Origin of the sequence: Streptococcus sp. FDAARGOS_192 (assembly GCF_002073815.2) — a bacterium.
In the GTDB taxonomy this organism is placed as follows: Bacteria; Bacillota; Bacilli; order Lactobacillales; family Streptococcaceae; genus Streptococcus; species Streptococcus salivarius_H.
Genome location: NZ_CP020431.2, coordinates 862,904 through 920,574 on the forward strand (window position 1 = coordinate 862,904; position 57,671 = coordinate 920,574).

General features: G+C 39.7%; 49 protein-coding genes and 2 pseudogenes (2 of these 51 running past the window's edge). 8 read left to right on the plus strand and 43 right to left on the minus strand.

The annotated features are described in order from the left end of the window. Both A6J31_RS05150 and A6J31_RS05160 read left to right on the plus strand, forming a co-directional pair. Positions 1-899, plus strand: partial view of an FAD:protein FMN transferase gene (locus tag A6J31_RS05150; protein WP_080610596.1) — the 3' portion only. Its footprint begins 34 nt before the window's first position; only the last 899 of its 933 coding nucleotides appear in the window; the start codon falls outside the window, past its left edge; the stop codon is at positions 897-899. Between the two features lie 105 nt (positions 900-1,004). Next, positions 1,005-1,247, plus strand: coding sequence for a type B 50S ribosomal protein L31 (locus tag A6J31_RS05160; RefSeq protein ID WP_003093591.1), 243 nt, complete (start codon positions 1,005-1,007; stop codon positions 1,245-1,247). Between the two features lie 126 nt (positions 1,248-1,373). Here A6J31_RS05160 and A6J31_RS05165 read toward each other — a convergent pair whose 3' ends face one another. The 5 genes from A6J31_RS05165 to gyrA form a co-directional block, all read right to left on the minus strand. Continuing rightward, a complete protein-coding gene (locus tag A6J31_RS05165) occupies positions 1,374-2,636 on the minus strand; it encodes an NRAMP family divalent metal transporter (RefSeq protein ID WP_080610597.1) in 1,263 nt (420 codons plus the stop codon). A 140-nt stretch (positions 2,637-2,776) separates the two neighbouring features. Next, entirely contained in the window at positions 2,777-3,745 is a 969-nt protein-coding gene (locus tag A6J31_RS05170; RefSeq protein ID WP_013990439.1) for a DUF1002 domain-containing protein, read from the minus strand. Positions 3,746-3,859: 114 nt separating this feature from the next. Continuing rightward, positions 3,860-4,261, minus strand: a complete 402-nt coding sequence (locus tag A6J31_RS05175) for a VOC family protein (RefSeq protein ID WP_021144008.1) — start codon at positions 4,259-4,261, stop codon at positions 3,860-3,862. Positions 4,262-4,298: 37 nt separating this feature from the next. Then, on the minus strand, positions 4,299-5,060 hold the full coding sequence (locus A6J31_RS05180; RefSeq protein ID WP_004182361.1) for a class A sortase: 762 nt from the start codon (positions 5,058-5,060) through the stop codon (positions 4,299-4,301). Next, positions 5,060-7,528 carry a DNA gyrase subunit A gene (gene gyrA / locus A6J31_RS05185; RefSeq protein WP_064521195.1) on the minus strand — a complete coding sequence of 823 codons (2,469 nt, stop codon included), beginning with the start codon at positions 7,526-7,528 and terminating at the stop codon, positions 5,060-5,062. The genes A6J31_RS05180 and gyrA overlap by 1 nt, the downstream gene beginning before the upstream one ends. Before the next feature lie 220 nt (positions 7,529-7,748). On the opposite strand from gyrA, the gene A6J31_RS05190 reads away from it, so the two are divergent. After that, positions 7,749-8,735, plus strand: coding sequence for an L-lactate dehydrogenase (locus tag A6J31_RS05190; RefSeq protein ID WP_004182359.1), 987 nt, complete (start codon positions 7,749-7,751; stop codon positions 8,733-8,735). Positions 8,736-8,829: 94 nt separating this feature from the next. On the opposite strand, the gene nox is transcribed toward A6J31_RS05190, so the two are convergent. The 6 genes from nox to A6J31_RS05220 form a co-directional block, all read right to left on the minus strand. Further along, the gene (gene nox, locus A6J31_RS05195) at positions 8,830-10,203 is read right to left on the minus strand and encodes a H2O-forming NADH oxidase (RefSeq protein ID WP_080610598.1); all 1,374 of its coding nucleotides are present in this window, start codon (positions 10,201-10,203) and stop codon (positions 8,830-8,832) included. Positions 10,204-10,491: 288 nt separating this feature from the next. Further along, on the minus strand, positions 10,492-12,030 hold the full coding sequence (locus tag A6J31_RS05200; RefSeq protein ID WP_002891178.1) for an ABC-F family ATP-binding cassette domain-containing protein: 1,539 nt from the start codon (positions 12,028-12,030) through the stop codon (positions 10,492-10,494). A 138-nt stretch (positions 12,031-12,168) separates the two neighbouring features. Continuing rightward, a complete protein-coding gene (locus A6J31_RS05205; RefSeq protein ID WP_080610599.1) occupies positions 12,169-12,699 on the minus strand; it encodes an ECF transporter S component in 531 nt (176 codons plus the stop codon). Then, positions 12,689-13,546, minus strand: a complete 858-nt coding sequence (locus A6J31_RS05210; protein WP_080610600.1) for a pyridoxamine kinase — start codon at positions 13,544-13,546, stop codon at positions 12,689-12,691. The genes A6J31_RS05205 and A6J31_RS05210 overlap by 11 nt, the downstream gene beginning before the upstream one ends. Then, the gene (locus A6J31_RS05215; RefSeq protein WP_060973262.1) at positions 13,547-14,056 is read right to left on the minus strand and encodes an ECF transporter S component; all 510 of its coding nucleotides are present in this window, start codon (positions 14,054-14,056) and stop codon (positions 13,547-13,549) included. A gap of 138 nt (positions 14,057-14,194) precedes the next feature. After that, a complete protein-coding gene (locus A6J31_RS05220) occupies positions 14,195-14,725 on the minus strand; it encodes a DUF5067 domain-containing protein (RefSeq protein ID WP_013990433.1) in 531 nt (176 codons plus the stop codon). Positions 14,726-14,884: 159 nt separating this feature from the next. Between A6J31_RS05220 and A6J31_RS05225 the strand changes: the two genes are divergently transcribed. After that, positions 14,885-16,150: a PLP-dependent aminotransferase family protein gene (locus tag A6J31_RS05225; protein WP_080610601.1), complete on the plus strand. Its 1,266-nt coding sequence runs from the start codon at positions 14,885-14,887 to the stop codon at positions 16,148-16,150. A gap of 39 nt (positions 16,151-16,189) precedes the next feature. Here A6J31_RS05225 and A6J31_RS05230 read toward each other — a convergent pair whose 3' ends face one another. The 5 genes from A6J31_RS05230 to pheS form a co-directional block, all read right to left on the minus strand. Next, positions 16,190-16,528 (minus strand): ATP cone domain-containing protein, encoded by a 339-nt coding sequence (locus tag A6J31_RS05230; protein ID WP_002891184.1) that lies wholly within the window; start codon positions 16,526-16,528, stop codon positions 16,190-16,192. 91 nt (positions 16,529-16,619) lie between these two features. After that, positions 16,620-17,201 carry a hypothetical protein gene (locus tag A6J31_RS05235; RefSeq protein ID WP_080610602.1) on the minus strand — a complete coding sequence of 194 codons (582 nt, stop codon included), beginning with the start codon at positions 17,199-17,201 and terminating at the stop codon, positions 16,620-16,622. Between the two features lie 68 nt (positions 17,202-17,269). Next, positions 17,270-19,678 (minus strand): phenylalanine--tRNA ligase subunit beta, encoded by a 2,409-nt coding sequence (gene pheT, locus A6J31_RS05240; protein ID WP_080610603.1) that lies wholly within the window; start codon positions 19,676-19,678, stop codon positions 17,270-17,272. Between the two features lie 216 nt (positions 19,679-19,894). After that, positions 19,895-20,413 carry a GNAT family N-acetyltransferase gene (locus A6J31_RS05245; protein ID WP_080610604.1) on the minus strand — a complete coding sequence of 173 codons (519 nt, stop codon included), beginning with the start codon at positions 20,411-20,413 and terminating at the stop codon, positions 19,895-19,897. A 16-nt stretch (positions 20,414-20,429) separates the two neighbouring features. After that, a complete protein-coding gene (gene pheS / locus A6J31_RS05250) occupies positions 20,430-21,473 on the minus strand; it encodes a phenylalanine--tRNA ligase subunit alpha (RefSeq protein ID WP_014633009.1) in 1,044 nt (347 codons plus the stop codon). Between the two features lie 437 nt (positions 21,474-21,910). Between pheS and A6J31_RS05260 the strand changes: the two genes are divergently transcribed. Both A6J31_RS05260 and A6J31_RS05265 read left to right on the plus strand, forming a co-directional pair. Next, positions 21,911-22,108, plus strand: a complete 198-nt coding sequence (locus tag A6J31_RS05260) for a helix-turn-helix transcriptional regulator (RefSeq protein WP_004182348.1) — start codon at positions 21,911-21,913, stop codon at positions 22,106-22,108. A 26-nt stretch (positions 22,109-22,134) separates the two neighbouring features. Then, positions 22,135-22,680, plus strand: a pseudogene (locus A6J31_RS05265) (DUF3278 domain-containing protein). A gap of 390 nt (positions 22,681-23,070) precedes the next feature. Here the strand turns inward: A6J31_RS05265 and smc are convergent. From smc to A6J31_RS05315, 10 genes are all read right to left on the minus strand, one after another. Next, positions 23,071-26,604, minus strand: coding sequence for a chromosome segregation protein SMC (smc, locus tag A6J31_RS05270; protein ID WP_080610605.1), 3,534 nt, complete (start codon positions 26,602-26,604; stop codon positions 23,071-23,073). 2 nt (positions 26,605-26,606) lie between these two features. Continuing rightward, positions 26,607-27,296, minus strand: a complete 690-nt coding sequence (gene rnc / locus A6J31_RS05275) for a ribonuclease III (protein ID WP_002885331.1) — start codon at positions 27,294-27,296, stop codon at positions 26,607-26,609. Positions 27,297-27,452: 156 nt separating this feature from the next. Then, the gene (gene dapA / locus A6J31_RS05280) at positions 27,453-28,388 is read right to left on the minus strand and encodes a 4-hydroxy-tetrahydrodipicolinate synthase (RefSeq protein WP_014633005.1); all 936 of its coding nucleotides are present in this window, start codon (positions 28,386-28,388) and stop codon (positions 27,453-27,455) included. A 384-nt stretch (positions 28,389-28,772) separates the two neighbouring features. Continuing rightward, positions 28,773-29,849, minus strand: coding sequence for an aspartate-semialdehyde dehydrogenase (locus tag A6J31_RS05285; RefSeq protein WP_003096845.1), 1,077 nt, complete (start codon positions 29,847-29,849; stop codon positions 28,773-28,775). A 296-nt stretch (positions 29,850-30,145) separates the two neighbouring features. Beyond that, positions 30,146-30,799, minus strand: coding sequence for a DNA alkylation repair protein (locus A6J31_RS05290; RefSeq protein WP_002891197.1), 654 nt, complete (start codon positions 30,797-30,799; stop codon positions 30,146-30,148). A gap of 15 nt (positions 30,800-30,814) precedes the next feature. Further along, positions 30,815-32,389 (minus strand): cardiolipin synthase, encoded by a 1,575-nt coding sequence (cls, locus tag A6J31_RS05295; protein ID WP_080610606.1) that lies wholly within the window; start codon positions 32,387-32,389, stop codon positions 30,815-30,817. A 130-nt stretch (positions 32,390-32,519) separates the two neighbouring features. Continuing rightward, positions 32,520-33,032, minus strand: a complete 513-nt coding sequence (locus A6J31_RS05300; protein ID WP_080610607.1) for a GNAT family N-acetyltransferase — start codon at positions 33,030-33,032, stop codon at positions 32,520-32,522. An 80-nt stretch (positions 33,033-33,112) separates the two neighbouring features. Beyond that, on the minus strand, positions 33,113-34,663 hold the full coding sequence (gene cls / locus A6J31_RS05305; protein WP_192573934.1) for a cardiolipin synthase: 1,551 nt from the start codon (positions 34,661-34,663) through the stop codon (positions 33,113-33,115). Between the two features lie 88 nt (positions 34,664-34,751). Further along, complete coding sequence (uvrC, locus tag A6J31_RS05310; RefSeq protein ID WP_080610609.1) at positions 34,752-36,539, minus strand: excinuclease ABC subunit UvrC; 1,788 nt, start codon at positions 36,537-36,539, stop codon at positions 34,752-34,754. 71 nt (positions 36,540-36,610) lie between these two features. Continuing rightward, the gene (locus A6J31_RS05315; protein WP_002891206.1) at positions 36,611-37,306 is read right to left on the minus strand and encodes a YjjG family noncanonical pyrimidine nucleotidase; all 696 of its coding nucleotides are present in this window, start codon (positions 37,304-37,306) and stop codon (positions 36,611-36,613) included. 278 nt (positions 37,307-37,584) lie between these two features. Here A6J31_RS05315 and sdaAB point away from each other — a divergent pair, with 278 nt between their 5' ends. Continuing rightward, positions 37,585-38,256 carry an L-serine ammonia-lyase, iron-sulfur-dependent subunit beta gene (gene sdaAB, locus A6J31_RS05320; protein ID WP_002891207.1) on the plus strand — a complete coding sequence of 224 codons (672 nt, stop codon included), beginning with the start codon at positions 37,585-37,587 and terminating at the stop codon, positions 38,254-38,256. A gap of 12 nt (positions 38,257-38,268) precedes the next feature. Beyond that, on the plus strand, positions 38,269-39,138 hold the full coding sequence (gene sdaAA, locus A6J31_RS05325; RefSeq protein ID WP_002891209.1) for an L-serine ammonia-lyase, iron-sulfur-dependent, subunit alpha: 870 nt from the start codon (positions 38,269-38,271) through the stop codon (positions 39,136-39,138). A 69-nt stretch (positions 39,139-39,207) separates the two neighbouring features. Here the strand turns inward: sdaAA and A6J31_RS05330 are convergent, their stop codons facing one another. From A6J31_RS05330 to A6J31_RS05415, 17 genes and pseudogenes are all read right to left on the minus strand, one after another. Next, positions 39,208-43,062 (minus strand): GH32 C-terminal domain-containing protein, encoded by a 3,855-nt coding sequence (locus A6J31_RS05330; protein ID WP_080610610.1) that lies wholly within the window; start codon positions 43,060-43,062, stop codon positions 39,208-39,210. A 254-nt stretch (positions 43,063-43,316) separates the two neighbouring features. Then, positions 43,317-44,237: a multidrug resistance efflux transporter family protein gene (locus A6J31_RS05335; RefSeq protein WP_080610611.1), complete on the minus strand. Its 921-nt coding sequence runs from the start codon at positions 44,235-44,237 to the stop codon at positions 43,317-43,319. A gap of 124 nt (positions 44,238-44,361) precedes the next feature. After that, positions 44,362-44,883: an RDD family protein gene (locus A6J31_RS05340; RefSeq protein ID WP_192573929.1), complete on the minus strand. Its 522-nt coding sequence runs from the start codon at positions 44,881-44,883 to the stop codon at positions 44,362-44,364. Between the two features lie 192 nt (positions 44,884-45,075). Further along, positions 45,076-45,972: a hypothetical protein gene (locus A6J31_RS05345; protein WP_080610613.1), complete on the minus strand. Its 897-nt coding sequence runs from the start codon at positions 45,970-45,972 to the stop codon at positions 45,076-45,078. Then, positions 45,950-46,855, minus strand: a complete 906-nt coding sequence (locus A6J31_RS05350; protein ID WP_080611235.1) for a hypothetical protein — start codon at positions 46,853-46,855, stop codon at positions 45,950-45,952. Before A6J31_RS05350 ends, A6J31_RS05345 begins: the two co-directional genes overlap by 23 nt. Before the next feature lie 372 nt (positions 46,856-47,227). After that, positions 47,228-47,689: a GNAT family N-acetyltransferase gene (locus A6J31_RS05360; protein WP_080610614.1), complete on the minus strand. Its 462-nt coding sequence runs from the start codon at positions 47,687-47,689 to the stop codon at positions 47,228-47,230. Between the two features lie 38 nt (positions 47,690-47,727). Continuing rightward, positions 47,728-47,898 (minus strand): annotated as a pseudogene (locus A6J31_RS05365) (ABC-2 family transporter protein); the annotation flags it as partial. A 274-nt stretch (positions 47,899-48,172) separates the two neighbouring features. Next, on the minus strand, positions 48,173-48,688 hold the full coding sequence (locus tag A6J31_RS05370; RefSeq protein ID WP_080610616.1) for a DUF3592 domain-containing protein: 516 nt from the start codon (positions 48,686-48,688) through the stop codon (positions 48,173-48,175). After that, on the minus strand, positions 48,681-49,346 hold the full coding sequence (locus tag A6J31_RS05375; protein WP_142390724.1) for a hypothetical protein: 666 nt from the start codon (positions 49,344-49,346) through the stop codon (positions 48,681-48,683). Before A6J31_RS05375 ends, A6J31_RS05370 begins: the two co-directional genes overlap by 8 nt. A gap of 209 nt (positions 49,347-49,555) precedes the next feature. Continuing rightward, the gene (locus A6J31_RS05380) at positions 49,556-49,798 is read right to left on the minus strand and encodes a hypothetical protein (protein WP_073686688.1); all 243 of its coding nucleotides are present in this window, start codon (positions 49,796-49,798) and stop codon (positions 49,556-49,558) included. Between the two features lie 117 nt (positions 49,799-49,915). After that, positions 49,916-50,185: a hypothetical protein gene (locus A6J31_RS05385; RefSeq protein WP_080610618.1), complete on the minus strand. Its 270-nt coding sequence runs from the start codon at positions 50,183-50,185 to the stop codon at positions 49,916-49,918. 210 nt (positions 50,186-50,395) lie between these two features. Beyond that, entirely contained in the window at positions 50,396-51,403 is a 1,008-nt protein-coding gene (locus A6J31_RS05390; protein ID WP_080611237.1) for a helix-turn-helix transcriptional regulator, read from the minus strand. A gap of 154 nt (positions 51,404-51,557) precedes the next feature. Next, positions 51,558-53,645: a DUF262 domain-containing protein gene (locus tag A6J31_RS05395; protein WP_080610619.1), complete on the minus strand. Its 2,088-nt coding sequence runs from the start codon at positions 53,643-53,645 to the stop codon at positions 51,558-51,560. Positions 53,646-53,647: 2 nt separating this feature from the next. Next, on the minus strand, positions 53,648-55,186 hold the full coding sequence (locus A6J31_RS05400) for a DUF262 domain-containing protein (RefSeq protein ID WP_192573930.1): 1,539 nt from the start codon (positions 55,184-55,186) through the stop codon (positions 53,648-53,650). 172 nt (positions 55,187-55,358) lie between these two features. Continuing rightward, positions 55,359-55,961: a response regulator transcription factor gene (locus tag A6J31_RS05405; RefSeq protein WP_080610621.1), complete on the minus strand. Its 603-nt coding sequence runs from the start codon at positions 55,959-55,961 to the stop codon at positions 55,359-55,361. Beyond that, positions 55,958-57,052 (minus strand): sensor histidine kinase, encoded by a 1,095-nt coding sequence (locus A6J31_RS05410; RefSeq protein WP_080610622.1) that lies wholly within the window; start codon positions 57,050-57,052, stop codon positions 55,958-55,960. Before A6J31_RS05410 ends, A6J31_RS05405 begins: the two co-directional genes overlap by 4 nt. Next, a protein-coding gene (locus tag A6J31_RS05415) for an ABC transporter permease (RefSeq protein WP_080610623.1) crosses the window boundary here: on the minus strand, positions 57,045-57,671 show its 3' portion. It continues 111 nt past the right edge of the window; only the last 627 of its 738 coding nucleotides appear in the window; its start codon lies beyond the right edge, outside the window — the gene reads right to left on this strand; the stop codon is at positions 57,045-57,047. Before A6J31_RS05415 ends, A6J31_RS05410 begins: the two co-directional genes overlap by 8 nt.

The following is a 57,671-nucleotide window of genomic DNA, read 5'->3' on the forward strand; positions in this document are numbered from 1 at the left end:
GAACTGTGATTGACGTCTCTATCTATCATAAAGAACCAGAACCCCTGCTAGACCAAGTTGAAGCACTTCTACATACCTACAATAAGCGCTTCTCAGCCAATGACGACAGTTCCGAACTCATGAAAATTAACAAGGCAGCAGGCTTACATCCGGTGACAGTTCACCCAGAGCTTTTTGAACTTATTTCTCTTGGAAAATGGCATAGCTGCCAACCTGGAAGTCACCTTAATATTGCTATTGGGCCTCTCATTCAGACTTGGCGCATTGGTTTTTCTGATGCTAAGCTGCCTCTTCCTGAAGAAATTCGTCCGCTCCTAGATATCATCAATCCCAACGCCATTCTTCTATCCGAGGAAAATCAAAGTGTTTTTCTCAAAGAAAAAGGGATGAAAATTGATCTTGGTGCTCTGGCAAAGGGATATATTGCAGATCGTATTGCAGATTTTCTTAAAGCTAAAAAAGTAACCAGCGCCCTAATCAATCTCGGAGGTAATGTCCTAACCTTTGGACCAGCTCTCCATAATCCTGACCAAAAATGGCGAATTGGTATTCAAAATCCTAAGGAGACTAGAAATACAAATCTTATGGTGCTTGCTATAAAAGATCAGTCTGTTGTCACTTCGGGAATCTATGAACGCACTTTTGAGATAGATGGCAAAACCTACCACCATATTTTTGATAGCCAGACTGGTTATCCAGTCTTCAGTGACCTAGCCAGCCTTACCATCATTTCATCCCTCTCAGTGGATGGTGAAATTTGGACAACCCGCTTATTTGGCTCTAGTATCGAACATATTTTCCAGGAAGTTAGTTCACAAGCTGAGCTTGAAGCAATCATCGTTGATAAAGATAATCACTGCTTTCAGACAGGTGGCATTTACAAAATGCGAATTTCCTAAAAAATAGTAAAAAAGACTTGTCAAGAAGACCACCTTTTGATAAACTAAAATAGTTAAAAAAACTATGGTGCGGAAAGTACCATGGCAGAAAGGAAATATTTTAACATGAAAAAAGATATCCATCCAGATTACCGTCAAGTAGTATTCATGGACACAACTACTGGTTACCAATTCCTTAGCGGTTCAACTAAACACTCAAATGAAACAGTTGAATTCGAAGGTGAAACTTACCCACTTATCCGTGTAGAAATTTCATCAGATTCACACCCATTCTACACTGGCCGTCAAAAATTCACACAAGCAGACGGACGCGTGGATCGTTTCAACAAAAAATACGGTCTCAAATAAGCAACATCTTGTTGTTAAGCCATTCCGATTGGAATGGCTTTTTTGTATGCTCTTGAGTATAAACTCTCCTACTCCCATCTTTATAAAATAAAAAAACAGCTTCCATATGGAAACCGTTTAATCCTATTAGCCTGCTTTACCAATAGCCAAAGCCCAGATAAAGGAGAGAGCAAATCCGAACAAGAAGATCAAACCTGCAATAGCAAGTCCTTTCAACCAAGTTGGAAGGTCTTTCTTCTCTTTTGTAACAAGTACGTAATTCAAAAGCGCAAAGAAAGGTGTTGTAAGGAATGAACCAATCATGGCGAAACGAAGCATGGTTGCTACTTGACCTTGGAAGAAGAAAATAATGATGAGACCAAGAATAGCTGTCAAGGTCATCCAAACATTCAAAGGTGTTTGATTTTTTTCTTTTTGGTTAAACAAAAGACGAAGAGAAATTTCGTTAACACGTGAGTAACCATCAATAACGGTAATTACAGTACCAAAGATACACAAGAAAGCGATAAAGGTAATCAAATAGCGTGACCACTCACCAAGTACTGATGCGTACATACCAACAAACTGTGCAATATACTTAGCTGATGCTGCTTCTACAGGCTTACCAGTTGGATACTGAATAAGAGCCCCGAGTGCTACAAAGAATACCGCAAGAATAGCTGTTCCGATGTAACCAACGTTAAAGTCAAAGAGGGCATCATCAGTGTTGAAATCAACAGTTTTCTTTTTCTCAGCTGACCAAAGTGAGTTAATGGCTGAAATTTCAATTGGTGCTGGCATCCATCCAAGAAGTGAAACGATAAATGGAAGGGCTGCGAGCTGCCATGGTGTTTTTTCAACGAAGTCAGCACTGTACTCTGGGTGTTTGATTGCCGCAATAATAACTGCTGCTACTGTTGCAATAGTCAAAGCTGACATGATCCATTTAGCCATACCATCAAGAAGTTTGTAACCACCAAAGAGTAACATACCCCAGATAATGGCAACCAAAATAATTGACCATGTGGTAATACTCAAACCAAGCATTGGAAAGGCACTAGCAATGATGGCTGAACAAAGAATAGAAACTCCCGCAGTATTAACCAAAGCTGAGAAGACATTCAAAATGAAGAATACCCAAAGATAGAATTTACCTTTCTCAGCATAACCTTCAACGAGGGTTTTACCCGTATCTGCGGTATACTCGGCACCAAAACGGAAGAATGGGTATTTAAAGAGGTTGGCAAGAATAACCAAGCCTAGCAAGGCCCATCCATAAGAACCACCCGCTTGGGTTGATGAAACGATGTGGGAACCACCTACGGCCGCTGAGGCCATTAGGATACCGGGTCCCATTGCTTTTATTTTACTACGCCAGGTAGACTGACTAGATACACTTGTTTCTGACATAAGAAAATCTCCTAAAACAAATTTTCAGAATAATCTGAATTGATGTTTACCATTGTACACAATTGTTGGAATAATTTCAATAGCATTTCACATATTTTCTGAAAAATAGAAAAAAGCCATCCAAACGGATAGCTCTTTTACTATTTAGACAGTCCTGTAAAGAAATCAACGATAGCTTGCCAAATTTGTGCAAAGATATTTTTGCTGTTCTCAACCGCTTTGTTGGCATTAAAGTTTAGGTTGATTCCAGAGAAGGTATTACCAGCTTTCGAAACGATAGAATCTTTAAGTGAACTCAAGGTTGACTTAAAGCTAGCACTGTCAATGATTGAAGACTTAGATAAATTCATAGCAAAATTCACTAGAAGGTTAATTTGCGTATCAGAAAGATCCAAGTTGTAATTATTGATAGTCTGCTGAACAATCGTTTTAGCTTGGTCTTCAGTCAACTTATCCCCTTTATCAGCAACTGCTGACTTAATATCAGTCATAGCTACATTAAGCTTGTCCGCATCATAGTCACTCTTGCCTGAATTTTCCTCATTAATTTGAGAAAGGGTTTTAAGTTCCTCCTGCGCAAGCTCTTTGCTTTCATCTGAAACCTTAGCCCCATTTTGCTCAAGGGAATAGTAAATACCAGCCAAGGCACTTTCTCCAGTAACTGCGATTGGTGCTGCTACGGTAATCTTAGCATGTTCGATACCAAGTGTCGTTGCAGCATTACGGTACATATCTGGAGTGATTTTCGTGATATTTTGCGGTGTCACAATCTCTACACTCAAGGTTTCCTTAGCACCAAGCTTAGCAATCTTAACCGAAGAATATAGCTGAAGACTAGAATCATCTGCAACGTTCATAATATTCGCATATGCAGATGTCGTCAAGGTCTTGACATTAGTATCCTTACTACTGTCATACCCTAACAAATTCAAGGTTTCATTACGTTGCTCTTCCGACAATGAATAACCCATCACATAGTCTGGTTGAACATAAGATTCATCAATAACCTTTTGGACTTGCGATGATGTTGCTGCTTGCGCAACCGAAGTGAAGGCTGTTACTGAAGCCAATAAAGCCATCCCAGTAACAAGAAGTTTTTTCAATTTCATGTGTGTTTCCTTTCGAAAATAGAATATTATTCCATAATCTCCTAAAGGACGACTGGGTACGAGTCCAATCGTGAATTTATTATACCATGACTTAAAAAATTAAGGTCAAAAAAACTACTCGTGCAACTCCAAGGGAAGACCATCTGGATCAGCAAAGAAAGTCATCTTTTCACCGGTAAAAGTGTCCTTGCGAATAGGTTGGCAGGAAATACCCTTCTCTTCTAAACTCTTGACAACCTCTTCAATATTAGTCACTCTGAAAGCTAAATGACGTAAGCCACAGGCCTCAGGATAAGACGGACGTTTAGGGGGCTTCACATAGTTCGGATCACTGGTCTTATTGCCAAAGATTTCAAGTTCTATATCCCCACAACGTAGGTCTAACTTATAATCATGACGTTCTGGACGGTGATTTTCCCGAATAATCTCAAAACCAAGTTTATCGACATAAAAATCTCGAGACAACTCATAATCAGAAACAATAATAGCAACATGGTGCACTGTATTTAAAAACATATTTTCCTCCATAGAAAAAGGCCCTAAGGCCCCTTTCTTAACTTTGAAATTGATTGTATGACTTATTAAAGGCCTCAATAATATCTGAACTTGCCTTGTCAAAATCTACCTGTGATTTCAATTCACCTTTGACGATTGTACGCTGAGTTGCTTCAGCATCCGTACAGGTTACCAAAGTAACTTCAGACTTGCCTGGTGTATCATCAACCACTGCTACTTCAGTTGGTTGAACAACCTTGACCTCACTAATGACATAAGTATAGACTTTATTTTTATCCGTAAGATAAATTTTCATGCCTTCCTTAGCCTTATCTAGTGGTGAAAATAGCATGTCAGATGCACCAGCAATACCAAAGACGTGGTGACTAGCTAGTGAATAGTTATTTTCACCACCCATGACTTGGTCTTCTTTCATAGTTCCTGCACCGTAAGTCAACTCTGTGTTGCCAAGTCCTTTGAAAATAGGAAGATTGATACCCACCTCTGGAATGGCAATGCCACCAACGACTGGAAGTTCTTGAGCATCCATCTGTGCTTGTAAGACAGACTCTGTGCTAATTGATTTAACGGTATCAAAGTCAAAGCTCGTCTTAGCTTCCTTGTTTTTCTCAATAGTCTTTTTAGAAACCTTGCTCACTTGATACTTATTTGTATTCCAAGCAATTACTGTGTTTCGAATAGACTTATTGAAAATCAAGGCTAAACCAACAACCAAGAGAACGACAATCAACACCCAGCGAAGAATATCCAGCCACTTACGGCGTTTTTTTGTTGCTTTATTTTTCTTATCTTTGCTCATTAGTTGTCACCACTTTCTTGGTCTTCGGAAGCTTGTTCTACTTCTTCCGGCTCAACTAAAGCAAAGGTTACAATACGAGCAGAGTCATCCAAACGCATGACCTTAACCCCTTGAGTTGCACGACCAGTTTGAGAGATATTAGCAACGGCAGTACGGATGATAACACCTGTATCTGTGATGACCATGATATCCTCATCACCATACACTGTGACAATACCTGCCAGGTTACCATTCTTCTCTGTGATATTAGCAGTCTTGATACCTTTACCACCACGTCCCTTCGTTGGGTATTCAGTCGCTGAGGTACGCTTACCGTAACCTTTTTCAGTGATAATCAAGACTTCTTGGTCTTCTGTAATAGCAGCTGCACCAACAACTTGGTCACCATCACGAAGAGTTACCCCTTTAACACCGGCAGCCATACGGCTCATGCTTCGAATAGTGTCCTCTTTGAAGCGTACACTGTAACCAAATTTGGTACCAATGACAATTTCTTCATTACCAGTAGTCAAGAAGACATTAATTAGCTCGTCACCTTCTCTAAGTTTCAAGGCAATCAAACCGTTTTGACGAATGTTCTTAAATTCTGCTTCTTTGGTACGTTTAACCAGACCTTGGCGAGTTACAAAGACAAGGTGATTATTTTCAGATGCCTCATCACTCTTAGCGTTAATGACTGTTTGAATAGTCTCACCTTCATCTAACTTCAAGAGATTGACAATAGGTAATCCTTTGGCTGTACGACCATACTCAGGGATTTCATACCCCTTGAGACGGTATACACGCCCCTTATTAGTCATGAAGTAAAGGTGATCATGAGTACTTGTTGAGACAATATCTCGAACAAAGTCATCATCGTTAACACCAGTACCTTGGACACCACGTCCTCCACGTTTTTGTGAACGGAACTCGTCTTGGGCTAAACGTTTAATATACCCCTTATTTGAAAGAGTGATAACAACATCTTCTTCTTCGATGAGATCTTCATCTTCAAGAGAAACGACTTCTCCGACCATAAGTTCTGTACGACGAGCATCTGCGAATTTACGCTTGCTTTCGTCCAATTCTTCCTTGATGATAGCAATGACACGTTCTGGTTTGGCCAAAATATCAGCTAAATCAGCAATCAAGGCAAGGAGATCATTATACTCATTTTGAATCTTATCACGTTCCAAACCTGTCAAACGACGCAAACGCATATCAAGAATAGCTTGACTTTGACGTTCCGTGAGTTCAAAACGAGCCATCAACTCAGCTTGAGCCTCAGCATCAGTTTGACTGTTACGGATAATCGTAATCACTTCATCCAAATGATCAAGAGCAATCAGCAAACCTTCTAAAATGTGGGCACGTGCTTCAGCCTTATCCTTGTCAAACTGTGTACGACGGACCACAACTTCTTGTTGGTGAGCAATATAGTCAGCCAAGATTTGACGCAAAGAAAGAATTTTAGGAACACCCTTTTCAATGGCCAACATGTTGAAGCTAAAATTAGTCTGAAGTTGCGTTAATTTGAACAAATTATTCAAGATAACATTGGCCGAAGCATCACGACGCACTTCGATGACAAAGCGCACCCCTTCACGAGAAGACTCGTCACGGACTGCTGTAATCCCCTCAATACGTTTTTCTTGTGCTAAACGAACGATATGTTCATGAACCTTGGTCTTATTGACCATGTAAGGAAACTCAGTGACAACAATACGCTCACGACCTGATTTAGTTGTTTCAATTTCGGTACGCGAACGAAGGACAATAGAACCCTTACCAGTCTCATAAGCACGGTGAATACCAGATTTCCCCATGACCAAACCTCCAGTTGGGAAGTCGGGTCCAGGAAGGACTTCCATCAGTTCACGTGTTGTGACTTCAGGATTATCCATCATCAATTTGACAGCATCAATCGTTTCAGCCAAATTGTGTGGTGGAATGTTAGTTGCCATACCAACGGCAATCCCTGTCGCACCATTGACAAGAAGGTTGGGAATACGTGACGGAAGAACAATTGGCTCACGTTCTGATCCATCATAGTTATCTTGAAAATCTACAGTATTCTTGTTAAGATCACGTAGCATTTCCAAGGCGATTTTAGACATACGCGCCTCAGTATAACGCTGAGCAGCAGCCCCATCTCCGTCCATAGAACCAAAGTTCCCGTGACCATCAACCAACATGTAACGGTAGCTCCACCATTGTGCCATACGGACCATGGCTTCATAGATAGATGAATCCCCGTGTGGGTGATATTTACCCATGACATCCCCGGTGATACGGGCAGATTTTTTATGCGGCTTATCAGGTGTCACCCCAAGCTCATTCATTCCATAAAGAATACGACGTTGTACAGGTTTTAAACCGTCACGAACATCTGGAAGAGCACGAGACACGATAACACTCATGGCATAATCGATAAAGCTCGTCTTCATCTCAGACGTCAAATTAACGTCAATTAAATTATTATCTTGCACTCTAAAAATGCCTCTTTTCTTTCATTCAAATCATTCCAAACTCTAATAAAAGAGTATAGAAGATTTCTATAATATTATACCATAAAACGCTTTATTTTTCAGTTGTGTAAAACGCTTTCATCCATTATTTACTTAATATTTCGTGACATCCATCACTTAAAGTGGTAGAATAAGCAGTGTATGGGGTAACCCAATTAAAAAAAAGGAGATGTTTAGACCCATGACTGCAACTAAACAACACAAAAAAGTCATCCTCGTTGGTGACGGTGCCGTAGGTTCATCTTACGCTTTCGCACTTGTAAACCAAGGTATCGCTCAAGAACTTGGTATCATCGAAATTCCACAATTGTTCGAAAAAGCTGTTGGTGATGCGCTTGACCTTAGCCACGCGCTTGCTTTCACTTCACCTAAAAAAATCTACGCAGCTAAATACGAAGACTGTGCGGATGCTGACCTTGTAGTTATCACTGCTGGTGCTCCACAAAAACCAGGTGAAACTCGTCTTGATCTTGTTGGTAAAAACCTTGCTATCAACAAATCTATCGTTACTCAAGTTGTTGAATCAGGCTTCAAAGGAATCTTCCTTGTAGCAGCTAACCCAGTTGACGTATTGACTTACTCAACATGGAAATTCTCAGGATTCCCTAAAGAACGCGTTATCGGTTCAGGTACTTCACTTGACTCAGCTCGTTTCCGTCAAGCACTTGCTGAAAAACTTGATGTTGACGCTCGTTCAGTTCACGCCTACATCATGGGTGAACACGGTGACTCAGAATTTGCCGTTTGGTCACACGCTAACATCGCCGGTGTAAACCTTGAAGAATTCCTTAAAGATACTCAAAACGTTCAAGAAGCTGAATTGGTTGAATTGTTCGAAGGTGTTCGTGATGCCGCTTACACAATCATCAACAAAAAAGGTGCTACATACTATGGTATCGCCGTAGCTCTTGCTCGTATCACTAAAGCTATTCTTGACGATGAAAATGCAGTACTTCCATTGTCTGTATTCCAAGAAGGTCAATATGGTGTAAGCAACGTCTTTATCGGTCAACCTGCTATCGTAGGTGCACACGGTATCGTACGTCCAGTGAACATCCCATTGAACGATGCTGAACAACAAAAAATGAAAGCTTCTGCTGATGAATTGCAAGCTATCATTGATGAAGCATGGAAAAACCCTGAATTCCAAGAAGCTTCAAAAAACTAATTTGACATTAGTTAAATAAAAGTCTCCAGTAGGAGGCTTTTTCGTATTCAAAAAGAAAAAAAACAGCTAATTCAGTTGAATTAGCTGTTTAAGTTTATTTAGCTGAGATAGCTGCTTTAGCAATATAGCTAAGCGGTTGGTTAAAGTGTGGCAAGAAGAACAAATCAAGCAATTGAAGACGGTCGATAGTTACACCTTCTTGGATAGCCAATGAGAACATGTGGATTCCCATAGAGATGTCCATACGTGATACCATTTGAGCACCAAGAACTTTGCGTGTATCTTTGTCATAAACGATCTTGATTGTAACGTCTTCATTTTCATCTTCCATGAAGGCAGCTTTTTGAAGATCTGTTGATTCTACTACTGCTGGATTGAAACCATAGCGTTTTGCTTTTTCTTCTGTCAAACCAGTAGATACCATGTTCAAACCATAGATTGAGATACCATTTGATCCTTGAACACCGTTTGATTCAACATCGCCACCACCGGCATTATGACCACCGACAATACCTGAGCGAACAGCGTTTGAAGCCAAGGCAATGTAGTTGACATCTTCAAGGGCATTGTCATAAACGGTAGCACAGTCACCAACTGCATAAACATCTTTGATTGATGTTTCTTGTTTCTTATTAACAAGATAAGCCCCATTACGGAATGTTTCCAATTTACCAGCACCAAGAGCTGTGTTAGGACGGAAACCTACTGCAAGGACAACCATGTCGACATCGTAAGCATTTTTATCAGTGACGATACGTTCAACTTTAGTATCACCTTCAACTGCCTTAACAGTTTCACCAAATGCCAATTTAATACCGTGGCTTTCCATATTTTTAGCCATAAGTTCAGTCAAGTCATGGTCGTAATAACCTGCCAAACATGTATCAACAACGTCGATAAGGATAACTTCTTTACCGTGACGTTGGAAAGCTTCAGCTAATTCAACACCAATGTAACCAGCACCTACAACCGCTACACGTTTGATATCTTGAGATTTGTCGTTCAACTTATCGATAACTTCTTGAGCGTTTTGGAAAAGTTTAACGAATTGAAGGTTTTCAAGTGTAGCTTCGAAAGTACGGCTACCTTCTTTAATTTCAGCACCTTCGATTGGAGGCAAGATTGGTTGAGACCCAGTAGCCAAAATCAATTTGTCATATGATTCAACGTGCTCTTTGCCATCTACAAGGGCCGTAACAGTTTTACCATCAAAGTCAATAGACTCAACTGGTGAGTTCATATAAACTTTAGCACCCTTGCTTTCAAGTCCTTCTTTGTTGGCATAGAAAAGACCATCAGAACCAGAAATTTGATTACCGATCCAAAGAGCCATACCACAACCCAAGAATGAAATGTTAGAGTTTTGGTCGAAAACAACTACTTCATTTTGGTCTCCGTAATTATCGAGAATAGTATTAATACTAAAAGTACCAGCGTGGTTAGCACCAACAACTACGATTTTTGACATAAGTTTATCCAACTTTCTTTTGATAATAGTTTACTGTTTTATTCTACCATAATCAGAAAACGGTTACACCTTTTATGCTCAGACTTTGTTACTTTTTGAACAAATTAAGTTTCTATGCTCAAAACCCATGTAGAACATGTCAAAATAGGTAGAAAATCGCTTTATGATGACGGTTACCTTTCTTAACACCATCACTGTCTTACCAAATCCCAGAAAGTTACTTTGCTTTAAAATATAAAAAAAGAGTGAATAACTTTCTCTTTAGAGAATGTCAACACTCTTTTATCTCTAGACTAACTCATTAAAATCCCAAACGTCTGTCCAACCTTCATAAAATTCTGGTTCGTGACATACCATAAGGATACTACCCTTGAAGGCCTGAAGGGCACGCTTCAATTCGTCCTTGGCGTCAACATCCAAGTGGTTGGTTGGTTCGTCCAGAACAAGGACATTATTTTCACGATTCATAAGGAGACAGAAGCGAACTTTAGCCTGTTCCCCACCAGAAAGCACCTGAATTTGACTTTCAATATGCTTAGAGGTTAATCCGCATTTGGCTAGAGCTGCACGAACTTCAGCTTGATTTAAGGCTGGGAAGGCATCCCAAACCGCTTCAAGAGGCGTCTGACGTGACCCTTCTGCTTCTTGCTCAAAGTAACCTAGGTCAATAAAGTCACCTGTCTCAACTTCTCCTTCGAGTGGTTGAATAATACCAAGCAAGCTCTTAAGCAAAGTAGTCTTACCGATACCATTGGCACCCACGATAGCTACTTTTTGATTACGTTCGAAGGTAAGATTCAAAGGAGCCTTGGTCAAAGGGCGGTCGTAACCAATAACGAGGTCTTTGGTTTGGAAAATAAAGCGTCCAGGCGTACGACTTTCCTTGAAATGGAATTCAGGTTTTGGCTTCTCAGCCTGCAACTCGATAATTTCCATTTTATCCAATTTCTTCTGACGAGACATGGCCATATTTCGAGTAGCAACACGTGCCTTGTTTCGGTTAACGAAATCTTGAAGGTCTGCAATTTCCTTTTGCTGACGTTCATAGGCAGCTTCTAATTGAGCTTTCTTCATAGCATAGACAGATTGGAAATTGTCATAATCACCTGCATAGCGAACCAAGTCTTGATTTTCAACATGATAGACAATGTTAATCACATCGTTTAGGAACGGAATATCGTGCGAAATGAGGACAAAGGCATTTTCATACTCTTGAAGATAGCGTTTAAGCCAGGCAATGTGTTCAGCATCCAAATAGTTGGTTGGCTCATCTAGAAGTAAGATATCTGGTTTTTCAAGCAATAACTTAGCCAAGAGAATTTTGGTACGTTGACCACCTGAAAGGTCCGTTACATCTGTATCCATACCAAAATCCATGACACCTAGTGCACGGGCAACCTCATCAATCTTAGCATCTAGTGTGTAGAAATCACGCGTTTCCAAGCGATCCTGAAGCTCACCCACTTCTTCCATCAGAGCATCAACGTCAGCTCCTTCATCAGCCATAGACATGTAAATCTCGTTGATACGTTCTTCAGTCTTAAAGAGCTCATCAAAAGCCGTACGAAGGACATCACGAACGGTCATTCCCTTTTCAAGAACAGCATGCTGATCCAAGTAACCCGCTGTAACATATTTAGACCACTCTACCTTACCTTCATCTGGCTGCAATTTTCCAGTAACGATAGACATGAAGGTTGACTTTCCTTCACCGTTAGCACCAACAAGACCGATATGTTCACCTTTGAGCAAACGGAATGAGACATTTTCAAAAATAGCACGGTCACCAAATCCGTGACTAAGATTTTTGACTTCTAAAATAGACATAGCATATCTGGGCTGAACCTGCCTTCAGCCCTTTCCTTTCTTGACATTAACTTTACTATTTTACCATTTTTTAGTGAAAATTTGGACCTCTGCTTCTGGAAAATTAAAAAGAAAAAGCAGGACTAACCTGCTAAATCTTTAGTTTCTCTGTAAAATACGTTTGAAGACAGGATAGAGGAGAGGCACCGCAATGATAGTCACTACTGATGTCCCAAAGGTTCCACCAATTTTAGTAAGTGCCAATACCATAGCTGCATTGAGTGGTAAAGCCGCAACAACACTATTAATAATCGTATACTTAACAAAATTCAAAATAATTTTGGTCACTGCCGCTATGACTCCAATGATTATGATGTTAGCCATTTTGTCATTTGATTTTAAAAACTTTTCAAAAACAAGATAGAGAACATAACAAACAATCAAAGATTCTAAAATAGTAATCCAGACCTCAGCGGCATAACCATTGAAAATATCAAATAGCCCTAATCCTACTGTTGCGACTAACGCACCTTTTCTAGCACCGAAAATCAAAACAGCAATCACAACTAGGGCATTTCCCAGATGGACAAATTGAGATCCAAAAGGAATACGAATAAACTGTACACTCACAATAATTAAAGCTGCATACAAACTTAGAATAACTAATTCACGTGTTTTATCACTTTTCATTTTTCTCCTCCAATAGGGCATTAAAACCACTGAATAAATAACCGATATGGGGCTCATAGCAAAGACCATATTTTAAAGGACGACCATCAGACAGTGTTGACGAAAGAACCCTATCCATAACATCCAAGGCCAAATCACAAACCTTTAGTAAATCAAGATTATAAAAGTAACCTGCTGATAAGATTGCCGTTAGTAAATCGCCGCTTCCATAAAAATGATTACCATAACGTTTTTGCATGCGATAAATCGTTTCATTCGTCTCTTTATCAAAATAAGCCAACCCAATTTTATCTGTCTCAAATGAGATACCTGTTAAAATAACTTTTCGAGGTCCAAGCTTGGTCAATTCTCTCAGAAGCTTTTCAATAGTGGCCTCATCATAGGAACCTGCTTCAAGATAGGTAGTATCCGTCAACAAAGCAGCTTCTGTCAGATTGGGAATGATGACATCTGCCTGTTGACAGAAATCCTTCATGGCTTCTACATAGTTTCTATCAAAACCTTGATAGAGACGACCATTGTCACCCATAATAGGGTCAACAAATAGAGCTATCTGTTTATCACGAGCCAATTGACCTACACGTTTTAATGCTTCTTCTGACTTAAAATAACCACTCACAAGGCCATCTACTATAAAATCCAAGTGTTCCCACTGGTTACAAAATCCCTTTAGGTCATCCGTAAGATCCCGTACATAGATATTTTCAAACTCTCCTGTATGCGAAGATAAAAGAACCGTTGGTAAAGGAAGGACTTCAGTTTGACAAGCTGACATGATAGGGAGGCTACTAGTTAAAGCAACCTTACCTAGACAAACCAGGTCATTGGCAACAATTACTTTGGTCATCTATTTTCCTTCCCAGGTCTTTTTAAACTGTTTAACAAAACCTGTGTGGAAATAAATGTAGTAGGCCACTCCTAAACCAAGAATAGCAGCTACAATGTCAAAAGGGATCTTCATAATAGCATAGGCAGGCGTACCATAGATAAAGGCTCTTCCTAAGCCATATCCGACTAAGTCAATAATAGCCCCAATCAAGAGACCTAAAGCTGCCCTAGACTTACTCAATTTTCCTAAGTGGCCTCCAACAATGAGTGCAATAGCGAGAACTTGAAGGCTGTGTGTTACTAGAGTTACCCACATAGGAAGAGGGTAAAAAAGAAAATCTCCAATAAAGGAACCTACTCCAGCAATAATAACTGCTTCTGTAGGTGGGAAAATTAAACCAACTAGGAAAATAATAATCCCGTTAAAATAGAAATGACCTCCTGGCACTGGAATAGATAAGAGACTCGAGCTCAAAATAATGACAAGTGCCATGAAAAATGCAGAAATGGTTAAACGTTTTGCTGACATACCTAAAACTCCTTAGTCAATAAATATAGTATAAGTTTATGAAAATTCTGACGATTAAACAAGATAGTATTTTCGCTACTGTATGGGTACAGATTTAAGACTATAAAAAAACACCACACATTCATGTGGTGATAAGACTTATTGAGCTTTTTTATCAAAGTATTTGACAGGTGCCTTTTCAAGATTTTGTAGTGAAAGCTTGGCAGTCGCATTTGCCTCAGTACCGTAATCAGAGAAATCAATGCTAAGATCATGATCAAAATCAGCAACGGCATAGTCAACAACGATTTCTTTAACTTCCTTAGGAGCAATCTTGGTCTTATTTGCAATCTTATCTCGGTCATCATCTTTAGAAAAGACCAATGTAGCAACCTTCACTTCTTCCTTTTCTTGTTTCACATCAAGGACCACCTTCATCAAAAGAGTGTAGGCATTCATTGTTTCTTTACTTGAGTTGCTAAGTTTATAGTGAACACGGACAGCTTTTTGACCTTCTGGTGATTCGATTTTAGTTGCAGAAAGAACTTGTACACTAGCATCTTGTCCTGTAAATAGCATTTTGTTTTTATCGTAGGTCCAAGTAGGCTCTTTCTCTGGTGTGCAAGCTGACAAACCGATAATGGTTAAGCATGCAAGAGCCAGAAGTCCTAAGATTTTCTTAAAAGTCATTCTTACAATCTCCTTAAACTTGTTTGGGATGGAAATTTAGTATTTCCTAATAACCTTTTTATTATGTCAAAATCTAATAATCTTGTCAAATGTCTCCAGACATCTTGCTCTCAGAGGACAAGTAGTGTACAATAAGGAAAAATCTGTAAGGGGTCAGTTATGAGTATTTATCAAGATATTGTCGAGACCATCATCAAAGATATCCAAAATGGGACTTTGAAAAAAGGGAGTAAGCTCCCCTCTATTCGTCAACTAAGCCAGACTTATGCCTGTAGTAAGGACACAGCCCAAAGGGCACTCTTGGAACTCAAGTATCAAAACTATATTTATGCCGTACCCAAAAGTGGCTATTACGTCCTAGAAGGTCGCAATGAAGTCGATAATAAGGTGCTTCTTAACCTTAACGATTACAATCAATTGGCCTACGAGGATTTTAAACTTTGTTTGGATGAAAGTTTGGCGGGTCACCAGGACTACCTCTTCAACTATTATCATGAACAAGCTGGACTCAAAGATTTGCTTGAAGCCCTAAAGAGTCGATTAATTGCTGACGATATTTATGTCAATTCGGATCAGATTGTCATAACCTCAGGAAGCCAACAGGCCCTCTACATTCTTTCACAGATGGATTTTGGTAATGGGGGCTACAAAATTCTCTTAGAACAACCTACCTATCATCGCATGAACCAGCTCATCAACCGTCAAAATCTAGCTTACGAAACGATTAACCGTGGTTTTGATGGTTTAGATTTTGACCGCTTGGAAGAGTACTTTAAATCTGGACAGATTAAGTTCTTCTATACCATCAGTCGTTACTCCAACCCTCTTGGGTTAAGCTATTCTGCCAGTGAAAAAGAAAAGCTGGCCCAGCTTGCCAATCAGTATAATGTTTATATCGTCGAGGATGACTATATGGGAGACTTTAGCGATAGTAAAAATCTCCCGATTCACTACTATGACACCCAAAATCAGACCATCTACATCAAATCCTTTTCCATGGCTCTTTTTCCAGGTTTACGTCTAGGTAGCCTTGTCTTACCTCCTAATCTTAAGCCTACCTTTTTGAGCCACAAGGGACTTATTGACTATGATACCAATCTCATCATGCAAAAAGTACTTTCCGTTTATCTCGAAAATGGCATGTTCCAAAAAAACATTAAGAAGCTGGGTGACCTCTTTCAACAAAACATGGCTAAAAGTCAAGCCATCATTGAAAAATATAAGGTTAGCATTCCTTTTCAGATTTCCCCTAGGCATGTGACCTGGCAACTTCCTAAGGAGTTTTCACTCGAAAAATTCAAAGCTCACAAACAGATTCGTTTTTTAGAATCCTCCTTTATTAGACCAACTTCTGAAACTTATCTGCAGATAGGTCATGGACAGGAACTGGAATCCTTTATAAAACTTTTAAAAAAGACAAAGTGACAATCAGACACAAAAAAAGCCATCGCTTGATGGCTTTTCTTATTTAGTCTGCTCAAAGCGTAGGTGTACAATGACCTTGTCACCATAACCGTTACGCTCCAAATCTCGTTGCAAACGGTATGAAATATAATGCTCGGCAATATTGATAAAGCCTGCTTCCATGAGACGATTTTCAACCAATGACTGAATCATGTTAATGGTTGGGCGTTCCACCTGAGCATCTTGAAGATCAAGCACTACTTTTTTCGTCACTTGAGCAAGGTTTTGGCGCCAAGTATCATCAAGAACATACACAGTCTGTGCTGCTTTTAAGATGGCTTGGTAAATTTTATCAGGATCAAATTCAGCAACTTGACCATTACGTTTAATAATTTGCATGGCTACCCTCTTTTCATGGCTTTTTCTTTTATTATGCAGAGAATTTACATATTTGTCAAGTGCAAATCCCTGAAAGAGCTATCCAGACTGCTTATTCCCAGAATTTAGAAATGTAAACTGATTTGCCATGTTTATCAAAGGAAAGGATTGCTGTGTAGGACTCTGACTTATGATGGCGCATATAATTAGCGATTCTCTTGTCACCGTTTATCAGGTGAATGTCATAAGTCTGCCCGTCAGAGCTTACAAAGTGAGCATTAATCCTAGCACTACTCGTTTTTGTCCCAACATGACTAATATCTATTTGTTCAACTTGACCATCAATGGTTTTAGCTATAGGGCCTCTATAGTCTTTGTAAATAGTGACGGTAGTCAAAACATCTTCAACTAAAACATAGGTCATTCCGAAAACGAACAGATAAACTATTGGGATGACAATGAAAGATAATTTACTTTTGCGGAACGTTTCTTTATGCCAAGCCCAAATATCCTGAGGTGACATGGTTAAAAATTTTTTAAAATATTGATGAACGAGTAACCTGTAGACTAATAATACAAATATTACTTGCCCCAAGGGATAAGCAAGACTGGGTAAACCACAAATCAGAACATTGACTTTATCAGATTCAAAAGTGTAGTGTCCCCATACACCGTCAAAGAACTCTAAAAACAAATTAACTCCTTTTTGTAATATAGTCTAGTCACTTAAAAATCCATCTTCTCAGATGGATTTTTTAACTATTAACGAACCTCTGCTTCGACTTTCTCAGTAAGAGCTTTGGTGATTTTTTCCATATATTTAGCAACTTCTTCGTCTGTGAGGTTGTCATTTGGATTTTGGAAGGTAAGGCTATAAGCCATTGATTTCATTCCAGCACCAAGTTTTTCACCTGCGTAAACGTCGAAGAGTTTAACAGCAACCAAACGTTTCACTCCTGCAGAGTAGATAGCATCAAGAACTTCTTGATGAGTGATTTCTGCCTTGAGAAGAAGAGCGATATCACGTGATACTGCAGGGAATTTTGTGATTTCAACAAATGGTTGAGCCGGTTGCAAGGCTGCTTCTACAGCACTAAGGTTAATTTCCGCCACATAAGTTTCTGGAATACCGTAGTTTTTAGCAGTTTGTGGGTGAACCTGACCAAGGAATCCAATCGTTTGACCATCAAGTACAATAGCAGCTGTACGACCTGGGTGCATACTTGCTAGGTCTTTTGTCGGTACATAGTCAACTGAAACTTCAAGTTTATCAAAGAGAGCTTCAACAATCCCTTTAGCATAGAAGAAATCAACTGGTGTTGCTTTAGTTTGGAAATCTTTTTCAGCTACAAGACCAGAAATAGCGAAGGCAAAGGTATTGATTTCATTTGGCAATTCCTCTTTTGGATTGCCATTTTGTTCAAAGACCTTACCGATTTCGTAAATAGCAACGTTACTATTCTTACGGTTAACATTGTAAGCAACAGTATCAAGCATACCAGATACCATGTTCTGACGGAGGGCTGAACGGTCAACAGTCATTGGCCACATCAACTCAGTCAAGTTAGTAGGTGTCACAGCAAATTCAACAGCTTTTTCAGGTGTTGTCAAAGCATATGAGATGATTTCCGTCAATCCAGCACCTTCAGCAATGGTACGAACCTTACGACGAAGCGCTTGTGTTTCAGTCAACTCACCGGCTGTCCCTGCTGCTTCTGGAAGGGTCGTAGGCAATTTTTCATAGCCGTAGATACGTGCAATTTCCTCAACCAAGTCTGCTTGGATGCTGATATCCCAACGACGACGTGGTACAGATACTGTGAATTTATCAGCATCACCAGTCAATCCAAAACCAAGTTTCGCAAACACATCTTCAATATCCGCAAAAGTCAATTCTGTACCAAGGCGAACATTTACGTAGTCAAGGCTTGTAGAAACTTGGACTGGCTCTGTATCAACAGATCCCGCTTGAACACGGCCTGCAAGAACCGTTCCATTTGCCAATTCTTGCAACATAGCTGCAGCAAAATCAAGGGCTTCAAGGACAGTATCGTTATTGATACCTTTTTCAAAACGTGATGATGATTCTGAACGAAGGTTGAGACGGCTACTTGTCTTACGAACTGATTTTCCATCAAAAACAGCAGCTTCGAGAACGACATTTTTAGAATTGTTGTCAATTTCAGTTGAAGCGCCACCCATAACACCTGCGAGGGCAACTGGTTTGTCAGCAACTGTAATAACAATATCTTCAGCAGTCAATTCACGTTCTTCACCATCGAGAGTGACTAATTTTTCACCATCATGGGCATCACGGGCAACGATACGTGAGTCTTCAAATTTATCCAAATCGAAGGCGTGCATTGGTTGTCCAAAGTAAAGAAGAACATAGTTTGTCACGTCAACCACGTTGTTGATTGGACGGATACCAGCATTCATAAGAAGGTTTTGCAACCATTGTGGACTTGGTTGAACAGTAACATTCTCAACCACACGACTAGCATAAGTAGCCACTTTATCACTTTCGATGGCTACTGAAATCTTATCAGACGCTAGTTTGCTGTCTTCAGTAACCGTTTTTTCTGGGAAGTGAACAGATTTTCCATAGATTGCAGCAACTTCATGTGCCACACCACGCATAGAAAGAGCATCCGCACGGTTAGGTGTGATTGACAATTCGATGATTTCATCATCAAGGTCAAGATATGGGAAGATGCTATCTCCAGGTACGGCATCTTCTGGCAAAATTTGGATACCATCTGCAAATTCCTTAGGAATAATGCTATCTGGAAGTCCAAGCTCTGCCAAAGAACAGATCATACCGAGAGATTCCATGCCGCGAATCTTACCTTTTTTGATCTTGTAGTTATCCGCAATGCGGGCACCAGGAATAGCAACAATTACCTTGATACCAGCAGTGACATTTGGAGCACCACAAACAATTTGACGTGGACCTTCTGCATCTCCAGTATCTACTTGACACAAGTGCAAGTGTGTGTCAGGCACATCTTCACATGACAAGACATGACCAACAACCAATTTTGACAAGCCCTCAGCAGGTGTCTCAACACCTTCCACTTCAATACCTGTCGTCGACATTTTTTCAGCGAGTTCAGCAGTGGTAACATCCACATCAACCAACTCTTTTAACCATTTATAACTAACTAGCATAATTATGATACCAAGCCCGTTAATAGCTCTCCGCAAAAATAGGAAAGGCAACGTTGGTGCATCAGCACCTAGGCGACTTTATCTTTTTTACCCAGAGCTTAGGGCGGGTTCAAATCCTTTCTGTAATTTAGGAATATGTATATCTGATATAAGAGGAAGACGAACTAACACGTTTAATCGCCTTTTAAACTCCTCTCTATCAACTTAATAATAGGTTTATAGTTTTAATTTAAGCAACCAGTCGCGGTCAACTTTACCATCACCAACTGGAAAATCGTGTTCTGCGAATTTTTCGAAGCCATATTTATCGTAAAATATCTGTGCTTTGAAATTCCTTTCCCAAACACCCAACCAGGCCCAATCACAACCTAAATCACGAGCTTCTTGTAAGGCAAACTCAAAGAGTTGCTTACCCAAGCCCATGCCTTGGAAGGCCTGACTGATATAAATACGTTGAATTTGAAAGGCATTGTCCAAATGCTGCTCTGTTTGAGCGGAACCTACATTGGTCTTTAGAAAACCTGCCTTTTCACCATCAACGAGAATGAAAAAGTAACGCGATTCTTCATGAGTGATTTCATCTAAGAGCACTTCCTCAGAAAGTGCGGTATCAAAGTAACCTTGCAACTGGGCTTCGGTATTATCATGAGCAAAAGTCTCTCTAAAGGTATCTTCGGAGAGAACTTTTAATTCTGCTACTTCTTCCTGAAGAACCTTACGAATAACGACTGACATGACAACCTCCTAAACCTTATTTAAACTGTTCTGAGAAGCGAACATCCCCTTGGTAGAAACCACGAATGTCGTTGATACCATAACGAAGCATGGCAATACGTTCTTGACCAAGACCGAAGGCGAAACCTGAGTATTCTTCAGAATCAACGCCTGACATCTCAAGCACTTGTGGGTGAACCATACCTGCACCGAGGATTTCAATCCAACCTGTCTTCTTACATACGTTACATCCTTTACCACCACACTTGAAGCATGACACGTCAACCTCAACTGAAGGCTCAGTGAATGGGAAGTAAGATGGACGCAAACGGATTTGACGTTCTGCACCAAACATTTTTTGGATAATCATTTCAAGCGTTCCCTTAAGATCACCCATTGAGATGTTTTTACCAACTACCAAACCTTCGATTTGGTGGAACTGGTGACTGTGAGTCGCATCATCTGTATCACGACGGAAAACACGTCCTGGTGAGATCATCTTAAGTGGACCTTTAGAAAAATCGTGTTTATCAAGTGTACGAGCTTGAACAGGACTTGTATGTGTACGAAGCAAAATTTCTTCCGTAATATAGAAGGTATCTTGCATGTCACGGGCTGGGTGATCCTTAGGCAAGTTCATACGTTCAAAGTTATAATAGTCAGTCTCAACTTCAAAACCATCAACGATTTGGAAGCCCATCCCCAAGAAAATGTCTTCGATTTCTTCAGCTGTTTGGCTAAGAATATGACGGTTACCGAGTTTAACTTGGCGTCCTGGAAGGGTTACGTCAAGACTTTCAGAGTCAAGTTGGGCTTGAATTTTAGCGGCTTCAACAATTTTAGCGGCTTCATCAAAAGCTTCAGTCAAAACGTCACGAACTTCGTTGACCATTTTACCAACTTTAGGGCGTTCTTCATTAGGAAGGTCTTTAAGCCCCTTCAAAAGATCTGTCAAAGAGCCCTTTTTACCCAAAACTGCAACACGCAATTCTTGTAATTCTTTAGAGTGTTCACCACGCATTTCAGCCAATTTAGCCTGTGTTGAGGTTTTCAACTCTTGCAATTGTGTTTGTAAATCCATGAGATTCCTTTCTGATGTAACAATTTCGAATCGCAAACAAAAAACCACATGCCAAAACTCCAACCCGGAGCGTTGACACGCGGTACCATCCGTTTTTTATCTGGTTACCCAGACCTTGATTCGTCAGTCGTTTTCATGAGTGAATTCGCCGAACTTCCCTTGAGGAGGCTTCCAGTCCATGACCTCCAATCCCTGTCAATTTCCATAAGGTTACTAGTCTCTACGACTTCTATTCAATTACTATCAATTTTACCAAAAAAACAAAAAGCTTTCAAGAGCTGACAAAGAATCCTTTATTTAAAACCAAATGGTCTTATGTCTAAGATAATTGACACACCTATATAAACTTGCTACAATTATGTCAGATAAAGTTGACATAATTAATAAATTGCGACTTACAGCAACACATTAGCTTGTCTTTCAGAAGGAGGCCCATTATGAATCATGTCAGGGAATTTAGAAAGAATATGGGGCTTTCGCAATTAGAACTTGCAAAGTCTATTGGCGTTTCCCGACAGACTATTAATATGATTGAAAATAACAAATATAACCCAACACTAGAGCTCTGTCTTAATCTAGCTAAAGCTCTAGATACGGATCTTAACAGTCTCTTTTGGGATGGAAATTCCGAATAGAGATATAAGATAGAAAGAGGTAAATCATGATTAAAGAAACTTTCACTGACAAACTCATTAAACGTTTTTATGGTATCACAGGTCCTTTAGATGAACAAAAGCGCCAACAGGTTGATTGAATGGGTAACATAGCTTTCGTAGTTCTTTTCTTTACCTTACTTTGTGGTAATTGTATTGCCTTTCTTATAGGCTTTAAGTATCCCGAACTTGTAGCTCGTATTTATCCTATCCTCCTCTTGATTATCATTATGGTAGTTGGCAGCATCCTTACTTATAAGTTAAAGATAAGTGCTGTTAATGCTTTTGACGAGGAAGAACTGACTGAGAAAGAGAAAAAACAACTTAAGCACGTGGGGCTTAAGTCAGGTTTATGCTTTGGGATTAGCATGTTCTTAGGCATGCCCCTAGTTCACTTCTTAGTTGACAATAAAGACTATTTGACAGAATTATTCTCAATCCGTAATATGCTATCAGGCATCTTTGAAGCTATCTTTTTTGGGGCTATCATGCAGGGCTTAGTTAATGCTGGTATCAAACAAGCCAAATCTCAAGCTGAAAAAGATGATCAATAAACTCAAAAGACAAAGAAAAAATCCAGGTTTCCCAGCCTGGATTTTTCGCTCGAAAGAAGACTTCTTAGACTTGTATACGCGAAACCTAAATGTGTCCAGAAAATCGTATCTTAACACATACACTATAACTAACTTCAAAAAACACCATATCCCCATATGACATTTCCTTAAATATTGTAACATGTCAGTGCAAAATGACAAGTCACCCTCTCTCTCATAAACCCTAAAATCCTAATCATAGCCTTTGTTAAGCCATTTTACGCAATCGATTGCGTAATTTTGAAAGCGCAAACTTAATGTTTTTCTGAAAGTCGTTACAAATTTTTTGAGACTATGAAAAAAGATAGTGATAAAGCTATCAACTATCTTTCATGAAAATATAATCTATTTTTAGTCTAAATCAAGGTCTTTCAGTTTGACCGAAACGATTTTCGAGACACCTGATTCCTGCATGGTTACCCCATAAATAGAGTCTGCCGCAGACATCGTTCCCTTACGGTGGGTAACTACAATAAATTGACTGGACTTGTCAAAACGATTAAGGTAGTCACCGAAGCGTTTAACATTGGCTTCATCCAAAGCCGCTTCTACTTCGTCAAGGATAACAAATGGAATGGTTTTAACACGAATGATGGCAAAGAGAAGGGCAAGAGCTGACAAGGCCTTCTCACCACCAGACATAAGGTTAAGCGATTGAATTTTCTTACCTGGTGGCTGCACAGAAATTTCTACCCCAGCCTCTAGGAGATTGTCTGAGGTCAAAATCAAGTCTGCTGAACCTCCACCAAACATCTGGGTAAAGGTCTGTTTAAAGCTTTCTCGGATAGCCTCAAAGGTTGCTATAAAGCGTGATTTCACTTCATCATCCATGTCATTTATGGTATTCAGAAGGAGACTCTTAGCTTCGAGCAAATCATCCTTTTGTCCGTTCAAGAAATCAAGACGTTGCTTAACCTCTTCAAACTGGGCAATAGCATCTACATTGACCGGACCCAAAGCTTTAATCGAACGCTCAAGACCTTGCAGGTTCTGGCGTGTTTGTTCGACATTGTCAAGAGGGCTAGCCTGACCTTTGGCGACTTCAAGTGTCATCTGGTAATCTTCAGCCAACTGAGTCGCAAACTTACGAAGCGATTGACTAATCTGACTTTCACGTTCTTCCAAACGAGTCTGCTGACGAATCAAGTCCTCGTTACGATTACCAGCTTTAGCCAAACGCTCCTCCAAGTCTTCCAACTGACCTTCGTAATCTTGCACCTGAATCTTGGCACGGACAAGAGCTTGTTCCAAATCGTCCTTACGTTGAACAGCTTCTTTATGCTGTGCTTGCAAATGCGGAAGACGGTCAGTTTGGTCATCATTGACCTGATTATTAAGGAGCGCTTTAAGACTATCCGATTCCTTCATTAACTCAGACAAGTCGGCTTGAATACGATTACTTTCTGTCTTAGCAAAACGTAATTCTGCCTGTAGGTCGCGTTCCTTCAACTGAAGTTCAGATTGCTTGTCTAAAAGAACTTGTTTTTGTTGACCAAGAGCATCTTTGTCTTCCTTAATAGCCTCAATACGGTCGTTAATGGCCTCACGCTTGGAAGCAATTTGTGCTAACTCTGCTTTAAGTTGTTCAGCCTTATCTTGAAGATTTACCCCATCAGCTCCCTGAGAATCCTGTTTGAAACTATCCACTAGGGTTTGATTTTTCTCCACCTCTGACAAGGCTTGTTGGTGTTCTAGGTCTAGTTTTTGCTCCTGAAGACGAGCATTTTCACCATCTACCTTAAGGTCTTCTAGCTCTTTCTGTAGAGCCTTACGTTTGATCTTAAGGGATTCAACTTTAGCCTCACTATCACTTAATTGAGCCTTAATCTGGTTAATTTCAGCAGTCAATGCATCCAGTTCAGGCTTGATGAAGAGGTTATTGTTTTGTTTGTTGGTACCACCAGCAAAGGCACCACCGGGACGAATCTCAGACCCGTCAAGAGTAACCATACGTACTTGGAAACGAACAGCTCGAGCTGCTTTATTAGCATTGTCAATGGTATCAAAGATTGCCGTTACCCCTAGGAGGTTTTGGAAAATGTTAGATAAGCGATCCTCATAGGTGACCAAATCGGAAGCCATACCAATAAAACCTGGTGCATTGGCAAGACTTTGAGCAAATTGTCCATTTAGTTGACGTGGTTTAATAGTGGTCAACGGCAAGAATGTCGCACGACCCTGACGATTGCGCTTCAAGTAGTCAATCGAACGCTTAGCAGCCGCTTCATCCTCCACAATAATATTTTGCCCACTAGCCCCCATAGCGATTTCAAGAGCCGTCTGATAACGTGTATCAAAGGTCAAGTGTTCACTAACTGCACCAATAATTCCTTGAATGGATTGGGCATTTTGAAGGACAGCCTTAACCCCTGCATAGAAATTACTATGATTTTTTTGGATAGACTCTAAACTTTGACGACGAGCATCTTTACTCTTAAGGTGATCCATGAGGTCAAACATCTGCTTTTGAGCCTCTTGATAGTCCTTATCAAGAGCCTGATAAGCCTGGGCCTTTTCTTTGTAGCTAGCTAAGAGGCTTTGAAGACTCTCTTTGGCTGCTTGATAAGCTTTTTGGGTTTCGCTAGCCACTTCCTGAGCGGAAAGTAAGTCTGCCTGAGCTTGTTTAAATTCTTCAGCTTGTGCCTCAAGTGCTTGTGTCTGACTGTCCATGTCGTGAGTGACCTGAGTCAAACTGTTGGAAACCTTGGCTTCCTCCTGCATCAGACCAACATAGTCCTCACGTAAACGTTCAATAAGCGTATCTGGGTCATCAGAAAATTGCTCCAGTTCTTTTTGAATAGCAATCAGCTCTTGGGCAAGGCTATCCAACTCAGCATTCAATTCAACTTGGCCTTGATTAACCTTATCGAGTGCTGCCTGAGCTTCTTCTTTCAAATGCTCTAACTCACTGAGACGAGCTTCAGTTTCTTCTTTTTTCTCTGAACGCTGCTGACTCTCCATGGTATAAAGATCAATTTGACGCTCAAAGTCACTAATAAGTCGTGTGACATCCACCAAGGTTTGTTGGTCAGAAGAAATTTGTTCTGAAATTTGATGTCGTTTTTGTTTGAGTTCTTGGTTCTCAGTCTCTAGGCGATGGCGTTCCTCATAATAGCTGGTTAATTTTTCCTTGACCGCTGCCAAATCCTCTTGGGTCTGGCTCAACTCAGATTTACCAACTTCAATATCGTGGACCAAAAGGTTAAGCTGAGTCTGTCTACGCTCTTCATCTAATTCCAAGTAACGTTTGGCAGTCGCAGCTTGCTTTTCAAGCGGTTTAACCTGACCGTCCAGCTCGTAGATGATATCTTCCAAACGATCAAGATTATCCTGAGTTTGATTAAGCTTGCTTTCCGTTTCTTTCTTACGTGTCTTATATTTGAGAACCCCTGCTGCTTCTTCGAAAATAGCGCGGCGTTCTTCAGGTTTGGCATTAAAAATAGCCTCAACACGACCTTGGGAAATAATGGAAAAAGAATCACGCCCCAGGCCTGTATCCATAAAGAGGTCATGAATATCACGCAGACGAACCTTACGACCATCAATCAAGTAATCATTGTCACCGTTTCGATAAATGTGACGCTCCACACGAATGGTTTCACCAGCACCCGCGATAAAGCCATCACTGTTATCAAGAGTAACTGCCACTTCCGCATAGTTGAGAGCCTTACGAACCTCTGTTCCTGCAAAAATAACGTCAGGCATCTTGCCTCCACGCAAACTCTTGGCAGATGATTCACCCAATGCCCAGCGTAGACTCTCTGTAATATTTGATTTTCCCGATCCATTTGGACCTACAACGGCTGTTACTCCCTTGTCAAAGACGACTTGCGTCTTGTCCGCAAAGGATTTAAAGCCCTGCATTTCAATTGATTTCAAATACATGCTTAATTTCCTAGTTGTTCAAGGGCAGCCTTAGCCGCTGCCTGTTCAGCTAATTTCTTAGATTTTCCAAGACCTGTGCTGAGTTCCTTACCATCAACAGCTACCTGCATAGTAAATTCTTTGGCATGAGCTGGTCCAGACTCATCGATAACGGTATAAGTAATATCAACCGTACCATTGACTTGAAGACGCTCTTGCAAGGCTGTCTTATAGTCTGTTACGCGGTCAAAATTCCCCTTTTCAACCTGAGGAATCATGACCTGATTCAAGAATTTCTCAACTGCAGGCAACCCTTGATCCAGATAAAGAGCACCGAGGAAGGCCTCCCAAAGGTCACCAAGGATAGTGGCACGTTCACGTCCACCAGATTTTTCTTCCCCTTTACCAAGACGGATATACTGCTCGAAACCGCAAGCCTTCGTAAATCCTGCCAAACTCTCTTCGCGAACGATAGTACTGCGCATCTTAGACATTTCTCCCTCTGGCTTGTTAGGGTAACGTTTGTAAAGATAAACGGAAATGACTAATTGCAGAGCCGCGTCTCCTAAAAATTCCAAACGTTCATTATGTGAAATGTTTAGGAGGCGGTGCTCATTGGCATATGAGGTATGGGTAAATGCTGTTTCTAAGAGGTCTTTTTGGCTAAAAACAATACCAAAATCCTGCTCAAGTTTTTGTTCAAGTTGATTCATGAAACTTCCTTTCTTTTTAAGCACACTAACTATAATTATATCAAAAAAAGCCAATTTTCATGATAGAAAACTGCTTTTAGACCCTATATCAGCTTATTTTGTGAGATTTAACCTATTCAACTAAAAAAGCTGAGCAAGCTGCTCAACTTCATTTTCTTAATAATCTGGACGAACGACACCTGTAACTGTCTCACGTGTTGCCTCGACATCTTCTTCGAGGACAACCTTGATGATACGTTTAGCTTCTTCTGAAGTACATGCAACCAATGGCAAACGAAGTGGTCCAACTTCGAAACCAAGATGATTAAGAACAGCCTTAACAGGTGCAGGGCTTGGTACTGAGAAGAGAGCGTTAACTTTAGGAATGAATTTACGTTGGATAGCTGCTGCTGTCTTGAGGTCACTATTTTCAATAGCTTCAAGCATGGCATGCATCTCATCACCGTTTGTATGAGAGGCTACTGAGATGACACCGTTAGCTCCAAGATTCATAGCGTGGAAGGCATCCCCATCTTCACCTGTATAAACCAAGAAATCTTTAGGTTTATGTTCGATAAGGTAGGCCATATTTGCAAGGCTAGTACATTCTTTAACACCGATGATATTTGGATGTTCCGCCAAACGAAGCATGGTATCAGGAGCCATTTCAACAACCACACGACCAGGGATGTTATAGATGATAATTGGCAAATCAGAAGCATCCGCAATGGCTTTGAAGTGTTGGTACATACCTTCTTGTGATGGCTTGTTGTAGTAAGGCACGATAGCAAGACCAGCTGCGAAACCACCAAATTTGGCAACTTCTTTAGCAAACTCGATAGAGTCGCGTGTATCGTTGGTACCGACACCAGCAATCAATGGCACACGTCCATTAACAATTTTCTGAACAGCCGCAAAGAGTTCCAACTCCTCATCGTGAGTAAGAGTTGGACTTTCAGCCGTTGTTCCCGCCAAAAGAAGAGCTTCTGTATGGTGAGCCAAAAGATGCTCAATCAATTCTGGAAGGGCATCATAATTGATAGAGCCATCTTCGTGGAAAGGTGTAATAAGGGCTGTGATCAGTTTGACATCTCTTAATTGATCAATTGACATAATATTCTCCTTCAACCGTTTTCTAATCCTTTCCATTTTACCATAATTTTGACAAGACAGACAGATAAGTTGACAATTTTCTGAAAACGTGAGGACTGACTATTTCCATTTGATAGCTAATAAACAAAAAAACAGAGAGAAGTCTCTCTGCTTTATAGGATTCAGCTTGACTTTAGTATTTAAATACAACATTAAATCCTTACTGATTCCTGAATCATAACGCAGTGATTGATTGGAACTACTCATGTCTACAACATTCGTACTTCCTAATCAACTGTGCGGGGGGTGGTATAAAAGTCCTGTGGACTTTTATAGCCTAAGCCTTAAATTATAAAAGCGAAGGAGAAATCAAACTCTTCGAGTTACTGATTTCTGTTTTGCTCCCTATTTCAATTCAAATTTCAATTCTGAAGTTGGGCGAACCAAACCACGTTCGTGGAGTGTTTCTGCGATTTGGACTGAGTTCCAAGCGGCACCTTTAAGGAGGTTATCTGAAACAACCCACATGTGGATACCTTTTTCAGCATCCAAGTCTTTACGGATACGTCCGACGAATGTATCACGTGAACCTACAGCATTAACGGCTTGTGGGTAGACTTGGTTAGCAACGTCGTCTTCAAGGACTGCACCTGGGAATTCTGCAATAGCAGCTTTCACTTCGTCAATTGGTGCCACTTCTTTTGTTTCAATGTAAACTGACTCTGAGTGAGCTGACAAGACTGGAATACGCACACATGTTGCTGATACGGCAATGCTATCGTCTTCCATGATTTTCTTAGTTTCGTTTGTCATCTTCATTTCTTCGTAAGTGTAGTCATTTTCAGTGAAGACGTCGATTTGAGCCAAAGCGTTGAAGGCGATTGGGAAGTGTTTCTTATCACCACCACATGGCAAGATTTCAGCTTTAACATCACGTGGGTTAACGCCGTCATTCAAAACTTCCTTCAATTCACGTTGTGTTTCAAGGATTGCTCCCATTCCAGCACCTGATACGGCTTGGTAAGTTGACACGATGATACGGTCCAAACCCCATTTTTGACGAACTGGCTCAAGGGCAACCATCATTTGAATCGTTGAACAGTTAGGGCAAGCGATAATACCGTTGTGAGCATCAAGCGCATGTGCATTGACCTCAGGTACAACCAATGGTACATCTGGGTTTTGACGGAAGTAAGATGTATTATCAACGACTACTGCACCAGCTTTAACAGCGTATGGTGCATATTTAGCAGAGGTAGATCCACCAGCTGAGAAAAGTGCAATATCTACACCTTCAAATGCGTCTTCAGTCGTTTCTTCGATAGTCACATCTTGTCCTTTAAATTGCAAGACTTTCCCTGCAGAACGTGCAGACGCAAGGTAGCGAATTTTATCGATTGGAAGTGTTGATTCTTCCAACATTTTGATCATTTGAGCACCAACGGCACCTGTAGCACCGACAACAGCAACTGTGTATCCCATAGTAAAACCTCTTTCGGAATTTTCTATCAATTTAGTTTAGTGAATCTATTATACTACGTTTAAGCCCAGTTGAAAAGGGTTAAAACGCCAAGAATAAAGAAAAAATCCCCTACCAAATGGTAAGGGATAGGAGGCATCTTTCGATGAGAGTAGCAGGTTCACACAACTACTCAAGGTCCGCTCCTGCGTTACAATTTAATGTAGACCTCCTCAGCGCAAAAGGCTCTAGAGAGCCAATCGACTCATCGCATGATTCTATTCTAGCATAATGAACGACAGAGTCAAGCTCTTGATTTCTATAAATACTTACTTCCCTCACGAATGCTAAGAGATGCCATTTGACTAGCATGTTGATCAATAAAAGCTCGAACCCAATCAGGATTTACCTTTGAGTAATTGCGCAAACTCCAACCGATAGCCTTGTTAATGAAAAACTCAGTCTGTCCAAAGTTGTTACAGATAACCTCAGCTAAGAGGTTTGTATCAGTCAATTCTTTACGCATAAGCTGGTGGTCGATGGCAATACGTCTCAACCAAAAATCCTCATCCAGACTCCATTGACGCATGATATTCTTGGTTTCTGGGTAGTGAAAAGTAATCTCCCCGATGATACGGTCCAACTGATCTATACTGTCCCACCATGATTTGGTTTGAGCCAATTCCTTTAGCTTTGAAAAATCTTCAGGTCTAAGCTCCTTCTTCTTTTTATCCAGATAATCCATAGCAATATATTGAAACTCACGGTAAGGTTGCTGCCAACACTCTTCCACAAAAGTCCAATCAATTGGATCCTTTATGAAAGGCTTAAAAAACTCTCTTTCAATCTTTTTGAGAATTGGTTTTTGAACGCCAAGAAAGCTGAATTTATTTTTCATATAAGCTTCCATTGCTGAGACTTTCGCTGGATCAGCTTGGTTTTCTAACAGTTTCAAAAGCATTTTTGTATCCATATGATTTCTCCTTTTTTACATCAATGGTCCAATCAGAGAAAAGAGATAGCCACCTAGACGATGTGCTATAGGCATTTTTGACAAACTTTCCAGAGTGACTTCCTCTGAGAGCACCTGGGTTTTCTCAAAATCTTGTTCTATGTTAAGCACTTCCAGATTTTTGTAGAGATAAACCCCGTCTTCAAAATTTTGATAGAGACTTCGATAGTCTGTGTTAATGGTACCTACAACAGCTTGTTGACCATCAGAAACATAAACTTTAGCATGGACAAAACCTGGGGTATAGCGGAAAATACGGACGCCAGCCTCCAAGAGGGCTTTAAAATAGGTAGTCGCAATATCAAAGGCATACTGTTTATCCGGAATTCCTGGCATAATGATACAAACATCAACACCTCGTCTGGCCGCAAAGGTCATGGCTCGAACCAATTCGTCATCCAAAATCAGATAAGGCGTCATGATATAGACATAATTAGTTGATGTATTTAGAAGATGTAAATAAACATTTTCTGCAACCTTGTGGTAGGTCAGCGGTGAATTGCCATAAGGGAGTACAAAGCCCGAACTCTTCCTTTTTTGAGGTTTTTCTTGTAAATAGTGCTCCATATCCGTTTTATCTTCTATTCCAGTCACTGTCCACATGGTCAAAAAGAGAGCTTTTAGCGTTTGAACTGCTGGACCATCTAAGCGAAGGGCCGTGTCCTTCCAATGGCCAAAGCGTTCTCGTTTATTGACATACTCGTCAGCGATATTAACGCCACCAGTATAACCAACCTGCCCATCAATCACTGTAATCTTTCGATGGTCTCGGTAATTGTAATAGGTTGATAGAATAGGCTTGACTGGTGAGAAGGCCTGGGCTTTAATACCAACCTTGTGTAGTCGCTCAATATAATCGTAGGACAAGGTAGTCATCTCATTCATCCCATCAAACATGACACGAACGTCCAGACCTGCCTTGGCCTTCTCCTCTAAAATGGTTAAAATCTCGCCCCACATGATTCCTTCGTCAATGATGAAATATTCCATGAAGATATAACTCTCCGCCTTTTTCAAATCCTCCAACAGTGCTGGAAGCATGTCGTCTCCAAGTGGAAAATAGGTCACCTCAGTATCTCTGTAGATAGAAAACTGAGCTGGACTATGCTCCAGAAAATAAGCTAAACGCTGTAGTTGACGATCTCCATGAGATAAATAATCAGCTACTTCTGGATCGGTGCTTAAATAATTAGAAGCTTGCACTGTAGCATCCTCAAGTCGTTTCTTCAACCGTCTCACACCCAAATCAGCAAGTGAAAAGTAAAGCAAGGCTGTCCCAAAAATTGGGAAAAGAGCAATGATAATCAGCCAGGATAATTTGGAGCGAGAATCCATGGAACGATTCAGCAAATAAAAGAAGGTAAAAACACTCAACAAGTGTTCCCATAAGATAATGGATGGAAAATGCTCTTGTAGACTGAGATATGAGAAAACGAGAAAAGTCAATTCCAGTAAGAAGAACAGGAAAATAGGTACCTTGCGATTAAGAAGACTTTTAGCCCATCTGGAGGGCTTTTGGGGTAACAGTCTAGCACTGGTTACTTGAGTCATATAGGTTCCTCTCATGTATGGGGGAGCACCACAAACTTTTCGGTCTCTCCCAGTGATTTTATTAGTATCATTTTAGCATATGCAAAAGGCAGAGATAATTAGCCATTGCGATTTAAGATTGATGGGGCATCTACTGTATCTTTCTAACAGGCCCATCCAGGATTTTTTGCATCCAGACGATATCGTGCCATTGCTCAAACTTGTAGCCAACTTTTGGAAAATGAGCAACTTGGACATAACCCCGCTTTTCATGCATAGCAACGCTGGCCTCATTAGGGACTGCAATGCAGGCTAAGAAACGCAAGAACCCTCGCTTCTCAAGTTCCTCCTCAAGGGCATCATAGAGCTGATTTCCCAAACCTCGACCACGCGCATCTTCATGAAGATAAATAGACAATTCTGTTGTCCAATCATAGGCTGTACGAGCATAATAGGTTGAAGCATAAGCATAGCCGAGAACTCGGCCATCCTCTTCCACCACTAGATAGGGGAATTTTTCAAGTGTCTTGCTGATGCGTGCTTCAAACTCTTGAACGCTGGGAACCTCGTATTCGAAAGTAATAGCTGTCTTTTCAACATAAGGTGCATAGATGGCCTGAATAGCTGGTGCATCGGATAACTTGGCTGGACGAATAGTTAACATCATTTTCTCCTTCGACTTCATTACCTTTATTTTAAACTATAAGAAAAGAGGGCTCAACCCTCTTCTAACAAGTCTTGTCACTACATCAACGGAGCAACTAATCTAGTCAATAATCCTAAAGCCTTTTGATGGAACGGCAGATTTTCAATCTCGGCGACACTAACTCGATGACACTTGGCTTTGGTCGCTTGGAAATCTTCCTCAATGGAAACCACTGATGACGTCCTATAAAGATAAGTCGCACACTCAAAGTGATGATAAAGACTGCGGTAATCCAAGTTGATTGTTCCTACAACAGCCCTACTATTGTCACTCACAAAGATCTTGGCGTGAACAAAACCGGGTGTGTACTCATAGATCTTAACACCAGATGCTAAAAGTGTTGGATAGTAAGTCTTAGCTAAGTAATAAGCTGACTTTTTATCAGGAATACCAGGCATGATGATACTAACATCAACTCCACGCTCAGCCGCAAACTTCAAAGCATGTAGTAACTCTCCATCTAAAATAAGATAGGGCGTCATGATATGAACAAAATCACGCGCATGATTAAGAATATCAATATAAACATTCTCACCAACCTTATCCTTATCCAGTGGGATATCCCCGTAAGGAACAACAAAACCAGGAGTATCAAAGGTCTCATGTTCAACCATATATGGTGTCACATCAAGTGTTTCATGTGAGTAAGTCCACATTTGAAGGAAGAGGACTAAGAAAGTATCAACCGCTGGCCCCTCAACCATGAGTGCAGTATCTTTCCAATGGCCAAAACGCTCAATCTTATTGATATATTCATCAGCTAGATTAACCCCACCTGTAAAGGCTACCTTACCATCAATCAGCAAGATTTTTCTATGGTCACGGTAATTGTAATAGGTTGACAAGAAAGGCATTACTGACGCAAAAACACGAGATTGAATGCCAATTCTCTCCAAACGTTTCTTATAGTCGAAACTCAAGGTTGAAAATTCAATCATGCCATCATACATGACACGTACTTCCACCCCTTCTTGAACCTTCTGTTTCAAGATAGCCAGGATTTCACCCCACATCTCACCTTCGTCAATGATGAAATATTCCAAGAAAATGTACTTTTCCGCCTTAAGGAGTTGTTTCTTCATTTCCTCAAATTTGGCTTCTCCGCTTGGAAAATAGGTCGTCTTACTATGACGATAGACAGGAAAATGCCCATTAACATTTTCAAGATACTGAACCAAATTGTAGTTACTCGTGTGACGTTGCTTAAGCTCTTCGAGAGCTTTATCATCCTGTTTCAATATTCCACAACTGCGGTCAATATTGCTCTGAATCGCACGCTTCATCCCTGTATAGCCCAAATCTAGTTTTGTATAGGCTAGGAGTAAGGTTCCAATAATAGGGAAAGGTAAAACAATCAGCAACCAAGTATTAACAGCCGTTGATTCCATATCACTTTGGAAGAGATAGATGATGGCTAGAATACGAAGGACCACTTCTGTCACCTGCAGGTGCACTCTATACTGACTCAACCAAAGGTAAGACATAGCTACAACAACAAGCTGCAGTAAGATGATAAGGAAGATAATCGTAGCACGACTAAAGATACCTCGAAGAAAGCCACGACGTCCCCTATCATAAAGACGTTCAATTTTAGCTTCGTTTTTGATAGCAGGACTCCTTTCCCTTTTTAATTATTCTTATTATAACAAAAAAATGGCTTAATGAATTTAAGTTTCTTTAATTGTTATCTTCACTTAACTTATCTAACAGAGCCTCTGCTACTTTTTCTGGAATGCCAAGTGCTTGGATGTCCTCAACAGTAGCTTTTTGGATAGCTGTCATAGACTTGAAGTGTTTGAGAAGTTTTTGTTTGCGCTTAGGTCCAAGGCCCTCCACGCCATCAAGTTTGGAGCTGAAACTATTTTTACTACGAACTTGACGGTGGAAGGTGATAGCAAAACGGTGAACTTCATCTTGGATACGGTGAAGAAGGAAAAATTCCTCGGATTGCCGTGGCAAATCAATGACCTGCAAGGGGTCCCCAAAGAGCAATTCGTTGGTTTGGTGCTTGTCATTTTTCTGAAGCCCCGCAACTGGGATAGAAAGATTCAATTCATTGCGTAGGACATCCTTGGCCACATTGACCTGTCCTTGACCACCATCCATGATAATAAGATCTGGTGGTGTTAGCCCATCGCGTTTGACACGACTATAACGTCGACGAATGACCTCACGCATGCTGGCATAATCGTCAGGCCCTTCAACCGTCTTAATCTTGTATTTGCGGTACTCTTTTTTATTGGGTTTTCCATTCTCAAAGACGACCATGGCGGATACAGGGCTCGTTCCCATGATGTTAGAGTTATCGAAGGACTCGATGCGAACCGGTGTCGGAATTCCCATGAGTTTGCCTAGATTTTCAATGGCTCCTTGGGTCTTGGCTATATCTTTTTCAAGAAGATCAAATTTTTGAGTCAGACTGACACGGGCATTTTTCGTCGCCAGATTAACCAACTGCTTCTTCTCGCCACGTTGAGGTTTAAAGACCTTGACCTCATCTCCAACTAGAGCTTCGACAGACTCTTGATCAATGTCTCCTGGAATGAAAATCTCCTTAGGCTTGAGATGACGACTATCCAGATAAAACTGACCCATATAGGTTAGAAAATCTTCCTCAGCATCATTATAATAAGGGAACATATTGACATCACGCTGAATGAGTTTTCCTTGGCGAACAAAGAAAACCTGAACACACATCCAACCCTTGTCCACGTAGTAACCGAAGATATCACGGTCCTGCATGTCCTGACGGATAACCCTTTGCTTGGTCCTCAGCGTCGATACTGCCTCAATCAAATCACGATACTCCGCAGCACGCTCAAACTCCATCTGGTCAGACATATCCTTCATCTTGGCCTTAAGCTGATTAACGATTTTATCATCATGACCGTTTAGGAAATTCTTGACATCCTCAACCAAACCTTGCCAATAGTCCTCAGTGGTGTGACAGATGGTATGGGCATTACATTGGCCAATATGGTAATAGAAACAGACCTTGTTGGCGGGATTTTTACATTTCTTAAAGGGGAAAATACGGTCCAACAGTTTCTTGATTTCATTGGCCGCACCAGAGTCTGGGTAAGGACCAAAATAGAGACCGCCATCCTTCTTAACCTGGCGGGTAATCAAGAGCCTTGGATAGAGCTCCTTAGTAATCTTGATAAATGGATAAGACTTGTCATCCTTGAGGCGGATGTTGAATTTGGGCATATTCTCTTGGATAAGATTAATCTCCAAAAGCAGGGCCTCAATATTGGACTCGGTTACGATAAATTCAAAATCTGCAATCTCAGATACCAAAAGCTCTGTCTTGGTATCATGACTTCCACGAAAATAGCTACGCACACGATTTTTTAGATTTTTAGCCTTACCGACATAGATAATATTGCCGAATTTGTCCTTGTGGAGATAGCACCCAGGATTGTTTGGGAGCAATTCCAACTTATGTTTAATCAGATCATTCATGCTTTCATTGTAGCAAAAAAAGAGCTGAAAAGCTCTTAGTAGTCATAGGTAAATACAATTTGAAAAGTGGTCTATTTGCTCAAAATTGTCAAAATTTCTTGGTAGTTTTTGACTTGATAAGTTGGAACAGCTGGAGTCTCATTAACCAAACCATTTGGATTAAACCAAATGCTGTCAATTCCTGCATTATTACCACCTTGAATATCAGCAGTTAGACTATCACCAATCATGAGGGCCGAATCGGAATGAAAGTCATTTACCTGATCCGAAATTTTTTCAAAAAAGTCAGTAGACGGTTTGTGGGCACCCACTTCATCTGAAATGAAAATATCGTCGAAGAATGGCAAGATGCTTGAGGCTTGCAGACGACCACGTTGGATGTAGCTAACACCATTAGTTGCTGCATATATCATGTGACCTCGGTCTTTAACATTCGATAAGAAAGCATGGGCCTGAGGCAACTCCTGCCCCTGTTGGCTCAAGAAATGCTGGTAACGGCCAGCTAAGTGACTGCCATCAACCTCCTGTCCAAAATGCTCAAAAAGACGAGAAAAGCGCGTGCGAAGCAATTCCGGCTTAGTGATTAAACCATGATTGAGATCTTCCCACATGGAACGATTCATGGGGATATAGTGATCCTTGTAAACTTTAAGATCTCGTGAAGCCACCCCAGCCTCTTCAAGAAGGTAGGTCAAAGCCAAATCTTCAGCACGGTCAAAATCTAGGAGGGTGTGGTCAAGGTCGAAAAGCAAATGCGTGTAGGTCATGGTATATCCTTTCTAACTGGAAATCTTTAGGCTCTATTTTACCACAATCCAGCTACATATAAAGAAACAAACACAAAAAGGCGACCCGCAGGCCGCCCTCTCAGATTTATGAAAAATAAGTATTGCTTACTTAATAGACTTCAATTATATCCATTGAACCTTAAAGAAAACTTAAAGTCGGTTGTTTTTTTACTATTCCTATAGATTTTTACTTAAACAGCGAATCTCTCTAATTCGTGGTATACTGAAAATACAAGATTAATCAAACGAGGCGTGTTATGAAAAATTTAAAATTTCAATCCGTTTTTGACATCATCGGTCCTGTCATGGTCGGGCCTTCCTCTAGTCATACTGCAGGAGCTGTTCGTATTGGCAAGATTGTTTCTGCCATCTTTGGTGAGACACCGACTGAGGTAGAATTTCAACTTTTTAATTCCTTTGCCAAGACCTATCGAGGTCACGGGACTGATGTGGCTCTAGTAGCTGGTATTTTAGGTATGGAAACGGACGACCCTGACATTCCACGCGCCCTGGATATCGCATACGAAAAAGGCATTAAGGTCTACTGGAAAATCAACAAGGATAGTAATGCGCCGCATCCCAATACGACTCGTATTACCTTAAAAAATGATAAAAAAACCATTTCTGCCACAGGTGTTTCTATCGGTGGAGGGAATATCCAAGTAACTGAACTCAATGGTTTTGCGGTCAATCTCAAGATGAATACACCAACTCTCATCATTGTCCACCAAGACGTTCCAGGAATGATTGCCCTTGTCACAGATATTTTGTCGCGATATGGCATCAATATCGCCCAAATGACTGTTACTCGGGAAAATGCCGGTGAAAAGGCCATTATGATTATTGAAATCGACTCGCACCAGTGTGATGAGGCCGTCACTGAAATCGCTAGAATTCCTCATCTACATAATGTCAACTTTTTCAGCTAAGAGGGGGATTGCATGTTTTACACTATTGAAGAATTAGTTCAACAAGCTGACCGAGATTACCAAGGCAATATCGCCGAGCTCATGATTGCCACAGAGACAGAGCTAACTGGACGGGAACGTCCTGAAATTCTAGCTCTGATGGCTAGAAATCTTGAAGTGATGAAAGAGTCTGTTCAGGCTGGTTTGTCTCCTGAGAAATCACCAACTGGCTTAACTGGGGGAGACGCTGCCAAACTGGATGCCTATATCAAAAATGGAAAGACCTTGGCTGATTCTGCCGTCTTAGGTGCTGCTAGAAATGCCATGGCCGTCAATGAATCTAACGCCAAGATGGGCTTGGTTTGTGCCACACCAACTGCTGGATCAGCTGGTTGTCTACCTGCTGTTCTTACAACTGCTATCGAAAAACTGGGCTTAACCGAATCACAACAATTGGATTTTCTCTTCACTGCCGGTGCATTTGGTCTAGTCATCGCAAATAATGCCTCGATTTCTGGTGCCGAGGGAGGCTGCCAAGCAGAAGTCGGTTCCGCCTCTGCTATGGCTGCTGCCGCTATTACAATAGCTGCTGGTGGAACACCTTTCCAAGCCAGCCAGGCCATCTGCTTTGTGCTTAAGAATATGTTGGGACTCATTTGCGACCCTGTAGCCGGATTGGTTGAGGTCCCATGTGTCAAACGTAATGCTATGGGAGCAAGTTTTGCCCTAGTAGCTGCTGACATGGCCTTGGCGGGTATCACATCGGCCATTCCAGTCGATCAGGTTGTTGACGCGATGTATCAGGTTGGTTCAGCCATGCCAACTGCCTTTCGGGAAACTGCTGAGGGTGGCTTAGCAGCAACTCCGAAAGGAAAGGCACTCGCAAAAGAAATTTTTGGGTGATTTAAAAACTTAGAAGCTTTCATACTTCTAAGTTTTTTCTTCTTACATAGTCTTTTCAACGTTTTTATTTTAGCTGAATAGCCATTTTGTCAAAAAGTGCCATGTTTCTTTGGCAATATTTGCAAGGAAGGTTGAGAGACTAAATGCGTTGAATTTTTTGAGGAGGTTCTCAACTAGTGGAGTGACAGTCTTAGGTGTTTCCACTGGAGTGTTACTTTCTTCTTGCTTACTAGTATTATCCTGAGATGAATCTGGCACTGTGTTTGTACTGTCGTGACCATTATTTTGCCCAGTTGGTTCAGGCTCTGGACTTGGTTCTGGCTGAGGATCAGGTTTGATTGGTTCGTCAGTAGTGTCACTGCTTGTGTTTGTCATTTTTTCAGTTACGAAGAAGTTTTTGAATTCTACTGCTCCATCCCAAAGACCGACACCGACATGGGCTTGATTGAAGTAATTATCCACAGCATCAAATTGATGATGGAGCACTTCCTTGCCATCGACATAGACTGTCATGGTGTCCTTGCCTTTCACAACCTTAACATGGTGGTACTGGCCGTCATTGATAGCCCTATCCAAGTGAGCTTCAGCGATGGTTTCACCACCGAAACGGAAGAGACGAACAGTGTCGTTATCAGCAAATTGAACAGAGTAGGCACGACCTGGTTCTTCACGTTCCGCAGCTACAAAGAGGTTGACCAAACCATGTTGGTATTTGACATCGATATCATAGTCAAATTGCTTGAAGCCATTACTTTCATAGGCCATGAAGAAGTCATTGGCACTGACATTGCTATCGTAAAGGGTATCGTCATCAATATACCAATTACCAGTAACAGCCTTTAAGCCTTTAAGGTTGGTAGCAAAATTGTTGAGCGTAATGTCAATATTAAAGGTCTTGGTCAATGATGGGTTTTCAACTGAAGTTGCTGTGACAGTGAGATGACCTTTGTGAAGGGCTTTAAGAGAAAGTTTATTGTCATGTTCAGTATAGGACACCAAACTTGGATCACTTACTGTCCATGTCACATCTTGCTCTTCAGAAGCCGGTGCGAGGTAAACCTGCAAGTCCTTACTTTGACCAACTTCAAGAGCCAAATGACCTGCAACTGTGGTGTTCATAGCAACAGCCTTTGTAACTTCCTTCTTGTCAGTCCAAGTACTCTTAATTGGGTAGATAGCAATATTTGCTTTGGCTGGACCACCTTCAACCAAGACACTTGCTCCAACGGCTCTTGGGCTTGGGAAAATCTGATTAGCACCAGCTACCGTATTTCCCTTAGCAAAGACTTCTACACTCGCACGGTCCACATAAAGATGCAAATCAATAGAACCATCTTCATTGCGAGTCACTTGTTGACTATTAACCTTAGCAAAAGCATCAGAAAGGATAGTACCAGATTGGCTACGGTCAATAGACAAAGTTTCCTTAGTTAAATCGTAAATGACCTTAGTAGCTTGACCATCACCAACGCGAAGATTAAATCCAACTGCTGTCGTGTCCTTACCTGGTACAAAGTGAGAAACCACTTCATAAGTATCGCCTTTGAAATCTTTAAGCAATTCATTGTCAGAAGCCACTGTGACATTTTCAAAATACTGGGCATTTTCTGTGTCACGAAGGCTTTCGTAGGCCTTAACAGGGGTTTGGGTCAAGAGGTAACGGTCGCCTGATTTAACCAAACCAAGGTCAAGGTTAAGGTTAAAGGTACCATTAAATTTTTGACCTACAGTATCTGCAACCAGATTACAATAATCTTCCCAAGTGTTCATCCAGTTGATTTCAGTCAATTGTGGGATGTTGGGATGGTCAGCTGTTCCAAAATCATGAACATAATAAGTCATAGCAGCATAGGAATCCTTACCAAAATTCATGATTTCGTCATGGTCTTGGTAAACATCATCAGCTACAAAGGCCCACTTGCCATCCACTTGTTTAAAATCACCAACCTTGTAAGAACGACCGCCACGTGAGAGGACCCACTTGAGTGCACCATCATTGGCTACAATCGGATAAAGGTCAGGACATTCCGTATGCAAATCCTTGTAGGTTGTTTCAACTTGCCAGTTCTTCAAGTCTTGTGAAGAATAAATGCGGAGTGGACCACCAGCAAGGACCATAAACCATTGGTTATCCCAGCGGAAGACCTTAGGGTCACGGAAATCTTGGTTTTGAAGGGGGTCCTGAGACCAGTCGGCAACTACCTTGTCATATTTTTGCCAAGTTCTACCCTCGTCCTCACTATAGGCGATTTCAATCCGTTGCCCATTACCATTTGAAGTAATAATAGCTACCAGGCCACCTTCCGGAGATTTGAAGAGGCCGGAGCTATTGGTACTATCAACCACGACAGAGCCTGAGAACATGTGACCCGTCGCATCTGGATAAAAGGCTATCGGCTCTTCATCCCAATGAAGCAAGTCTCGGCTGGTCGCATGGGCCCAGTGCATTGGTCCCCATTTGGTATCATCGTAAAATTGATAGAAGAGATGGTAACGTCCCTTGTAGAAGACCAAGCCATTAGGGTCATTAGCCCAGCCATCCTTGACAGAATAATGATACTGATCACGATAAAGCTCGTTGTAATAGACATCATCACTCTGTCTGCGGTGGATATTAACACGGTAAGTCAAGGTCACTGGACGACCAAGCGAATCGGTCACACTACTTTCAATAGTAAAGTAATTGGCACCTACAGCCACTGGCAATTGTGAAATATCTGTGTAGACATTTCCCTTGGCATCTTCTACCTTGATAACAGCATTTGGATTATGCTTAGTGATGTCAAGTCCTACAGTCTCAGCATTGTGTCCCACATATTGGATATGGAGTGGTTCTTCAGAGAAGAATTGGGCTTGTTTTTCAACAGAACCTGTCTTTGAGGTCACCACAAGATTGTCAATCAAAGGAAGACTGGCATCATCGAGATTGACATAGCGGGTATTTTTGAAAATGACATTTGCATTCCAATTAAGAAGTCCAAAGTAACCTTCTGGAAGGACTTGAGGTTGACCCTTGTCACTTTTTTGAAGAACAGCATCACCTGTACTTGCGACAAGCACATCATTGACATAGTAAGATAGCCACTGATTAGCCGCAACTACTCTAAGATTGTAGGTTTCATCGGCAGTTGGTGTTACATCTTTTTCGTCTACAAGTTGAATATCATGATTATTGACCCAACGCCAAAACTTAACCTTATGGTTACCAGAGTCTACGTTGACCCCGTACATATTTTTATCGCTACTATCATTGTTACCACGGAAAATGAGGGCAGCGGCACCACCAGCTTCCTTGAAGGTCACATCTGTTGAATAGATAAAATTCTTGCCCTCGGATTGAGAATAAAGGAAAGAGTCTCCCTTGTCTTTGGCTTCTGAATGAATACCATCAGCCTGCATTTCCCAGTGGCCATTTTGGTCTGCGGTCATCCCTTCTAGATTGGTAACCGCTTCATTATTAGGCAAATCCGTTTTTTCTGCTGTCACATGAACAGGACTGGTGCTATTCGTTACAACTGGAGATTGTTCTTGACTGGTCTGATTCAAATCGGCTTCTTGCGCTTGGTTAGTCACTTTCTCAGCCTCACTAGCCTGTGTTTGTACTTCTTTTGACTGGTCAGGGCTAGGCTGAGTGGGATTCTCTTGAGCTGTTTTAGCAGATTCGGAAACAAGGGAGGGGCTCAGCTCTACCACTTGGGGGACTTCCTTGGTCGTGCTAGGAGCAAGCTCCGCTTGAGGGGTAACTTGATGGTCAGTTTGAGCTACCACTTCTTGAGATACTTGGCTCACAGTTGCCTGTTCCACTTGGTCCGCATAGACAGGACCAGCCAGGGCCAAACCTGCAAAACTTACCAAGGCACAGCCGTAGACCCAAGTCTTCCCACTTTTGCGCATAAACCAATTTTTACAAACAGTATCATTCATGACTCTTCTCCTTCTTTAGAGTAACATTAAATGTTAACTCATTTTTCATGAAAATTCAAAGTCAATACATTTGCCTTTATTAATAAGCCTATCAAAGTTTCCGGAAATATCTCTAGGATTTACATTAAAACGGTAAACGTTTACTTTTAATATCATTATAGCACTATAATCTGAAAATACCATCTTTTTCTGTAATTTTTTTCATATAAATGAAAAACTTCCGAATTTGCCATTCGAAAGTCCCTTACTTATGTTTAATCTGAGCCTGTTAGCAGGCTATTTCCAATAATACCAATGGTTACAATAGCAATCCCAAAGAATCCCAAAAGGCTAGGTAGACTATCTCCGAGGAAGAGGCAACCACCCAAGAGGGTAAAGAGAACTTCACCAGCCTGAGTAGCCTCAACTACTGCCAGTTGCTTATGGTTATGCTTAACTAGATTAGTCGCCTCGAAGAAAAGCAAGGTTGCGACAACCCCAGAAAAGACAGCCACAATTAAAGACTGTAAAATCTGTCCGCCTGATGGAAGACCTGCATCTGCACCAGCAAAAACTGACAAAAGCAACCAAAAAGGTGTACTCATCAAGGTCATCCCAAACACGCGCTGCGTCGTTGAAAGCTGATCCTGCTTACAGTGGACCATCATCTTACGATTGCCCAAAGGATAGGCAAAAGCAGCCAGTAAAATCAAGAGACTAGCACGAACCACACTGCTACCAAGACCACTACCAAAGTAAGGAATCTGAATGAGAATGATACCTAAAAGGATGACCAATGTCATAAGCAGTTGCTTACCAGGTACCCTCTGCCCAAAGAGTGGGGTCAAGAGAAGACCAGCTAGAATCGTAATCTGCCAAGTGGCCGCCACAAACCAGGACTCGCCATAAATAGAGGCTAGAGACAGCGGCCCATAAAAAAGACCAAACCCAACCGTACTCCAGACCAACCAGGTCAAGGGTTCTTTCTTAATGGCAGACAAAACACCTGCCAGCTCACTCTTACGCCAGACCAAAACAGCCAGCATGGGCAAGCTAAACAAATAGCGTAGACTAGCACTCCACATCCAGGACCCACCCGAAAGGTTCATACTACGATTAAAAATAAAAGTAAAAGCAAAAAAGAGGGCACCAAGAATACCATACCAAAGTGCCCTCGCAAATTGAGATTGTTTCATAATTGTAAACTCCTGTAATTATTCTATTGTACAGTATTTAGAGCAATAAAAAAAGGAGGTCATCATAATGACTTCCTTTAATCGTATACAGTTTTCCTTAAGAATCAAGTAAGCAACCTGTATCTTAGTCACCTCTTAGCTGTACTTGTGTACGGGCTAGTAGGTCTCCTAGATGCCTCTTATCTTTCCTAAATATCGTCATTGCCAGTAAGAAAACTGCAAGGAGAGTCGCCGAAATAGAGAGGCTAATGGATAACACATCAAACTCACTATAGACACCATGTATCGTGCCCATATGACCGAGTTGCCAAGGCAAAAATTTAATGGTGTTTCTAATCAAGCTAGCCTGCACTGTTTTTTTCTGGTAGACCAATTCAAGTCCCGCTTTTACCTTCCCAAAACTCCCATTATTTGTATAATCTAAGAATGTAAAAAGTAGAGTGATTGGCAAAACAGAGGTAAAAAATGCAAGACACTGAGACTGAATTTCTGTAAAATCTGGGACGCCATGAAAAAGAATAATGTATATAAGCATAGAACCTAAAAACAGAAGAACTAAATAAGCTAAAATGAAAAGATAATCGAATAGAAATTCAATCATTCTTTTTTTAAACGAAATAGGATTGATTGCTAAAATTTTCATCATCGTCTCCCCCTTTCTCATCTCCTATTATAACATTTTTAATATTCTAAATAATATTTGAGAAGAAAATCTGCTGGCTAGCGCCCTCTCAAATTGAGATGTTTCATAACTGTAAACACCTATTATTGCTCTATTGTACAGTATTTGGAGCAATAAAAAAGGAGGCCATCATAATGACTTCCTTGGTTTAAGTTTTCACTTAAACTTGTCCTTATACTTCTTAATATACTTCTTCCCATACCATTCTTCAACTGACTTGCCTTCCCAGTCTCGGTATTCTTCAGGATACTTCCATTTGTAGTAGCCCTGCAACATGTAGGGGAACATGAAATAAATTTCAAAGGCAGCTATTAATATATTGAACACTAGAAATAAAAATAGAACGCTTAATCCTCCAACCAAACTATCTGCATTTCTTATTGAATCCGAAAATATCGGACGAAAAATTATCCAGAGTGCTACAACTATTCCACCATACTTGACAATAAATCTAAATACTCTATTAAACAATCTATCGGTCGGACTCTCTATTTCGGTACCACCATATAATAAATTTAGCAATGAGGTAGACTTATCACGTATCAGGTAAATGATTGTGAAAAGAATCAGTCCTTCAAAAGCGGCCATTCCCAAATATCCAACAAGACCATAAAGGAAATTCAACAATAGAAGATTTAACTCAATTAGAAGCCATATTATAAAGGAGACCATAAAATGAAACTGTCCTCTATAGATTAAAATGAACTGTTGGTTGAATCGCTTCCCTAATATAATCAGTAAAAGCCATATTGCCAGTCCCATCCAAAATACCCAGTAGGGAAGAAAATTGATTTCGGACAAGCCTACTGTTAAATCTTTAGGATTAGCATGATAAAATAAATAATCATTTAAAGCAACAATCAACCAATTAGGACCGAGTATAAATAAGATCGTCAAGATTACTAACCAAACATATGACTTCAAGGTCCCTCTGTATTTTTCTTTTTTTAGAGCATCCTGATAGTTATCCTGTGCAAATTTTCCCGAGACACTATCATCTAATAGATTTAAACTCTCTTCAAAACTTGCACTAAAGATTGATTTTTTCTTCATTTTTAGCTCCCAACAACTCCTTGTGTTTCTTCAAATACCGCTTGCCGTACCAGTCTTCTACTGACTTACCTTCCCAATCACGATATTCTTCAGGATATTTCCATTTGTAGTAGCCTTCTAAAAATAAGGGTAACTCCATGAAGATAACCATTGCCAAGAATCCAATATCTATGATTAGCCATGTCAAAAACAGTCCTAACAAGGTCAAGCTTTGTGAAACTGCAATGCCCGAATGCGATAAGATTATTTTGATGATTACAGCAAGCCCTAGTACTCCTGAACCATAGGTGGCGATTAGACCTGCTATTCTATCAACAAGAGTTTCTCTCGCCTCTTCACCGAAAATACAAGTGCTTAAACTTCTTTTCTCCATACGGAGGAATATTAGGGCAATGATAAACAAGAGAATGTAAATGAACCAAATTCCTAATGAGGTTAGGTTCGGGAGGGCTATAGCTATTCCCAAGAGATTGAATTCAAGACAGAACCAAAATAAAAAGGTCTCGATATGAAAGCGATATCTGTATGGACGAAGAAATGGTTTTCGCACAAATTTTCCAATAAGAACGAGTGATAGCCAAATAAAACAACAAATAAGGAATAATTCAGGGGTCAACAGGGACGGCTTGTGAACTGGCAGAGTTAAATCCTTAGGATCTGCATCATTCAAAGAAAAGGCAAATAAGGCAAGGAGAAAATTTCCTCCAAATACAAACAAAATACTGTAGAGAATACTTTTTATTCTAAAACCAATACTTGGTTTTCCATTATTTAAACCTTTTCCAAGTTTTTCGTAATAGTCTTTTTTTATATACTGAAGCGAAGCATCGTCTAATAAATTTAAACTCTCTTCAAAACTTGCTTTAAAAATTGATTTTTTCATTTTTACCTTATCAATAATTCCTTGTGTTTTTTTAGTCACTTCCAATTAATCTCTATTTCGATTGGTTAAATCATAAAGAGCGAGACAGACCTTTTGAGTTTTCTCAGCTAGTGTAGAGTCTGTGTTTAACTGAGCCTCTAGCTATTCTCTGGACAAATCAGGATCTATCAGCACGATTGAAAGAATGAGATAACTCTCAAAAAGTTCTTATATTTCTGCTTTAATTCCATCTGACTGATTGCTTCTCTAGCATCCTTTATGACAGCATCAAAATCTCCTGACCTAGACTTTACGAGTGCCTTGCTCTACCAACTGAGCTAAATTGGCTAACACTTTTATAGTATGGCACTCTCAATTTTTTGTCAGGAAGTTTTAAACGATTTTCTTTATCAAAATCTGACAAGGATTTTGGGGATCCCATAGTTGAGGAAAAATCTCTAATTTTTTAAAACCAACACTTCGATAAAAGACATTTGTTCGGTCATAATCTTTATTTGAACCTTCTGCGACTGTTTTCACTTGTAAATAATCAACGTTTTTGCGTGCTTCACTTTCTAAAGTAGCAAGCAATTGACTCCCAACTCCTCTACCTTGATGAGCTTTTTTTATACCGAGACAATCAATCTCTGCACAATCTTCACTAGAATAGGACAAGCTCACAAAGCCAAGCAAATTACTCTCCTGAAAGGCGGCCCAAACTTGCAAATCTTTGGCTCCTTCGATGTAGGCTTGCGTGCTTTCAGGTATTCCAAACCATTCTGGCAAATCCTTTAAAACCTCATCAACAACTGCCATTTTTTGATCTTCATCCTTAACTTCTTCAATTGTAAACATCATAAGTTCCTTTCTTGATTTTAGTCTTACTTTACCTCTTACGAACCAGCACTTTCGTAGGCATCCAATCCCCTATCCCAGAGTTTGAGAGAAATGAAAAAGAAGGCAAGGAGAATCAGAATCAAACCACCGATGTTAAAGAGCTCATCCTTGCCCTGCAAGAAATAACTAGCAGGATAGTAAGCCGTAAAAGCAAATGGCACGACAAACTGATCAATCAGCAGTTTAATGGTGGTCGACTTCCTAGCACCATTTGCCCCGAGAAACCTTAGAATCTGCCCCTAAACATTCAAACATGATTTCTTATCTCCTAAAATCTGACATCTTTATCATAACAGAAGACCTCAATTTTACTCTATTATAAAGCAGTTAAAAAAGTAAACCAAGTGTTATTCTCACAAAAGAGAAAATAGTTTTGGTACTTGAAAAAACAAAAAATCTGTCTAAAAAAACAGACTCAGAATGTATGATATAAAGCATTTATCAGATTGACATAGTCAAACAAATAATCGTGATGAAAACAAGCGTCAAAAGTAAGGTCCAATAAGTAAATTTATAGACTTTCACGGCTCCACAAAAACGTTCGACATAAGATTCTTTGGGATTATCTGGATTGTACCAAACTGTCAGGGTTGATCCCAATGGAAAGAAATCTTTGGCGGCATATGGTACTGACGAATTGGTGTATATAACAAGTCTTTTAGCCAACAAGTCTGGATTAGAGGTGGCTTTAGAACTCTTCCAAGGAAGCGAAACTGTCGTAACCCACTCATACTCCAGACTTCTTCTATAAGCCTTGTCATTGACAATATATTCCACAATCGGAGCAATAGCATCAGTATAGTATCTATAACCTACTACGCTACCTTTTACGCTCTCTGTGGAACTCGTTTTACGATTAAGTTCTTTGAGATACACATAGCGAAAAAGAATTATCAGTATGGACAAAACAATGACGCTTATGGACCAAGCCAAAAATAAAATCTGTAACTTAGACATGATTTTCCTCCTCAAAGATGATTTTTCCACGCTCGAGTTTGCGAACTGCAAGGAGCCATCGCACTGGATTATTTTGGAAAAATAAGAGGAAAGGTATACCCGCAAATATGGTGAATATAGGGATAACAATTAAAATTCCAGGGTCAAAAGCTTTCTCTGCAATAATGTTAGTTGAATACAACCAAACCCAGCCAAAATATATTGTGCTAAAAATCAACATGACTAGCATGGCAAAAATAAAGATTGGTATTTTAAGCAAAGTCGCCTTCTTATTGAAAAAATTATTCCAAAACTTATTAGTGTATACAGCTTGTGAAAAAGCCTCCTTGGTAGAAAGAACGGTATAGTTAACATTGTAGTATAAGCACTCCTCCATAAAAAGGATGTACAGTAAGGGTGTCACTATTGAAAGCATAATAAAGGGAGTAATCATCAGCTTTGGATAATGCATACCATGAAAAACTGGTATCAGAAACATCAGTGCTTCCAAAATTAAGAATAACCAGAAAAGTATCATGATTAAAGTACTTAGGTACTCGTTTCGTTCTCTCTTTTTCTTAATCGTTTCCGAATCCAAAGCTACAAGGCCTTCTTTTGTCCTTGTATTGTAATAATATTTCCTACTGTCAAACTCGCCCATATAAATTATTTTCCGCATTTGATTCTCCCACATTAGCCTTTGCATTTTTGCTCACTTAAATAAGCACAACTCACTCCATTTTACCATGTCTGGAATTTGCTTGCTTGTGAATGTTTAGATAGATTATAAGGTACAAAAAAGCCACCATATGGTGACTTAATGATAGACAATCTAAAAAGAATTGGAAATAATTCCTTTTTTGAGTGCTGTAAGTATAAATCTCTACTTTACACACTAAGTTCATTTATCACATCTAACAATAACTCTTTGTCATTCTTCATAATGGCTAACAATGCATCCTCGTCATCTTCCAAAATGGCTAAATATATCTTTCTTCGAGCTTCAAACTTTTCGATTTCTTTTTCAATCTCTTTAAGCCGTCGAGTTTCTCTTAATTTCATAGAAAAAAGAATTCCCAAAGCCATAAAAGTTAATACATCAATTGTAGCGAAAAATATGATAAGATTCATGATAATTACTCTCCCTCTAAAATAAATTTTCTTAGTTCTCAACTAATGAATGGATTTCAACACTTCACTCTGAAAAGATGAGTTTTCCTTGTTTATGTTCATTATTAGTGTTAACCATTAACAAACATATGCTCTCGCAAACAAATACAAATCATCTAATTCATCATGTTCAGGTCTTGAGGTTGTATGAAATCCTGCACAATAATGACAATAATAAGTACGAATGGTTTGATCCTCACACAACATGACTGCACGAAGCGCTTTTGCATTAGTCTCATAAACTATTTTATTTTTTTTAGCTCCATGACAGTAAATACCTTTTGTTGAGTGTCTGTTCTCCATTAGTTTCATTTTGTTTCTATAAATAATCTTTCTAATTTTAGACATGTTGCTTTCCTCCTTTTGGTAATAAATGCTGTGCTTTTGTTTTGCATTATTTATTTATAACTATATTTTATCACCAGAAATACACAATACAAGTACCTTAATCACATCGTTGTCCATCTGTTTTATACTCTCAAACAATACAACAAAAAAAGTACGTATAAAACGTACTTCTGTTTTTTTGCGAAATGCTATTTAAAAAAAGTATCAATTTTACTTATTTATTTTTTCTAGTTCGAGTATAGTAAATACACCATTAAATCGATCAATATAACGTTGAAAACTATCTCTACCATAGGTTTCAATTTCATATATTACCCTAGGAACTGTACTCCTTGTATCTTTCTCGATAACTTTAAGTGCAGGGATATCATCTTCAAGTACTTCCCAAAACTGACCAACATATCTGAATCTAATCCGAAATTTTTCCGTATCTGAAAACATCAAGAAAGTATGATAACGAACATCACTATCTGACAAAATATGAGTTAATTCCTCAGAACTTAATATCAGTTCTGTATTATACTTCGAACGATGAACAGTTTTAAAACGATCCAATCGGAAATTACGAAGACTCCTTGTATCTATTCTTAATCTTCCATCCTTTTCTTCAACTTTATATGCCATACAATAAAAATAATGGTCATTAAACATAATCGAGACCGGTAACACATCATAATCGGCATCCTTACCTTGGTATTTCGTATACTTAAAAGAAAGAGACTTCTGATTCTCAATAGCATCAAAAATAGCGGATAGATGAGGCAAGATTGATTTACTCTTATTGTCCCTGTAAATCGATAATTCCTTATACTCCTCTAGTTCCCGTTCCGTAAAGTTTCTAATACGCTGACGTTCCCTATCATCAACAGCTCTTTCTACAAAGGTATCAATGATTTCTCTAACTTCCTCAACACGTAGTGCCCTACTTTCTAAAAGAATCTTAGACAAGATGACGGCCTGATTATACTTTAAGTTACCATAACCATGGTTATATTCTGCCTCATAGGTTCCTGCAAGTCGAGAATACTTTATTTTCATATCATCTCTAAGTATTTTTAGATTTTCCTTTAATTCTCTTAAATCATCTTTAAAGGTTCTCTCAGCGATATTAAAACGTTTAAGGTACTCAGTTTTATTAACCTTATGCCCCTTTTCCAATTCAGACATAAAATATAAGAGACGACTGGTTTTCCCTTGCAAATTATTTTCTTCTTTCATTAATCGACCTAATGCTTGATTATAACTTCTAGAATATAATATCATTATCCTCATTCTATTCGTAATTATCTCAAGTCTTTTTTATACTAGCTTTCAATAAAAATTGAGATTTAATACACAAAGGCCAGTGTGAATTTCACTAGCCTTCTTGATTCTAATAGTGCAATTTATTATTCAAGTATTCTGCTATATCCAAAAATGATAACGTAGGATCAAAATGTTCTTCCTCTGCTTCTTCGCCACCTATTAAATTAAGGCTAAAATGATTTCCTCGAAATCTGACTTCATATACATCATTTACATAAAGGATCCTGTTGGTACTTTCAATACCTTTCTCACTTTCATAATAAGATTGTATTCCTAATTCCTTTAGTTTTTCTTCTAGGGCTATCAAATGAATATCATAGTTTCTAGCACTAGAGCTCTTATTTGGAATTAACAACATCTCTTCTGAACGATTAAGCCAGAACGGAGATTTCATTCTATATTGTGAAGGAGTCATTTTACTAAACATGATTTCATAGTAAGCAATGAAGGCATAACGCCATTCTTGAGGAGCTATATTACTAATATTTTCTTGGATAATACGACGATACTCAACATCTAGCGGCTTGGTCATATCGAGTTCATCAAGTAGTTTTTTGACATACTCATTTCGAGATGAAAATAAACTTTTGAGGCTTGGTGCAGACCCAGAATACTCATTTGGATTATCCTGACACAGCGTTTTATAATTGCTAACTGTAGATATTGTATAATCCCCTAGAGACAGCAAAGCTACCCTCATTAATAGACCTTCTTTAGGCTTCGTCTCAGTAAACATCTTTGATATTTTATTCCAATAAGTTGAAATAATATCAATTTTTCTGCTTGGTAAATCATTTGCATCAAAATAAAAGCAACTCCGAATTTGACCATCAAAATAGCGATGCTTTTCAGCGACTTCAATAATATCTCTATAGGAATCATCTGCAGTTATCAATTTAGCTTTTTCAATCTCTTCGTCAACTTGGTCAATACTGAAACCATTAATTCTATTTCCCTCGGCTAGATATTCTAGCAGGTCTGAAGTATGTTCGATTTGTTCATTAATCCCCTTGATTGCCCGTTCATATGACTCTTGAGAATCTATAACTGAGTTATTAATCAAGTTCCTAAAGATACGATACCAATTTTTATAGCTAGTATCTAATGAATCACCGTGATGTTCTAAGAATGTTGAAATAACGTGAAAATAAACCCTATCCTTCAGTTTTTTGTCGACTATTGAACCTTCTAAGATAGATGAAACCTCAGGCACTTTATTCTGAGAGAGAAAGTCAAGAACAGATACAATTATTTTTATATGACTTATTTCTACAGTTTCAAAGTCGATTTCAAGAGTCCAATTATCACGTTGAGAATAATCCAGGCTATCTAAATTATTGATAAGCGCAATTTCAAATAAATTTAAAAAGTTGGTGTCAAAGGCATTTTTATCAATATTCCAAATAACATCAGTCCATTTTGTATCAATATTTTGGGAAAATTCCCTTTCTAAATGACTATCTATTTTCTTTATTCTATCAATTAATCTTGCTTTAAAATTTTCAAAGTCAGTTAATGGACGCCCCCTAGAATTCAGTTTGATATAGAGCTCATCTTCTGAACCAAGTTTATCAATATCTAGAAAATTGAAGACAAGTTTTTGGTTATTAGAATCAGATAAAATTGAAACATAATCGAACCCATAATCGAAAGAAGCAGAAATGTCATCTAGTGTCTTCAAGGCACCTTGTACAGTTGGATCTAACTGCCATGAATCTGCAAACCATGGTTCATCTGTTATGATTTCGGAAGAACTTTTTGTTTCTGTAAAGATATTTTTTCTGTTCTCGAATAGACTCTTGAAAAATTGTCTAGAAGAATCTCTAGTTTCATAAGAGAAATTACCCAAAAAGTCACACTCATCATTATCTCTATAAGCAAAAAGATAAACCAGGAATAAAGTTGTGAGACGTTGTTGCCCATCTAATGGAATAAACTTCCCATTAGTTGATTTTCCATAAATAAAATTCAAATCGAGTGGTTCGACGTTTGCATCAAGTAAGGCAGCATTAATATCCTGGAGTAATTTTTTTCGAACTTCGGTGGTTCTTTTATCCTTTCTACCTTGTGCATAGTCTCGCTGAATCAATGGAATTACAACTCGATAATTTTCTAACAATGTTTTTAAGTTATATTTTTCGTTAATCTCTTGCATGACTACTCCTCACAGTCCCCAAAAAAGCGTTTTAATTCCTGCTTCATTGCTTGAATATAACTGTCTTTATCCTTATCAGTCCAGTCATCAAATCCATCTACCTCATTGCTATAGACTTTCAAGAACACATTACGCGTACAAACAGGTACAAATTTCCCTTCCGAATCAACCTCAAGAATAATTCTACGCTTTTGGTCAAATGGGCTGTTTCCATAAGAGCGATTCGTATTAGAGTCTAGCAAGGTTAAATTAGCTAGACTATCATCAGCTTCAGCAGTCTCATCGGCCGTAGCATGAATATGCTCGATATCCCATTTCTCTTTCTTATAAATATCAAAAGGAAATCGATATTGTTTTTCACTCTTATTAATCAAAGTAACGAGATTAAACAGTAAAAGTAGAGACCTAATTTCTTTTTTCTTACTACTGTAGGAAAAATCTTCGATAGAACCTATATCTTTTTTCAAAGTTTTATAAGCAATTTTTTTTAATTCATAAAAAGCTTCTGACTTTTTCTTTCCTCTTGTAGCCGCATAGACTTTTTTGATATTCTTATCGTCATCCCATAAGAGATAACCAATTAGATGATATCTATTTAAGTCCATGTACCAGTTAGTTAATTCTTCAAATCTTAAGTCGATCTTATCCCAGTAGTCACTTATAAAAATCGATTTATTTTCGGCATTTTGATACTTTGCGTAGATTGAGTAGAAAGTTGCATAAATATCATTTTGAGGTATTTCTAAAGTACCATATTCAAGTAGATTAAACAAAAGATCTATCCTAGTGACAAAATTCTCACTATTTGTAAGAAACTTCCAAAATGATTCCTCTTGAAGTCGATGTTCAATTTTATCCCAAGCTATTCCCCTATGAATCCTTTCAATATCATTTTCAGATTCATAATTAGTTTGATCTAAAAATAAAGCTTTAATGAGCTCAGCATTAGTCAAAGGAATCTTACCTAAGTTAACTTTGGTAAATAGTTTTATAGGGTCTTCTGTCTCATCGATTTCATACCAAATAAAGAAAACAGACTCCGTTAAGACTTGATAAATATCGTGTAGAGCATTATCCGAATTAATGTCTTCTCGTTCTACCCATTTATCTATGGCAGCAAAAGCCTTACTTATATGATTTGCGTCAATGTCATAATCTTCGATTTCTTGATAAGTGTCAAAGTTTAATTCTTTCAAATACTTAGCACTCTGTTCTCTTGTTTCATAAACCAACTCAAAGTAATCATATTGATTACTTCTTCTACGACCACTACTAAATTCAGCAGACATAAATTTCAAAAAAATAAAGATCGTCGTTAGCCTCTGTTGACCATCAACAACATCATAAGTATTATCTGAAACCTTTTTAACAATCAAGGGCTGCAAACAGTACTTATAATCTCTGTTTTGTTTACTATGTGTATAGAGGTCTTCTAAAAGAGTTGTAACCTCATGTTCAGTCCAGCGATATCCCCTTTGATATGAAGGAACATTAAATTTTAACCCTTTTAGGTCTTCAATTCGTTTTTCAGAAACTACCATTTGATATCTCCTTTTCATCCAAAGGTTGTTATTAGAATTGACAAAATTATCATCTACAATTATAGCACTATTATAAATCAAAATATTGGAAAAAATGTAAAATACTTTCTATATAGTGACCGGATAATGAAAAAAGCCACCATCTGGTGACTTCATTCTTATCTATCTCTCCTCACCCCAGCCAGTCTTTTTCTTTGGCAATGCGGACTGCTTCTGTTCGGTTGCCTGCATCGAGTTTGGTTAGGATGGCTGTCATGTAATTTCGAACTGTTCCATTTGAGAGGAAGAGGCTTTCGGCGATTTCTTGGTTGGTTGACCCTTGGGCAACCATGGCCAGGACTTCTTGTTCGCGTTGGCTGAGTGGATTATTGTCAAAGGCAACGCCTTCAACCAACTCTGGTGAGTACTCCTTTTGACCTGCTAGGACGGTATGGATGGTCGCCATGAGGTCACTGATGGAACGCTCTTTTAGCACATAGGCATCCACGTGGGCTGCTAGGGCTCGTTTGAAATAGCCCTTTCGTTTGAAGGTGGTCACTATAACGATCTTCGTTTCTCTTTGGTTGCTACGGATCCACTCAAGAACATCAAGGCCTGTTTTAACTGGCATTTCAATGTCTAAAATGGCCACATCGACTTCTTCTTTTTCTAAGAGAGTAATGGCTTCTTGGCCATCACTGGCCGCAAGGACATCTTCGACATCGTCTTCCAACATAAGAAGTTGGCAGAGAGCATCCCTCAACATTGACTGGTCTTCGGCGACTAATAATTTCATGCTTTTCCTCCCTCTTTCAAATGCACACGAATAATGGTTGGATGCGATTGAGACAGGATTTCCAAGTCTCCATCTACCAAACTGAGACGTTCCCTGATACTGTGTAGCTCTTGTCCTGTGACTTCCTTGAAGCCACAACCATCATCCTCGAACTCAAGCACTATACCATGATCACGTCTTAGACGAATCTGACAGCTTTCAGCCTGACTATGTTTGATAACATTATTGGCCAGTTCACGAAGCACCATGGACAAGGTCGACTGGCTAACGGGCGACAGACTTTCTAAGTCAAGGCTACTATCCACGGTCAAGACAATATCAGATAGGTCAAAGAGTCGCTCGAGCTCCAGTAACTCCTCAGCTACCGTTCGGTACTTGAGCTTATTGACAATCTCACGCACCTCGTACATGGAGTCACGACTAATCTGATTCAATTCTTCCAGATTCTTCCTAGCAGCATCATACTGCTCCTTGTCCATCTGTTTTAGAGCCAACTCAGTTTTGAGACTCATCATGGCAAAGGTGTGTCCTAAGGTATCGTGCAAATCACGGCCGATACGATTGCGTTCATTTTCAGCTGACAAGATATTGATGGTCCGGTTCTGCTCCGCAAGGGCTTCTTCCATCTTTCTCTCCTGACGCATACGGCTTTGAAAATAGTACATTCCCAAAGAAAAAAGAGTAATAGCCAGGGACATGAGGTGGGTACTCAAATCGTCTGTCAGTTGGAAGGATGATGACGTCAAAATCAAGAGCGTCGCTAGAAAGGAAAAGAATCGATAAGAAGATATACTATCCTCAAAGCGCCAAACGAGAAGGTTAACATTGAAAAAAACAAACCACATCATGCCACCCTGGAAGGTCACGGACATAAAGATAATGTAAGCTAGAGTGTAAAACCACAGAAAGGGAATCCACTTGCTATAAGCTTTTTTCAAATACACTATAAGGAGATAAGCGATGGTAAACAGACCCGTCAAAACTAGGGTCCAGACTGGGAAATACCCACCAAACACTCCTAAGATTGGGAAAACAAGGAAAATCAGACTAACAAAATAAGCGAAATCATTCTTCTGGTAACTTCTAAACATGGTCACTTTCTCTGTACGATTTGATAAAAAGGGCTAAGCCTGTAGCTATTGTAGCATAGACCAAGATAAAAATGAGCGATTTCCATGAAAATTCCCCTTTTTTTGCGAAATTGACTACTAACTGATTGATATGATAGATGGGTGTCCACTCCGAAATGTGCTGAACCCATTTTGGAAACATGGTTACTGGCATCCAAGAACCACCGATAATAGCAAGACCAAGAAAGACGATATTTCCGACGATAGCCATGATTTGTTGAGACTTAATTTGGGCAAGGAGCAAGCCAAAGGATAGGAAGACTAGGCTTGACAAGAGTAAAAGAGCCCCTGAACCAAGCCAATGTGATAATGGCATCTTAACATCACGCACAAAAGCTCCCACACAGAAAGTCACTAGGATAGCAACCATAAAGTTCATAAGAACTCGAAAGATTTTAGAGAGGTAATAGGATTGAATACTGATTTTTGAATGTTCGATGTAAGTTAACCAGTGATCGGTTTGATCCTCTCTAAGCATGTAGGGGAAGGTAAAGAAACCAAAGCTAGACATAGAAAATCCAGTCATGGTCAACATATAAGACAAGATAAAGGCTTTTTGTGATTCAGGGTCAGGACTCAT

What these genes read in the sequence shown, in the direction of transcription:
- A6J31_RS05160 (WP_003093591.1), top strand. Translation starts at nt 1,005, where the DNA reads ATGAAAAAAGATATCCATCCAGATTACCGTCAAGTAGTATTCATGGAC.
- A6J31_RS05165 (WP_080610597.1), bottom strand. Translation starts at nt 2,636, where the DNA reads ATGTCAGAAACAAGTGTATCTAGTCAGTCTACCTGGCGTAGTAAAATA.
- A6J31_RS05170 (WP_013990439.1), bottom strand. Translation starts at nt 3,745, where the DNA reads ATGAAATTGAAAAAACTTCTTGTTACTGGGATGGCTTTATTGGCTTCA.
- A6J31_RS05175 (WP_021144008.1), bottom strand. Translation starts at nt 4,261, where the DNA reads ATGTTTTTAAATACAGTGCACCATGTTGCTATTATTGTTTCTGATTAT.
- A6J31_RS05180 (WP_004182361.1), bottom strand. Translation starts at nt 5,060, where the DNA reads ATGAGCAAAGATAAGAAAAATAAAGCAACAAAAAAACGCCGTAAGTGG.
- A6J31_RS05190 (WP_004182359.1), top strand. Translation starts at nt 7,749, where the DNA reads ATGACTGCAACTAAACAACACAAAAAAGTCATCCTCGTTGGTGACGGT.
- nox (WP_080610598.1), bottom strand. Translation starts at nt 10,203, where the DNA reads ATGTCAAAAATCGTAGTTGTTGGTGCTAACCACGCTGGTACTTTTAGT.
- A6J31_RS05200 (WP_002891178.1), bottom strand. Translation starts at nt 12,030, where the DNA reads ATGTCTATTTTAGAAGTCAAAAATCTTAGTCACGGATTTGGTGACCGT.
- A6J31_RS05205 (WP_080610599.1), bottom strand. Translation starts at nt 12,699, where the DNA reads ATGAAAAGTGATAAAACACGTGAATTAGTTATTCTAAGTTTGTATGCA.
- A6J31_RS05210 (WP_080610600.1), bottom strand. Translation starts at nt 13,546, where the DNA reads ATGACCAAAGTAATTGTTGCCAATGACCTGGTTTGTCTAGGTAAGGTT.
- A6J31_RS05215 (WP_060973262.1), bottom strand. Translation starts at nt 14,056, where the DNA reads ATGTCAGCAAAACGTTTAACCATTTCTGCATTTTTCATGGCACTTGTC.
- A6J31_RS05220 (WP_013990433.1), bottom strand. Translation starts at nt 14,725, where the DNA reads ATGACTTTTAAGAAAATCTTAGGACTTCTGGCTCTTGCATGCTTAACC.
- A6J31_RS05225 (WP_080610601.1), top strand. Translation starts at nt 14,885, where the DNA reads ATGAGTATTTATCAAGATATTGTCGAGACCATCATCAAAGATATCCAA.
- A6J31_RS05230 (WP_002891184.1), bottom strand. Translation starts at nt 16,528, where the DNA reads ATGCAAATTATTAAACGTAATGGTCAAGTTGCTGAATTTGATCCTGAT.
- pheT (WP_080610603.1), bottom strand. Translation starts at nt 19,678, where the DNA reads ATGCTAGTTAGTTATAAATGGTTAAAAGAGTTGGTTGATGTGGATGTT.
- A6J31_RS05245 (WP_080610604.1), bottom strand. Translation starts at nt 20,413, where the DNA reads ATGTCAGTCGTTATTCGTAAGGTTCTTCAGGAAGAAGTAGCAGAATTA.
- pheS (WP_014633009.1), bottom strand. Translation starts at nt 21,473, where the DNA reads ATGGATTTACAAACACAATTGCAAGAGTTGAAAACCTCAACACAGGCT.
- A6J31_RS05260 (WP_004182348.1), top strand. Translation starts at nt 21,911, where the DNA reads ATGAATCATGTCAGGGAATTTAGAAAGAATATGGGGCTTTCGCAATTA.
- smc (WP_080610605.1), bottom strand. Translation starts at nt 26,604, where the DNA reads ATGTATTTGAAATCAATTGAAATGCAGGGCTTTAAATCCTTTGCGGAC.
- rnc (WP_002885331.1), bottom strand. Translation starts at nt 27,296, where the DNA reads ATGAATCAACTTGAACAAAAACTTGAGCAGGATTTTGGTATTGTTTTT.
- dapA (WP_014633005.1), bottom strand. Translation starts at nt 28,388, where the DNA reads ATGTCAATTGATCAATTAAGAGATGTCAAACTGATCACAGCCCTTATT.
- A6J31_RS05285 (WP_003096845.1), bottom strand. Translation starts at nt 29,849, where the DNA reads ATGGGATACACAGTTGCTGTTGTCGGTGCTACAGGTGCCGTTGGTGCT.
- A6J31_RS05290 (WP_002891197.1), bottom strand. Translation starts at nt 30,799, where the DNA reads ATGGATACAAAAATGCTTTTGAAACTGTTAGAAAACCAAGCTGATCCA.
- cls (WP_080610606.1), bottom strand. Translation starts at nt 32,389, where the DNA reads ATGACTCAAGTAACCAGTGCTAGACTGTTACCCCAAAAGCCCTCCAGA.
- A6J31_RS05300 (WP_080610607.1), bottom strand. Translation starts at nt 33,032, where the DNA reads ATGTTAACTATTCGTCCAGCCAAGTTATCCGATGCACCAGCTATTCAG.
- uvrC (WP_080610609.1), bottom strand. Translation starts at nt 36,539, where the DNA reads ATGAATGATCTGATTAAACATAAGTTGGAATTGCTCCCAAACAATCCT.
- A6J31_RS05315 (WP_002891206.1), bottom strand. Translation starts at nt 37,306, where the DNA reads ATGACCTACACGCATTTGCTTTTCGACCTTGACCACACCCTCCTAGAT.
- sdaAB (WP_002891207.1), top strand. Translation starts at nt 37,585, where the DNA reads ATGAAAAATTTAAAATTTCAATCCGTTTTTGACATCATCGGTCCTGTC.
- sdaAA (WP_002891209.1), top strand. Translation starts at nt 38,269, where the DNA reads ATGTTTTACACTATTGAAGAATTAGTTCAACAAGCTGACCGAGATTAC.
- A6J31_RS05330 (WP_080610610.1), bottom strand. Translation starts at nt 43,062, where the DNA reads ATGAATGATACTGTTTGTAAAAATTGGTTTATGCGCAAAAGTGGGAAG.
- A6J31_RS05335 (WP_080610611.1), bottom strand. Translation starts at nt 44,237, where the DNA reads ATGAAACAATCTCAATTTGCGAGGGCACTTTGGTATGGTATTCTTGGT.
- A6J31_RS05340 (WP_192573929.1), bottom strand. Translation starts at nt 44,883, where the DNA reads ATGATGAAAATTTTAGCAATCAATCCTATTTCGTTTAAAAAAAGAATG.
- A6J31_RS05345 (WP_080610613.1), bottom strand. Translation starts at nt 45,972, where the DNA reads ATGAAGAAAAAATCAATCTTTAGTGCAAGTTTTGAAGAGAGTTTAAAT.
- A6J31_RS05350 (WP_080611235.1), bottom strand. Translation starts at nt 46,855, where the DNA reads ATGAAAAAATCAATTTTTAAAGCAAGTTTTGAAGAGAGTTTAAATTTA.
- A6J31_RS05360 (WP_080610614.1), bottom strand. Translation starts at nt 47,689, where the DNA reads ATGTTTACAATTGAAGAAGTTAAGGATGAAGATCAAAAAATGGCAGTT.
- A6J31_RS05370 (WP_080610616.1), bottom strand. Translation starts at nt 48,688, where the DNA reads ATGTCTAAGTTACAGATTTTATTTTTGGCTTGGTCCATAAGCGTCATT.
- A6J31_RS05375 (WP_142390724.1), bottom strand. Translation starts at nt 49,346, where the DNA reads ATGCGGAAAATAATTTATATGGGCGAGTTTGACAGTAGGAAATATTAT.
- A6J31_RS05380 (WP_073686688.1), bottom strand. Translation starts at nt 49,798, where the DNA reads ATGAATCTTATCATATTTTTCGCTACAATTGATGTATTAACTTTTATG.
- A6J31_RS05385 (WP_080610618.1), bottom strand. Translation starts at nt 50,185, where the DNA reads ATGTCTAAAATTAGAAAGATTATTTATAGAAACAAAATGAAACTAATG.
- A6J31_RS05390 (WP_080611237.1), bottom strand. Translation starts at nt 51,403, where the DNA reads ATGAAAGAAGAAAATAATTTGCAAGGGAAAACCAGTCGTCTCTTATAT.
- A6J31_RS05395 (WP_080610619.1), bottom strand. Translation starts at nt 53,645, where the DNA reads ATGCAAGAGATTAACGAAAAATATAACTTAAAAACATTGTTAGAAAAT.
- A6J31_RS05400 (WP_192573930.1), bottom strand. Translation starts at nt 55,186, where the DNA reads ATGGTAGTTTCTGAAAAACGAATTGAAGACCTAAAAGGGTTAAAATTT.
- A6J31_RS05405 (WP_080610621.1), bottom strand. Translation starts at nt 55,961, where the DNA reads ATGAAATTATTAGTCGCCGAAGACCAGTCAATGTTGAGGGATGCTCTC.
- A6J31_RS05410 (WP_080610622.1), bottom strand. Translation starts at nt 57,052, where the DNA reads ATGTTTAGAAGTTACCAGAAGAATGATTTCGCTTATTTTGTTAGTCTG.